Genomic DNA, 41,969 nt, shown 5'->3' on the forward strand with positions numbered 1-41,969 from the left:
CCCGGTTCTCCGAGCGCCTGCACGCCGCCCGCCCCGATGCGGATCCCGGTCAGCTGGCGCTGCTGGTCACCGCGGTCTTCGCGGTACTGACGAGCCCGTCCATCAGCAGGGTGCGCATGCCGGAGGCGGCGTACCGGCGGCTCCTCACCGCCGCTGCCGCCGCGACGGCCCGGGCCGAGCTGCCGGCACCGGCACCGGCACCGGACAGCCAGGTACCAACCCGGGTGGATCGGCGGAGCGTGCCGGTGTCTCGCAGCGAGGAGTTGCTGGAGACGGCGGTCGAACTGTTCCACGATCGGGGGTACGCGGCCGTGAGCCTGGACGACATCGGCGCGGCAGTCGGAATGGCCGGGCCCAGTATCTACCACCACTTCGAGACGAAGTCCGAGCTGCTCGTCACCGCGGTCACACGGGTGGCGCGCCGGCTCACCGCCGCCCGTCCGTACGACGATGGGGCCGGCGCCCCTGACATTCTCCAAGAACTGGTGCGCAGCTACATCCGCGTCGGCGTGGAGCAGCGGCATCTCTTCGGGGTCTATGTGACCGAGGCGATCAGTCTGCCGCCCGATGCACGCCGCCGCATCGACACGGAGCTGGCCGCGAGCGTCCGGGAGTGGTCCGCGGCGCTGCGCTCGCGCCGGCCGGAGCTCAGCGCGGCTCAGAGCCAGGCACTCGTCTACGCGGCCCGCGCAATCGTCAACGACGTCGTCCGCGTCGGCCAGCTGCACACCCGACCGCGGACGGAGCCCGAACTCCAAGTCCTTCTCGGCACGGTGCTGGACACGGAACTCCCGTGACGAGCCGACCGGTGCGAGGTTCGGTGTCGCCGGTATCGCCGCATGCACCTACGGCGCGGACGGCAGACTGATCAGCCGTCATGACTTCTGGGATCCGGCGACCGTACTCGATCAGGTGGCCGCGGCCGGCTGAGGAACGGTTCCCCACGCATCTCCGGCCGGCACGCATCGGCGTACGCCCGTGTGCGACGCACGTTTGTGGGTCTCTCACGCCTGCACGGCGGCCCCCGACCCCAGCAGGTCTTCGGCGCCCTGGACTTCCCATGCCTTCAGGACTTCGGCGGTGTGCCGGCCCGGCACGGGCGGGGGCGATCCGAGGGCGGTGGGTGTGGCCGAGAAGCGCGGCGCGGGCGCCGGCTGGAGGACGCCGTCCTGTTCCACCAGCGTGCCGCGGGCCTTGAGGTGTGGGTGGTCCGCGGCCTCGCGCAGGCTCATCACCGGTGCCACGCACGCGTCCGACGCCGAGAACGCCTGGGCCCACTCGCTGCGGGTGCGGCCGGCGAACGCCTCGGCGATGCGCTCGCGCAGCCGCGGCCACCGGGTGCGGTCGTGCTGGGCGGCCGGGTCCTCGTCGAGGCCGAGGACGGCGAGCAGTTCGGCGTAGAACTTCGGCTCCATCGCGCCGACGGCCATGTGGCGGCCGTCGGAGGTCTCGTAGACCGCGTAGAACGGCGCCCCGCCGTCGAGGAGGTTGACGCCCCGTTCGTCCTGCCACATCCCCGTCGCCAGCAACATGTGCGTTCCGGCCAGCAGGTGGGCCGTGCCGTCCACGATGGCGGCGTCGACGACCTGCCCCCTGCCGGTGCGGTCGGCCTCGCGCAACGCCGCCAGGACACCGATGACCAGATACGTTGCTCCGCCGCCGAAGTCGCCGACGAGATTGAGCGGGATCTGCGGCGGTCCGCCGGCGCTGCCGATGGCGTGCAGGGCGCCCGTCAGCGCGACGTATCCGATGTCGTGCCCGGCCAGTTGGGCCATCGGCCCGTCCTGGCCCCAGCCGGTCATCCGGCCGTAGACCAGGCGGGGGTTACGGGCGAGGCAGTCCTCGGGGCCCAGGCCGAGCCGTTCGGCGACGCCCGGGCGGTAGCCCTCGATCAGTACGTCGGCCCGGGCCGCCATGTCCAGCACGGCCCGTACGGCGTCGGGCTGCTTCAGGTCGAGCAGGACGGACTTCTTCCCGCGGTTCAGGATGTCGAGGTGTTCGAAGCCGGGGAACAGCCCGCTGCCGCCCGGGCGGTCGATGCGGACCACCTCGGCACCCAGGTCCGCGAGTGTCATCGCGGCGAACGGGCCGGGGCCGAGCCCGGCGAGTTCCAGTACCCTGCATCCGGACAGCGGGCCGCCTGCCATTGTTCTCTCCCTCATGCGTGAGCGGTTTCACGGGCCTTGCGCCGCGTCTGCGCGAACGTGAGGGCGTCCGCCCACGAGGCGCCCCGGGTGATCAGTCCCCGGTACTTCATGATCTCGGTGGGCCTGTTGACGGCCAGGGCACCCACCAGCCGGTCACCGGCGCGGTAGAGCGCGACCCCGCGGTGATCCCGCTCGATGTCGCCGTCGACCACCGAGATCTCGTCCGCCTCGGGAATGCCGACGAACTGGATACGGGTGTCGTACTGGTCCGACCAGAAGTACGGCACCGTCGAGTACCCTCTGGCCGCCGCCGGGTTCAGCGCGTTGCGGGCGGCCAGGGCGCCCTGTTCGGCCGCGCTGGTCCAGTGCTCCAGGCGCATGGGCCGGTCGAAGAGCGGGTTGTGCCACCGGGCGACGTCGCCGGCCGCGTACACGCCTTCGGCTCCGGTGAAGAGCGTCTCGTCGCAGACCACGCCGTTGTCCAGGGTCAGGCCGGAACCCTCCAGCCAGTCGGTGGCGGGCACGGCTCCGGCACCGACCACCACCAGGTCGGCGTCGAGTGCGGTGCCGTCGGAGAGCCGGACCCGTTCGATGCGTCCTTCACCCTCCAGCGCGGTGACGCTCACCCCGCACCGCAGATCGGTGCCGTGGCGCAGGTGCAGTGAGGCGAGGGCACCGCCCATGGTCTCGCCGACGGCGCGCACGAGCGGGGTCGGCTGTGCCTCGACCACGACGACGTCAAGACCGCGCTTCCTGGCGGCGGCCGCGGTCTCGGCTCCGATGAAGCCGGCGCCGATCACCACCGTCCGGGCTCCCGTGTCGAGTGCCCGCCGGACGGCCACCGCGTCGTCCACGGTACGCAGCGTGTGGACACCGTCCAGGCCGCGCATGCCGGGCAGTTGACGGGCGGTCGAGCCGGTGGCGATGACCAGGGCGTCGTATCCGATGGACTGTCCGCCGACGCCGACCGCCCGGTTGCGGGTGTCGAGGAAGGTGGCGGGGGTGCCGAGCAGGAGTTCCACCCCGAGATCGGCGCGCAGCACCTCCTCGGTGCGGAAGGCCGGCATGGTCCCCTGCTCGCCGGTCGCGTCGAGGAACTCCTTGGACAGCGGCGGCCGGTCGTACGGGAGATGCCGCTCGGCGCCGACGAGGGTGATCCGCCCGTCGAAGCCGTCCTTGCGGGCGGCCTCGACGGCGCGCAGCCCGGCCAGGGAGGCGCCGACGACGACGAGGTGACCGGGGCCCATCAGGACTCCAGCCGAAGCGCCTCGGTCGGGCAGCCGGCGATGGCTTCCTCGACATCGGCGAGAGTTCCGGCCGGCACGGTCTCGGTCTTCAGCACGAGGTCTCCGGCGTCGTCCACTTCGAACACCTCGGGTGCCAGGGACTCGCAGATCCCCAGGCCCGTGCACTTGGTGCGGTCAACAATGATCTTCATCGGTGCTCCTTCACGCTCCGGTCGGCTCGCCGCCGACGCCGACCGGGTAGTGCCGCTGGATCTGCTCGACGACGAGCTTGGCGGTCTCGGCGCAGGCCGTGGTGCCGCCGTTGGCGTACTCCTTCACGGCGTCGCCGACGTTCCAGAGGTTGGGAATGGGGGTGGTGTGGGGCAGGTCGAAGCCCGCCACCGCGCGTTGCGGGGGCCAGCCGTCGCGGGTGACGACGGTGGACAGGACGCGGGCCCGGTCGAAGCCCGGGATCTGGTCGCGGAGGTCGGCCATGAGCAGTTCGGTCTCGGCCGCCTCGTCGAAGTCGCCGACGGCGGGCTGGGGTACGGCTGTTCCCACGTAGAGGTGCCAGCCTTCCGGTGCCATCTCCGGGCAGGTCGCGGTGAAGTTGGCGACGTAGCACATGCGGCGGGTTTTGGCGAAGCTGAGCAGGCCCGGTGCCGTGATCAACGGTTCCCGGCTGGCGAAGTTGACCGAGATCATCGCGCTGGGACGGTCGCCGCTGCGTACCGATGTCAGGTACCCCGCGGGGAAGTGCTGCTCACCGACCAGGCCCACGGTGGCGGCCGGGCCGGTGTCGCTCACCGCGAACCGGCAGGCGACGTGGGTGTCCTGGCCGTCGCGGGCGATGAGCGCACCGGTGACCCGGCCCGCGTCCACCGTCAGTTTCCGCACCTCGCTGTCCAGCCACACCTCGCCGCCGCCCGCGGTGATCACATCGGCGAGTGCGTTCCAGATCCCGATGGTGCCGTCGGGGCAGAAGCCGAACTTCTTGAAGGCGCTCCTGCGGGTGAAGTAGGTGAGGAAGACCCGGGCGGGCAGTTCCTCCGAGCCGACCGCGAAGACCGATCCGCACATGTTGCGGAAGACTCCGTGCACCGACTCGTTCTTGGTGTAGCGGCGGATCCAGTCGGCGGTGGACAGTGCGGTGTCCGGCAGACCGCTGTCCTCACGGGCGGCGCCGATACCGCTGAGCAGCTTGGCGCCGTGGCGGGTCAGCCTGGACAGCAGCATGCCCCAGCCGCCGCCGGTGATGTCGGCGTCCTTGCCGCCGATGCGGTAGAGGATCGGCGGATCGGCCCGGCGGACGTCGAACTCGGCGCCGACCTCCTCGAAGGTCTCCTGCGTGATGCCGCCGACCTCGATGACGATGGCGCCGTTGTTGACCTTGAAACCGTCGATCTCGTGCGTCGAGGCCCGGCCGCCCACGCGGTCGAGGCGTTCCACCACGAGGGCGCGGTAGCCGAGACGGGTCAGGCGGGCCGCGGCGAACAGGCCGCCCGCACCGGCGCCGACGACGAGGGCGTCGAAGGATTTCACGATGGTGTCTCCTGTCCGGGCCCTCAGCCCAGCGGGTTGGTGCCGAGCTCGGAGGCGTCCATGTCCGTGATGTCGGGCCAGCGGTCGGCGACGTCCTGGAGGGTCGGGGTGCCGGCGAAGGTCACGCCCTTGGAGGCGAACTGCGCCACCCGCTGGACCCGGCCGCCGCCGGCGACCAGCACCGTCCCGGTGTCGGTGCATTCGTCGGTCAGCAGATGGGCGACGACCGGCGCCACGAACTCGGCCGGAAGCCTCTCCAGCAGCTCGGCCGGGGCGACGTCCTCACTCATGCGGGTCCTGGCCAGCGGTGCGACGGCGTTGGCCAGGATGTTGTACTTGCGTCCCTCGACGGCGAGCGTGTTGACCAGGCCGACCAGACCGAGCTTGGCGGCGCCGTAGTTGGCCTGCCCGAAGTTGCCGTACAACCCGGAGGTGGAGGTCGCCATGACGACCCTGCCGTGTCCCTGCTCCCGGAAGTGCGGCCAGGCGGCCCTGGTGACGTGGAAGCCTCCGAAGAGGTGTACCTGAACTACGGCTTCCCACTGGTCGGCCGTCATCTTCACGAAGGAACTGTCGCGCAGGATGCCGGCGTTGTTCACCACGCCGTGCACGGCTCCGTACTCCTTCAGCGCGGTGCCGATCACACCCGCGGCGCCCTCCTCGGTGGCCACGCTGTCGTGGTTGGCGACCGCCTGTCCGCCCGCGGCGCGGATCTCCTCGACCACCGCGTCGGCCATCGCGCTGCCGGATCCGGTGCCGTCCCGCGCGCCGCCGAGGTCGTTGACGACGACCCGGGCGCCGTGCCGGGCCAGCAGCAGCGCGTACTCGCGCCCGAGTCCGCCGCCCGCGCCGGTCACCACGACGACCCGGTCCTGTACTCCTGACATGTGCGCGCTCCTCGTTGTTGTCATGGGTGGGGGGTGGGTTTCAGTACGAATTCGGCAGGTTCAGGCTGTGCTGGGCCACGAAGTTGAGGACCATCTCCCGGCTGACCGGCGCCGTGCGCAGCATGCGGGCGACGAACCACAGATCGGCCAGTCCGTACTCGCGCGACAGGCCGTTGCCGCCGTGGGTCTGGATCGCCTGGTCGAGCGCCTTGAGCGACGCGTCGGCCGCGGTGAACTTCGCGATGTTGGCCGCTGTCGCGGCGTTCTCGCCGGCGTCGAACATCTCCGCGCTCCGGGCCGTGGCGAGCCGGGCGAGTTCCACCCCGATATGTGCTTCGGCGAGGGGGTGGGCGATGCCCTGGTGGGCGCCGATGGGAGTCGACCAGACCTTGCGCTCGGCGGCGTAGTCGCGGGCCTTGGCCACCGCGTAGCGGCCGATGCCGTTGCTGAGCGCGGAGGCGGTGACGCGCTCCGGGTTGAGGCCGGCGAAGACCTGCCGCAGCCCCTTGCCACGCTCCCCGATGAGGGCATCGTGCTCCACCCGTACGTCGTCGAGGAAGAGGGTGAACTGCTTGTCGGGGCAGACCAGTTCGGTCTCGATCGGCTGGAAGTGCAGGCCGGGTGCGTCGACGGGGACGACGAACAGCGACAGCGGGGATGATCCGGAGGAGGACGGTGCCAGGTCACCGTCCCTGGTGACCACCAGCACCGCGTCCGCCTCGTCCAGAGCGGAGATGTAGTACTTGGCGCCCGAGACGATCCACCCTCCCCTGTCGTCTGAGCGGGCTGTAGTGGTGATCGCGTGGCTGTTGGATCCGGCGTCCGGCTCGGTGAGGGCGAACGCCATCTTCCGGCGGCCGGAGGCGAGGTCCGGCAGCCAGGCGCTCTTCATCTGCGGGGAGGCGTGGGCGGCGAGGATCGAAGCGCAGATGGCCGGCGAGATGACGGCGCTGAGCAGCGGCAGCCCGTGGGCCGACAGTTCCTCCAGCACCACGACGAGTTCCGCGAGGCCCGCTCCCCCGCCGCCGTACTCCTCGGGGAGGTGGACGCCGAGCAGCCCGGCTTCGCCGAGTTCGGCCCACAACTCCCGCACGCCGCCGTTGTTCCGGGCGCGTTCGGCGTAGTACGCGTGCCCGTAGCGGGCGGCGATCTTGGCGGTGCTCTCCCGGATCAGCCGGTGGTCGTCGCTGTCCGTGACGAATGCGGTCATCCCCACGCCCTTACCGTCCCTCGAATGTCGGCTTGCGCTTTGCGATGAAGGCGGCGACGGCCGCCGATGCGTCCGACGTCGCGGCGGTGCGCGCGATCCCGTCCGACTCGGCGGTCAGCTGCTCGGACAACGTGGCGGACCACGAGTCGCGCAGCAGCCGGCGGATCTCGCCGTAGGCCCGGGTGGGGCCGTCGGCCAGCCTCCGGGCGACGGCGAGGGCCTCGGCGGCCAGTGCGTCGGCCGGCAGCACGCGGGTCACCAGGCCCCATTCGGCGGCCTCCTGGGCGTCCAGCACCCGCTGCTCGAGGTAGAACTCAGCGGCGCGGCGCGGCCCGACGAGCCGGGGCAGGAACCAGGAGTTGCCGCCGTCACCGGACAGGCCCAGGGCCGTGAACCCGGAGGCGAACTTGGTGCCCTCGGCGGCCAGCACGATGTCCGCGCAGTACAGCAGGCCGAGCCCGCCGCCGGCGGCGGCACCGTGCACGGCGCAGACGACCGGCGCGTCGAGCCGGCTGAGGATGCGCATCGCCTCGTGGTACGGCGAGGTCATCCGGCGCAGCTTGGTGGGCAGCCCGGCGGCGGTGCTCTGGGCGAAGACGGAGATGTCGCCGCCCACGGTGAAGGCGGGGCCGTTGCCCGTGATCAGTACCGCCCGCACGCCCGGGTCGGTGGCGAGACGCTGGGCCACCTCGTACAGGTCGGCGGCCATGACCTCGTCGAGGGCGTTGCGGGTGTGCGGGCGGTCGAGCCGGATCTCGGCCAGCCCGTCGGTTACGCGGAGGTCGATGGTCGACAGACCCTGTGCGGACCCCAGGGCCGTGGTCCAGCGTGCGCTGTCCGTCAGCTGAACGAGTCCGGTGATCTGCTCCTCGTCGAAGCGCAGGAGGTGGAAGAACTCCGCGTCGAGCTTGCCTCCGCCCTCCCTGGCCGCGCCGACGTACCGGCCCAGGACCAGTACTTGTCCGTCGTCCAGGTGGCGGTACTCGGCAGGTTCCGCCCGGGCGTCGTAGCTCCTGGCGATCTGGCCCCAGAAATTCCGGCGCATGGCGTCCGGCCCGGTGTACGTCCCGCCCAGGCCCATGGGGAGCCCTTCGGTGGTGCGGCCCTCGAATTCGGGGTGCAGGATCTCGTCGAGTCGCTTCCGGTCACCACAGGCCAGCGCCTGGTAGAGCCCGGCCGCTATCGCTTCCTTCTCGTCACATTGCACGCTGACAGCCTCCACGTTTCATTAATCTAATATAGATAAAATTCTGAGGGCGGGTCAACGCCCCCGGCGGACGAATCGCTCACCCGAGGGTCGGGCCTCACCCGAGGTCGGGCCCCACCACCGAAACGAACGAGACACACCCGCCCGGCCGCCCGCCCAGGTTGTGGGTGAGGCCGAGAGTTGGATCGGCGAGCTGGCGCTCGCCCGCTTCGGCCCGGAACTGCAGCCAGCACTCGTAGAGCATCCGCAGCCCGCTCGCGCCGACCGGATGGCCGAAGGACTTCAGCCCGCCGTCCGGGTTCACCGGCAGCCGGCCGTCGAGCTGGAAGGCGCCGTCCAGGACGTCCTTCCACGCCTGGCCGCGCTCGGCGAACCCGAGGTCCTCCATCAGCACCACCTCGGTCGGTGTGAAGCAGTCGTGCACCTCGGCGAGCGAGATCTGGCTGCGCGGGTCGCTGATCCCCGCCTGCCGGTAGGCGTCGGCGGCGGAGCGGACCACCTCCGGGAAGGTGGTGTAGTCGTAGCCGGGGTCCATGGCGCCCCGGGCCGGTCCCGCGACCAGGGACAGGCCCTTCACGTACATGGGCCGGTCGGTGTACCGCAGGGCGTCCTCGGCCCGGACGATCAGCGCGCAGGCCGCGCCGTCGGAGACCCCCGAGCAGTCGAAGACCCCGAGCCGGCCCGCGACCAGGGGCGCCCGCTCGATCTTCTCCTTCGAGACCGCCGAACGGAACTGCGCCTTGGGGTTGAGGGCCCCGTTGGCGTGGTTCTTCCACGCGACGTGCGTCATCGCCTCCCGCATCGCGGCCGGTTCCACCCCGTACCGGTCGCAGTACGCCGGATCGAGCAGGGAGAAGGCGGCCGGCGCGGTCAGCGACAGTTCGGGGGCGGTGCCGTCGCCCGGCGGGTCGGAGCGCAGCAGCCCGGAGAAGCCGGAGTCCTTGAGTTTTTCCACGCCGACCGCCATCACCCGGTCGTACGCTCCCGAGGCGACCGCGTAGCAGGCGTTGCGGAAGGCCTCGGAGCCGGTGGCGCAGTAGTTCTCCACCCGGGTGACGGGTTTGTAGTCCAGGGACAGCGGACGGCTCAGCGTCATCCCGGACTGCCCGGAGCCGAGGGTGCCCAGCCAGTACGCGTCCACGTCCTCGGCGGCCAGCGCCGGGGTCGCCGCGAGACACTCCCGGGTGGCGTCGAGCAGGAGGTCGTCGGCCGAACGGTCCCAGTGCTCGCCGAATCGGGTGCATCCCATGCCGACGACCGCCACCCGGTCGCGGATGCCGTTGCTGCTCATGCCGTGCTCCCGTCCACGCTTGCCTCTTTGGTCGTACGGACCTTCCAGAAGTAGTTGTGCACTCCCTGGGCGGTGTGCAGCCGCCGGAAGACCGGTTCGACCCGGGTGCCGACGGCCAGTTGGTCCGCCGCTCCGTCAGCGATCTCCAGCGTGCAGCGACCGCCTCCGTCGAAGTCGACGACCGCGTCGATCAGCGGCGGCGAGGGCGAGTACGCGAGCCGGTCGACGGTGTACGTCGCCACTGTGCCGCGTGCTCCGGCCAGCGCCACGGGCGTCATCGCGTCCACCGCCGCGCACTCCTTGCACACCCGGGCGGGCGGCAGGTGGACGAAGGCGCACCGCTGGCACCTGCTGCCGGTGAAGGCGAACTTCCACCCTCTCCCCCGCGCCGACGGCGGACCCGCCGGACGTTCGGGCTCAGGGCGGCGCGGGGGCTCGCGGTCCAGCCACCCGCGCCAGGTCAGGTACGTTGCGTACGGGACGTCCCGGCCGCCGGCGAGCTGCTGGGCGACGGGCTCGGGCTGCCGGGCCGCGGGGAGCCGGTCGGTCGTCCGCAGCAGTACGGCGTCGCAGCCGTCCGCCGCCGAGAGCAGCAGGATCGTCTCGTCGGCGCCGGCGCGGTCGAGCGCGTCGGCCAGGGCGAGGCCCGCGTCGGCGGTGCCGGCGTGGCCGATGGGTGAGCCGCCCGCGGAAAGACGCGCGGAGAACACCTTCGTGGCACGTTTGCGGACCGCCGAGTTGGGTGAGACCAGCACGACGTGGTCGGCCTGCCCGGCGCCGGCGGCCTTCAGGGCACGCTGCCCCACGTCCTCGATCAGCGGCAGATAGCGCTCCAGGCCGAACCGTTCCTCCCACTGCTCGCCGGCCCGGTTCTCCGGGACCCGCCAGCGGTCCAGGAACTCGGCGGTCGCCGAGGTGTGAGCGAGGATCTCGGCCACCGCCGATCCCGCGTCGCCGAAGAGGAAGGCCGCCGCCCCGTCTCCCCCGTCCCGCTCGTCCGCCGAGCCGGGCCGGCCGGTGCGTACGTCGGACAGCACGGCGAGCCCGCCACCGCGCCAGGCGGCCCGCAGCGCGGCGATGCCGGAGCGTGCCGAGCCGGCCAGGTCCGCCGCGAAGGCGTCGTGCGGCAGGCCGAGCGCGGCGTGCAGGGCGGCGGCGTTGGTCTTGTCGAGGTAGGCGGGTGAGGTGGTGGCGAAGTACAGCGCGTCGGGCGCGCCGTGCCCGGGCAGGGCGCGGTGGGCCGCTTCGACGCCCATGGTGGTGCTGTCCTCGTCGAAGGAGGCGGCGATCCTCGCCCCGCGCCCCGCCTTGATGCCGAGCGCGGTGCCCAACTCCTCGGGCTGAAGGCGGTGTCGGGGGAGGTAGGCGGCGTAGGAGACGATGCCGTAGGGGCTCGGGTTCATGATGGTCACGCCGCCTCGAAGATCGCGGCCATGCCCTGGCCGCCGCCGATGCACATGGACTCCAGGGCGTACCGGCCGCCCCGGCGCCGCAGTTCGTGCAGCATCGTGGCGAGGATGCGGACCCCGGTGGCGGCGATGGGGTGGCCGAGCGAGATGCCGGAGCCGTTGACGTTGAGCCGGTCGTCGTCCTCGTCGTACGTGAGCCCCCAGCCCTTCAGGACGGCCAGGACCTGGCAGGCGAACGCCTCGTTCAGCTCGACCAGGTCCAGGTCGTCGAAGCCGAGCCCGGTTCTGGCGAACAGCTTCGCAACCGCCGGGACCGGCCCGATGCCCATCATCGAGGGCTCGCAGCCGGCCGCCGCCCAGCCGCGCAGGAACCCGATCGGCTCCAGGCCGAGTGCGTCGAGCTTGTCCTCGGCGACCACCAGGCAGGCCGCCGCGGCGTCGTTCTGCTGACTGGAGTTGCCCGCGGTGACGGTGCCGCCCGGCATCACCGTGCGCAGTTGGGCGAGGGTGTGCGGGGTGGAGTCGGGGCGGATGCCCTCGTCCCGTACGAAGGGGACGGCCTCGCCGCGTCGCTGGGGGACCTCGACCGGCACGACCTCGTCGGCGAAGCGTCCGGCTTCCCGGGCCGCGGCGGCGCGCCGGTGGCTGCGGGCCGCGTACGCGTCGGCTTCCTCCCTGGTGATCGCGTACCGCCCGGCGAGATTCTCGGCGGTCTCGACCATGCCGCTGATCGGGCCGAACCGCTCCTGCGGCTGCGAGCGTTCACGGCCGCGGTCGAGCCGGTCGTGGAGCTGTACGGAGCCGGAGCGGGTGCCCCAGCGGACGTTCGTGGAGTAGTGCTCGATGTTGCTCATGCTCTCCACGCCGCCCGCCAGCACCACATCGGCGGCGCCGGTCTGCACCATCATCGCCGCGGTGACCACGGCCTGCAGTCCGCCGCCGCAGCGCCGGTCGAGCTGGAAGCCGGGCAACGCGACCGGCAGTCCGGCGTTCAAAGCGGCCCAGCGCCCGATGCACGGGGCCTCGGAGTTGGCGTACGACTGCGCGAAGGAGACGTCCTCGATACGTTCCGGGTCGATGCCGGAGCGCTCCACCACCGCCCTGATGACGACGGCCGCCAGGTCGTGCGCGGGGAGCGGGCGCAGCGTCCCGCCGAAGGCACCGACCGGGGTGCGCAGCGGCGCGACGATCGCGGCTCGGGGCATAGCGGTCATGCCGGGGCTCCTTGCTCTTCGAGCGCGGCTTCCAGCGCCGCACGGTGGTCTGGGTGAGCGATGGCGAGCATCCGTTCACGGCGTACGCGCAGGGGTTGTCCCCGCAGGTCGGCGACCCCGTACTCGGTGACGAAGAGCCCCGCGTCGCTGCGTGAGGTGCTCACCGGGCCGGACAGCCGGGCCACCACACGACTCGCGGGGCCGGCGGTGGAGGGCAGGGCGACGACGGGCAGGCCGCCCGGTGACCTGGCGGCCCCACGCAGGAAGTCCCCTGCCCCGCCGACCGCTCCGACGTAACGCCCCCCGGCCAGTTCGGAGTTGACCTGTCCACAGAGGTCGACCTCGATGGCCGAGTTGATGGCGACCAGCCGGTGCTGCGCCGCCAGCGTCTGCGGGTCGTGGGTGTAGCCGGTGTCGCGCAGCTGGATCGCCGGGTTGCGGTGGGCGAACCGGAACAGCCGCCGGGTGCCCATCAGCAGTCCGGCGACCGCTTCGCCCCGGTCGAGCGTCTTGCGGGCGCCCGTGACGACGCCGGCCTCGATCAGGTCCATCGCCGCGTCGTTGATCAGACCTGAGTGGATGCCCAGGTCACGGCGGTCGGTCAGCAGGCCGAGCACGACCTCGGGGAGCGCGCCGACGCCGAACTGGAGCGTGGCGCCGTCGTCCACCAGGCCCGCCACCCGGGCCGCGACGCGTGCGGTGACGCTGTCCGGTGTGCCGGGCCGCAGTTCGGCGGGCGGGCGTGAGGTGCGGACCACCACGTCGAGATCGGACGCACCGAGCGTACGAGGGCCGTACGTGTACGGGACCTGGTCGTTCACCTCGGCGATCACCACCCGGGCGGTGCGCAGGGCCGGCCCCAGGTAGTCGTCGGCCAGGCCCGGGCTGTAACGGCCGTCGCCGTCGGGCGGCGGGAGCTGGATCAGCACCACGTCCGCGCGCAGAGGGCCCGCGCCGAGCAGGTTGGGGAGGCTGGAGTAGGGCGCGGGCAGCACATCCAGCCGCCCTGCCCGGTGCAGGGCCCGGTTGCCTCCGCTGCCGATGTAGGAGACGAAGGACACCAGGTCGCCGTGGTCCGGGCGGACGGTGTCGGTCGCCGGGATACCGAGGAAGCACCTGAAGTGCCCGATGTCGGCGCGCTGTTGCATCAGCCGCTCGGTCAGGGTCTGTGGCTCGGCGCATGCCTGGCCCCAGACGACGGTGTCGCCCTCCCGTATGTAGCGGGAGAGGTCGAGCGCGCCGGGTGTGACGTCGTCCATGTCCCGGCCCGTCAACTGCCCGCGTCGTCGCGCCAGCGGTGCGCCGACGGATCCAGCAGCCGGCGCAGGTCTCCGTCGGGGAGCCACACCAGGGTCTCGAGTTCGAGCGCGTCCAGATACCGGACCCGTCCGGTGCGCCGGTCCTCCAGCCGCAGCCGGGGGCCGTTGGCCGCAGTGTCGACGCTCACCGCGACCTCGGCGAATTCGCTGCCCACGGTCCCGGCCAGGGCCTGAGTCCCGGTTCCGGTTCCGGTTCCGGTTCCGGTTCCGGTTCCGGTTCCGGTTCCGGTCAGGGTCCCGCTCTCGGTCTCGGTTCCGGTCTCTGTTCCGGTTCCGGTATCAGTCTCGGTCATCGGTACGTTCCTCAGATCAGGAAGGCCAGGGTGGGCAGCGCCCGGTCGTGGTTGACCAGGACGACCTTCTTGTACGCCAGCCGAATCTGCTCGTCGACGACACGCAGCCGGTATGTGGTGCGGCCCGCCCAGGTCTCGTTGCCGCGCTCGCGGGACTCGACCACGACGAAGTTGGCGGCGACCGTGATGTCGCCCGGCTCGCCGGCCCCGTCGGCGTCGTCCAGGATCTCCACGTTGGAGACGATCCGGCGGAGGTTCGACGGCGGTGACTGCGCATAGCGCTTCCCGGTCCTGAGCTGCTTCAGGCGGGTGGAGATGCGGCTGCGGTTGTCGCTGATCACCGACATCCGCTGTCCGGGGTCGGCGTCCGGGTCGCTCGCGGGCACCCAGTAGAGGGCGTCATCGGTCCACAGCGCTTCCCAGGCGTCGTAGTCGTGCTCGTCCGCGTAGCGCGCCTCGCGGTAGAGGAACTGCTCGACCTGGCGCAGGTCCAGTTCTGTCGTAGTGGCTGATGCGGTCACTTCTCCGCCTCCATCAGGTTCCGGTAGTGCGACCAGAAGCCGCGCATGCCCGTCTCGTCGGTCGCGGTTCCGATGCGGAAGCCGTTCTCGTCGGTCCGCTCCCGCTCCACGCCCCGGCGGATGTCGACCCATTCCGGGTCGCGCAGGGCGACGCCGCGCTGGTTGCGTTCGTACATCTCGGTGTCGTCGGCGAGCAGCATTCCGGCCGGGCCCACGGAGCCGACGCACTGCGACACCATCCGCCGGTTCAGTTCGGGTGCGCCCTTGAACTGGACGGCGGTGGAGTGCTGGACACACTCCCCGGCCGAGAGCGGCTGGATGACGAAGAGCTGGATCTCGGCGATGAACAGGTTGGGGAAGATCATCACGTGCGGGGATCCCTCGATGAGGATCTCCTCGGCGGCGGGTCCGTGCAGCTCCCGCATGCGTGCCACGTAGTCGGGCACCTTGGCCTCGGTGGTGCCGAACCAGCGCATCGGCTCGGCGAAACGGCGGAACTCCGGGCGCAGGTCGTTCTCGCTGTGGCCGCCGCCCAGATCGCGGGTCACGGCGGTGGAGTTGTCGCTGTACAGGGCGCCGATCGGGCTGCCGGTGACGCTGAAGATCGAGCCGTGCACGAACTGCGGGTGGTAGCCGTCCGTCTCGTTCTCCGCCAGCAGCTTCCAGTTGGCGCGGGTGCGGTGCTTGAGAAAGCCGGCCGTCAGTTCGACCTCGCCCTCGGGCGAGAGCCGTGCGAGCCGGTCCAGCTCCCCGGCGGCGGCGCCCAGGTGTTCGGCGAGCGTCGGCCCGTCGGGGGCGAAGCTGCCGAAGACGAAGCCCTGGTGGGAGTCGACCCTGGGCACCCGCCCGAGCCCGAGCTCGACCTTTCCCTTGCCGCCGTATCCCTTGTTGTACGGGTAGCCGAGCAGCTCACCGTTGTTGCGGTAGGTCCAGCCGTGGTAGGGGCAACGGAAGGAGTTGGAGTTGCCGCTCGGCGCGTCGCACACCAGGTTGGCCCGGTGGGCGCAGCGGTTGAGCAGCAGGTGCACCTCACCGTCGCGGTCGCGGGTCATGATGACGTCCTGCGGACCGATGTTCTTGCGCACGTAGTCACCCGGTTCGGGCACCTCGCTGACGTGCCCGACGTACACCCAGGTGCGGTACCAGATGCGTTCCAGTTCCTCGGCGAAGATCTCCGGGTCGGTGTACATCGAACCGTGCACCCTTGTCGGCTGGATCAGCCGCTCGTACTTGCCTGCTGGCTCGTGTGCCGTCTCCGGCAGCGTGGCAGTCATCTCCGCCGTCCTCCAAGCGCTTCTGGGCGTACCGCGCCGGCCGGAGCCCTGCACCGTGCCGGCGGGTGCGGTGGGCAGCTCGACCGTCCGCGAACCGGACGGGCCGGTCGGACGTGTCGCTGTGGCCGATGGCCGTCCGTCGGTGATCACCAAGGGACGGCCGCCGTACCGCGCGGCGCAGGTGGCCGAGCAACCCTTTTTAATTGACTTTAGATTAAACGATCCGGGGTCGGATCGGCAACCAGGACGAGCGGGTGAGTTGTGCGACTCGTGGGCGGGCTCAGTCGAGATCGCGCAGTGTCCCGGCGGTGACGGCGTCGCGGAGCTTGAACTTCCGTACCTTGCCGGCCGGGGTGACGGGCATCTCGTCGGCGACGTACCAGTGCTGCGGGACCTTGTACTTGGCGAGGCGGGCGCGGCAGTGCTCCACCAGGGCGTCGCGCAGTCCGGCGGGCTGCTCCCCCGCCAGCCGGACGACAGCGGCGACCGCCTCGCCCATCCTCTCGTCCGGCACCGCGACGACGGCCGCTTCCAGCACGGCCTCGTGCCCCAGCAGACAGGTCTCGATCTCCACCGGCGCGATGTTCTCGCCGCCGCGGATGATCAGCTCCTTGAGCCGCCCGGTGACGGTGATCACGCCGCGCGCGTCCATGGCTCCGAGGTCACCGGTGTGCACCCAGCCTCCGGCGTCGACCGTGCGCGCGGTCGACTCCGGGTCGTGCAGGTACTCGATCATCTGCTGGTAGCCCCGTGCGCAGATCTCCCCCGGTGTGCCCAGCGGCTGCACCGCGCCGGTGACCGGATCGACGATCTTGCATTCCACCTGCGGCAGCGGCCGGCCCACCGTGTGCGTGAGGTCCTCAGGGGTGTCCGAACGCCCGGTGGCCGACAGCGTCGGCGCCAGCTCCGTCTGGCCGTACATGATGTGCACCCGGGCTCCGAACAGCTGCCGGGTCGCCTCGACCAACGCGGCGGGCACGTTCGCCCCGCCCACCGCGACCGTGCGCAGCGCGGGCGCCGTACCACCGGCGTCGCGGGCGGCCTCGACCAGCGCGCCCAGCATCGCGGGAACGCAGAACAGGACGGTGGCCTGTTCCTTCTCCATCAGTTCCAGTACGAGGGCGGGCCGGAACTGTTCGACGAGCACCATGCAGCCGCCCAGCCACAACGATCCGAGGGTGGCCACCACGCACCCGGCCGTGTGGAACATGGGCAGCGGGTTGACCTGCATCGCGCCCGGCTCGACCTCCGCCCTCTGCGCGGACAGCTTCGCGACGTTGACGAGGGAGCGGTGGCGCAGCAGCACGCCTTTGGGCAGGCCGGTGGTACCGGAGGTGTACTGCAGCATCACCGGTGCGCCGGCGTCCTGGACGTCGGCCGTGGCGGGCAGATCCCCCGACTCGGCCAGCCAGCGCTCCCGTGCGGAGAGGGAGACGACCTCGCGCAGCGCGGGGCACCGGGACCGGACAGAGGCCGCGACGGCCGCGAGGTCGTAATCGCGGCTGACGTCGGCGTGCAGGAGCACCGCGGCCCGCGAGTGGTTGACGGCGTAGACCAGTTCGTCGGCGCGCAGCACCGGGTTGAGCGCGACGAGGGTCATCCCGGCCAGCGCGGCGCCGTACTGGATGACCGGCCACTCGATGACGTTCGGCGCCCACAGGGCGACGAACTCCCCGGGCTCGGCCAGCCGCAACAAGGCGGTGGCCACCCGCCGGGCCTCGGTGTACAGGTCCCGGTAGGTCAGCCGGCGCTGCTCACCGGTGCCGTGCGCGGTGCCGACCAGGGCGAGGGCGTCGCCGTGGGTCCTGGCACGTTCGGCGAGCAGCGAGCCGACGGTGTACTCCACCAGGGGCACGCTGTCGTCTCTTGACCACTGTGATGTGGTGAGCGGCTCTCTCATTCTCAGCATCCCTTGAATACGGGCCGGCGTCGCTCGTGGAAGGCGGCAACACCTTCTGCGAAGTCCGCCGAGTCGAACAGACGGGTCTGGTGCTCGACCTCGCGGTCGAGCGCCGCGCGCGGATCGCCTGCCTGGCAGGCGCCGAGCATCATCTTGATCGCGGACAGGGCGAGGGGCGGGCCCTCGGCGATCCGTTCGGCATCGGCCAGTGCCCGGTCCAGGGCGCTCCCCGGCTCGACCAGTTCGTCGGCGAGCCCGAGAGCGAGGGCTTGCGGGCCCTGGATCCGGCGGGGCAGCAACAGCATCTGACGGGCCGCCGCGAGTCCGGTTCTGGCCGGCAGCGATACCGATATCCCCATGTCACCGGCGAGTCCGACGCCGGTGAACGCCGTGTTGAAGGACGCGTCGGACGCGGCGACGACCCGGTCGCAGGCCAGCGCGAGCGCCGCCCCGGCGCCGTACGCGAAGCCCTCGACCGCCGCCACCACCGGTGTGGGGCCGTCCCAGACGGCCCGGATCACCCGCTGGGCGGCCTGCGCCCTGGGGCGGCTCTCCTCCGGGCCCTGCCGGCGCATGGTGGAGACGTCACCACCGGAGCAGAAGGTGCCGCCGGCGCCGGTCAGCACGATCGCACGTACGGAGGTGTCGGTCATCGCGGCCTCCAGCTTCTCCGCGAGCACCACCCGCAGGGGCAGATCGATGGCGTTGCGCTTGTCCGGCCGGTTCAGGGTCAGCACACGGACCGGGCCGTGGTCCTGGAGCAGCACGATGTCGTCATCGCTGCCCTGGCCGTCATAGCTGTCCTTGCTCATGGCGTCCCCGTCACTGTCCCGTGAAGACCGGTGGCCTGCGTTCGAGCACCGCCGCCAGCCCTTCCCTGGAATCGGCGGTGCCGGAGAGTTCCGCGACCGTACGGGCCTCCTCTGACAGTCGTTCCGCCACACCGGCGCCGACGCCGCTCCACAGCAGCCGCTTGGTCGCCGCCAGCGCGAGAGGGGCACCCGTGGCGAGGTCGCGGGCGAACGCGAGGGCGTCGTCGAGCAGCCGTTCGTCCGGTACGACCCTGGTGAGCAGCCCCGCGTCCAGCGCCTCGGCGGCGGTCAGGGTGGGGTTGGTCAGCAGGATCTCCATCGCCTTGCGCAGGCCCACGAGCTGGGTCAGCGTCACCGACACGCCGGCGTCGGGCGCCATGCCGACACGTACCGCGCCCGACATGAACTTCGCCGACTCGGCGGCGATGACGAAGTCGGCCGAGCAGACCAGCCCGAAGCCGCCCCCGCCGGCCGCGAAGCCGTGCACCGCCGCGATGACCGGGGCCCGCAGGTGCAGGAGCGCGGAGGCGGCGATCTGGAGCCAGGAGGTCGCCTCCCGAAGATAGTCCGGAAGGTCTTCGCCCTTGGCGGCGAAGGTGTGGACGTCGCCGCCCGCGCAGAAGTGCCGGCCCTCTCCGGTGATCAGCACCACGCGCACCCCGGGTTCGGCGTGGCAGCGCATGACGGCCGCGTGGAGCGCCTGGAGGAACGGCACGTCCAGGCCGTTGGACGCCTCGGGGCGGTTGAGCCGCAGCCGTGCGACGCCGTCGGCGTCCAGGTCCAGGAGCACCGGCCCGGAGTCGATCAGTTTGTCCGTCATATCAGTTGCCTTTCGTGGCTTTCGCGGTGAAGGTCGTGATCCCGGCGCCCGCCGCCGCCTCGCCGATGTGGTCCAGTACCGCGGCGCGCTCCAGGGCGAGACCGTCTTCCAGCGGCAGCCGCAGCCCCTCGTGCACGAGGCGTTTGGCGGTGGAGAGCGCCTGCGGGTCCTTGCCGCCGAGCCGCTCGGCGAACTGTGCGACCGCCTCCTCGAACCCCTCGTCCGGCAGGCACCGGTAGGCCAGCCCCCAGTCGACGGCCTCGGCGCCGGTCAGCCGGTCCCCGGTGAGGATGTGCGCCAGGGCCCGCTGGCGCCCCACGAGGCGTGGCAGCCGCTGGGTGCCGCCGCCACCGGGAATCTGGCCGAAGTTCGCGTGGGTGTCGGAGATCGTGGCCCGTTCGTGCACCAGCGCGATGTCGCAGGACTGCATCAGTTCGAATCCGCCGGCCATCGCGTAGCCCTCGACCACCGCCACCACGGGGACGGGCAGGGTCGCGATCATCGCGCAGGCCCGGCCGAAGTTGTCGAAGAGCGGCGCCATGGCCGCCGGCCCCCCGGCCCGCAGCCGCTCCAGTTCCCTGAAGTCGCCGCCGACCGAGAAGTTGCCGCCCGCGCCGCGGATCAGGATGACCCGCGCCGTGGCGGCGAGTTCCGTCAGCGCGTCCCGCAGTTGGCGGCCGAGCTCGACCGTGATCGCGTTCATCGCCTCGGGACGGTCGAGCAGGATGTGGCCCACCGCACCGTCCGTGCGGGTTCGTACGACGTGTGCGACCTGGGTACTCACATCAATCGCCCGCCGCCCACTTCCAGGACCGCGCCGGTCATGTAACTCGACAGATCGGATGCGAGGAACAGGACGGCCCCGGCGACCTCCCTGGGCTGCCCCGCCCGCTTCATGGGGATGTCGGCCTCGCGTGCCGCGAAAACCTCCGGCGGCATCGCCTCGGTCATGGCGGTACGGATCAGGCCCGGCTGCACCGCGTTGACCCGGACCCCGCGGTGGGCGAGCTCCTTGGCCGCCGCCTTCGTCAGACCCACGATGCCCGCCTTGGCGGCGCTGTAGTTGGTCTGTCCGGGGTTGCCGGACTTCCCGGACAGCGAGGAGATGTTCACGATCGATCCTCGTCCGGCCTCACGCATCACCGCCGACGCCGCCCGTACGCCGAGCCAGGTCCCCTTGAGGTGAACCCCGATCACGGCGTCGAAGTCCGCGGCGCTCATCCTGCGCAGCGAGGCGTCGCGGGTGATCCCGGCGTTGTTCACCAGGATGTCCAGGGCTCCGAAACGCTCGGCGGTGTGCCGCACCGCGTTCTCCACCGACGTCTCGTCGGTGACGTCGCAGCCCAGCCCCAGTACGGAGTCCGCGTCGCCGCCGGCGATCTGGGCCGCGGCCTTCGCCGCCCGCTCGGCGTCCACATCGGCCAGGGTCACGCGCGCGCCGTGCTCGTGCAGAAGCCGGGCGATCTCCAGTCCGATCCCCTGGCCGGCGCCGGTCACGATCGCGGACCGGCCCGCCACCAGCCCGCCGGCCGGCCCGCCCATCAGCCCGCCCATCAGCCGACGTACCGCACGACGGAGTCGACCACGCAGGCGGGCTTCGTGCCGCCCTCGATCTCGATGACGGTGGACAGCTTCAGCTGGACCGCGCCGTCGAGAGGCGTCACCTCGGCGATCCGGGAGGTGGCCCGCAGCTTGGAGCCGACCGGCACGGGCGCCGGGAAGCGCACCTTGTCCAGCCCGTAGTTGACCGCCATGCGGACGCCGTCGACACGGTAGATCTGCTGCAGGAACGCCGGCAGCAGGGACAGGGTGAGCAGACCGTGGGCGATGGTGGAGCCGAAGGGTCCCTGGGCGGCGCGCTCGGCGTCCACGTGGATCCACTGGTGGTCACCGGTGGCGTCGGCGAACCGGTCGATCCGCTCCTGGTCCACCGCAACCCAGTCGCTGCTGCCGAGGGTCTCCCCCGCCGCGGTGGCGAGTTCGGGCAGGCCGTCGAAGATCTTCATGTTTCGCTCCGGGGCTGGTCAGAATTTTGAATCTAATCTAGATTCATAAATGTCGGGGGTCAACGGTTGCGAAGCGGCCGGGGTGCGAGGGAGCGGAGAGAGCATGGATCTGGGACTCGGCGGCGCGCAGGTGCTGGTCACCGGCGGCGCCTCCAACATCGGCCGCGGAATCGTGCACGGCTTCGCCGCCGAAGGCGCGCGCGTGCTGATCTGCGACATCGACGGCGACCAGGCCGCAAAGGTGCGGGCCGAGGCGCTGGAGCGCGGGGCGGCCGAGGCGGAGGTCGCCGTGGCGGACCTGGCGGTCGAAGGATCGGGCAGGGCCATGGTCGACCGGGTCGCCGAGGCGTGGGGCGGGATCGACGTACTGGTGAACAACGCGGGCCTGAGCCTGCCGGGGTTCATCGCCGAGGACACCGACCGCGACGGCTGGCGGCGCATGGTCGACGTCAATCTGTTCGGCGCCGTCGAGTGCACCCAGGGCGCACTCAACGCGATGCAGGGGGTGGGAAGCGGTTCGATCGTGTTCATCTCCAGCGACGCGGCCTTCGGCGAGATACGGCAAGGGGTGTACGGGGCGACCAAGGCCGCGCTGATCGCGCTGGCCCGCACCGTCGCCCGGGAGCACGGCCGGCACGGCATCCGGTCGAACGTCGTCTGCCCCGGACTGGTACTCCCCGAGAGCCCCGACGCGATCGGCACCCGCAGCCTGTGGGCGGTCGGCGGCCAGGACGCCGTCTTCGACGACCGGCAGATCGAGGCGGTGCGCAGGCAGATCCCGCTACGCCGGCTCACCACGGCCCAGGACGTCGCCGACGCGGTGGTCTGGGTCTCCTCGGAGCGCGCGGCCCGGCAGGTGACCGGCCAGGTCCTCTCGGTCAGCGGCGGCTACTCGATGCCGTAGGAGGCACTCTCTGTGGACACCACCAGCAGGAACAACATGACGAAACCGGTACCGGAGGCGAAGTCGGCGGCCACCCGGGACCGGATCCTCGGCGCCGCGGCGCGGGTACTGAGCCTCAAGGGCTACGCGGCGACCCGGCTCTCGGACATCGCCGACCTCGCCGGAGTGCGTACGCCCGCCGTCTACTACTACTTCCCCTCCCGCGAAGTACTGATCACCGAGGTGATGGTGGTCGGCCAGCTGCGGCTGCGGGAGCACGTCGAGACCGAGCTGGCCGCACTGCCCGCCGGCACACCACCGATGGACCGGATCTGCGCCGCCGTAAAGGCACATCTCCAGGTGGAGCTGGATCTGTCGGACTTCGCCACCGCCGTCACCCGCAACAGCGGCCAGCTGCCCGAGGAGGTACGCGCCCGGCTGCGCGAGGAGAGCGGCGCCTACCTCGCGCTGTGGCGGGACCTGCTGGCGACCGCGAAGGCCGCGGGAGCCATCAGGGACGGCCTGGACCTGCGTGCGGCTCGCATGCTGGTCATGGGCGCCCTCAACTGGACACCAGAGTGGTGGAACCCCCGGCAGGGTTCGCTGACCGGCGTCATCCGCACCGCTCAGAGCCTGGTGCGACACGGACTCGGCACGCCCTGACCTCCGGGCCCGCCGTCACCCGCATCCCCTTCCCCACTCACCCCACATCCCCTTCCACTGGAGGACCTCATGCCCGAGGCGTACATCATCGACGCGCTGCGCACCCCTGTCGGCCGGCGCGGTGGCGGCTTCGCCCGGACCCACCCGGCCGATCTCGGCGCCCACGTCATCCGTTCCCTGGTCGGGCGCGGCGACTTCGACCCGGCCGCGATCGACGACGTCATCTTCGGCTGCCTGGACCAGATCGGCTCGCAGGCCGGCGACATCGCCCGTACCTGCGCGCTGGCCGCCGGACTGCCCGAGTCGGTGCCCGGTGTGACCATCGACCGGCAGTGCGGCTCGTCCCAGCAGGCCGTGCACTTCGCCGCGCAGGCTGTCATGTCCGGCACGGCCGATCTCATCGTGGCCGGCGGCGTGCAGAAGATGAGCCAGTTCCCGATCCTGTCCGCGTTCGGCGCAGGTGAGCCCTACGGCGCCACCGACCCGTGGACCGGTTCCCAGGGCTGGCGGGAGCGCTACGGCGACCAGGAGATCTCCCAGTTCCGCGGCGCCGAGATGATCGCGGAGAAGTGGGGCCTTGAGCGGTCGGTGATGGAGGAGTTCGCGCTGGAGAGCCACCGGCGTGCCCTGGCCGCCCAGAGGGAAGGCCGCTTCGACGCCGAGATCATCCCGTTCGACGGAGTCACGGCCGACGAGGGCCCGCGTGCCGACACCACCCTGGAGAAGATGGCGGGGCTCAGGACACTGACGCCCGGCGGGCGGCTGACCGCCGCGGTGTCCAGCCAGATCTCCGACGCGTCCTCCGCGATGCTCATCGCCTCCGAACAGGCCGTACGCACACACGGGTTCACACCCCGGGCGCGTATCCACCATCTGTCGGTACGCGGCGCCGACCCCGTGATGATGCTGGCCGCGCCCATCCCGGCCACCGAGCACGCCCTGAAGAAGGCCGGGCTCACGATCGACGACATCGATCTGGTCGAGATCAACGAGGCCTTCGCCTCGGTCGTCCTCGCCTGGCAGGCCGACATCGGCGCCGACCCGGCCCGGGTCAACGTCAACGGCGGCGCCATCGCGCTCGGCCACCCGCTCGGCGCCACCGGCACCCGGCTGATGACCTCCCTGCTCAACGAACTGGAACGCACCGGCGGCCGCTACGGCCTGCAGACCATGTGCGAAGGCGGCGGCCAGGCCAATGTCACCATCATCGAGAGGCTCGGCTGACCCATGCGACGGGATCTGTACACCGAAGACCACGAGCAGTACCGCGAGACCGTCCGCGAGTTCCTCGCCCGCGAGGTCGTCCCCCACCACGACCGGTGGGAGTCCGAACGGTGGATCGACCGCAAGGTCCTCGCCACGGCCGCGCAGCAGGGAATCTACGGGCTGCAGATCGGTGAGGAATACGGCGGCGCCGCCGAGAGCGACTACCGCTACCGCATGGTCGTCTGCGAGGAGGTCGCCCGCGTCCACGCGCTGTCCTTCGGTCTCACCGTCGCCCTGCAGGACGACCTGGTGCTGCACTACCTGCTGGATCTGACCGATGACGAGCAGAAGCGGCGCTGGCTGCCCGGCTTCGGCTCCGGTCACGTCATCGGCGCACTCGCGATGACCGAACCGGGAACCGGCAGCGACCTGCGCGGTATCCGTACCTCGGCCCGCAGGGACGGCGACGACTGGATCCTGAACGGCCAGAAGACCTTCATCTCCAGCGGAATGACGGCGGACCTGGTGATCGTCGCCGCACGCACGGACCCCGACGCCGGGTCGCGCGGTTTCAGCCTCCTGGTGGTCGAGCGGGACATGCCGGGCTTCACCCGTGGCCGCAAGTTGGACAAGATCGGACTCCCCGCTCAGGACACCGCCGAGCTCTACTTCGAGGACGTACGCGTGCCGGCCGCCAACGTGCTCGGCGCCCCGGGCACGGGCCTGCAGCAGCTCATGAGCCATCTGCCCAGGGAACGGCTCGGAGTGACCGCCATGGCGATCGCCACCAGCCGGGCGATCTTCGACCTCACCCGCGACTACTGCTTCGAGCGCCGGGCATTCGGCAAACCCATCGGCGACTTCCAGCACATCCGCTTCGAACTCGCCGAGATGGCCACCGAGATCGACGTGGCGGAGGCCTACGTCGACCGCTCGGTGCACGCCTACAACGCGGGCCAGCTGACCCCGGTGGACGCGGCCAAGGGCAAGTGGTTCGTGAGCGAGCTACAGAAGCGGGTCGTCGACCGATGTCTGCAACTGCACGGCGGCTACGGCTACATGACGGAGTACCCGGTCGGCCGGGCGTACGTCGACACAAGGATCCAGACGATCTACGGCGGCACCACCGAGATCATGAAGGATCTCATCGGACGTGACCTGGCATCGAAGGGCCGCGGCTGAGGTCTGCGCCCGGGCATGCGGCGAGATGTCCCGGGACGGAATCGAGGTCGCTGCGACCACAACCTCGAAGCAAGAGCACCAGGAGGCGGCGTCGCGGCGGTGGATCGTCAAGACCGGCGCGGGCGTTGAAGGGATCACCTCGTGCGATGTCGCGGTCCCTTCACCCGGGCCGGGCGAGGTACGGGTTCGGTTGCGGGCAGCGTCGATCAGCGCTCCTGACCACCGAGGCCCTGCCCTGGCGGGAGCGTCGCGTGGAGTTACTCATCGCAGGAGGAAGTGCGAGTGCTCGCGCAGCAGCTCGGTGAACTCGCCCCGCCCGGATGACCTGCGGCCAGTGGAGATCGACAAGCAGACACCGACGGGCGGGCAGTGGTGGACCTGGATGCCGCGGCGTCGGCTACCCCGACCTGCTCCGCACGCGGGGCCCGTATCAGACCAGGAATGACCTGCCCTACGCGCCGGCAGCGGAAGCCGCGGGCATCGTGCGCTGCGTGCCCGCGGACAGTGGACCGGCGCCGGGGCAGCCGGCCGCGGTGCTGGCTCCCGATGGGAACTGGCAGCAGGTCATCGCTGTGGAGCCCGGTCAGGTGTTCGCACGACCCGGCACCGTGCCGGCCATCTCTGCCGCCGGGATGACGGCCGACTCCCTCACCGGCCACCTAGCGCCTCACCCGGCGCGCCAGGGCCCAGGCCCAGGCCCACGAGACGGTGCTGATACATGGCTCCGCCTGCGGCAGCGATACCGCAGCGCTGCCTCTATGCCGCGCCTTGGGATTGCGCAGCATCGCGGTGGTCAGCGGATCTCGCAGCACCGAGGCCGCGCGGACCGCCGGGTGCCGACCTGGTGGTGCAGATTGACGGCTGGCTCGACCGGGTCTGCGGACACATCGGCGGCCGGGGCGTGGACATCGTGCTCGACGTGGTGGGCGGGACCGGTTCGCCGTCTCCCTGCGCGCCCTCGCCATGCGCGACGGACACCAGCTCGCCTACGGACATCAAGCAGCCCAAGGCGCTGGTCACAGTGGCGGAGGCGGGCGGCGTGCTGCCCGCCTCCGAGCTGCTGCACCTCGTCCAGTCCGCCGTCGCCAGGCAGATCCACACCCTGAAGAACGAGCTGGGCACCGCCCTCTTCGAGCGCGCCCGTTCGGGCGGGCGGCCCAAGTAGCCGAGAAGCTCCTCGCCGAACGCGTCCGCTGGGCCGGAGGGATCTGGAACGGGCTCGCGCGAGCCGGCCCGCACCCGGTGTCATCACCGTCGGTCTCCTGGAAAGCACCACCGACCTGTTCTCAGGCTCCGGAGATACGGTGCGCCGCACCCTTCCAGAACCGGTCGCGGACCTGACGGCGCAGGATCTTGCCCACTCCCGACTTGGGGAGCGAGTCGACGAACTCCACGCTGGTCACCTTCTTGGTGGGACCCACCATCCGCCTGGTCTCGGCGATGATCTCCTCCTCAGTCAGCGAGCGGTCCGGATCGAGCACCACGAATGCGCGGGGAGTTTCCCCCCACTTCTCATGCGGGACGCCGATCACGCATACCTCCCGGACTCCCGGGATGGACTCGATGGCGTTCTCGAGCTGGGCGGGCCAGATGTTGTAGCCCCCAGAGATGATCATGTCCTCCTTGCGGTCCGCGAGGAACAAGACGCCATGGTCGTCGAGGTAGCCCATGTCACGAGTGAGGATGCTGCCGTCGGGGAGTATCCGGGCGGCGGTGGCCTCGGGATCCTTCCAGATCTCCTTCATGCCACCTGGTGCCTTGGCCGCGATCTCACCGATCTCGTATGGCGGCAGTGGGTTTCCCTCGTCGTCCACAACGGTGACGGTCGTGTTCGGGGTCGGCCGCCCCACAGAGCGCATGAGGCGCCGCTCCTCCTCTGTCCCGTCCGGCTTGTGCTGGTGGGGCAGGAGCATGGTGATGGTGATTGACTCACTCTGCGCGTAGAGCTGGTAAAGGACCGGGCCGAACCTCTTCAGGGCCCGCGTCATGGTCGTCTCCGATATCGGGGAGGCCGCGTAGTTGAGGCAGCGCAGACTGCTCAGATCGCGACGTTCGATATCGGGGTGGGCCAGCATCGCCTGGATCATCGTCGGCACGACCAGGGTCACCGTGGGCTTCTGCTCCTCGATGAGCTCGAGGGCGCGGCCTGCCTCGAAGCCGGGCATCACGATGATGCGACCGCCGACCTGCAGCAGCGGCCACAGCCAGAGGACGGCGGCGTGGGTGAGCTGCCCCGCGGCCAGGTAGGCGTCCCGCTCGTCGAGCTGAGGAGTCACCCATCGGTACTCGGCATTGTTGTCCAGCCACTGCTGGACGGTGTGGACGATGCCCTTGGGGCGGCCCGTCGTTCCGGCGGAGAACCGGATCACGTGGATGTCGTCGGGACCCGACACCACAGAGGGGCGGCCACTCTCCGCAGCCGCGAGGACAGCTTCGTATTCAAGGGCTCCGTCCGTGGCCGGGCCGTCGAACACGATGACGTGCTTGAGCTCCGGCAGCGAGTCGAAGTGCGGGCGGATCTCGTCGATCAGCTTCGCGTTGACCAGCATCGCCTTGGCGTCGACCAGTCCGAGCAGATAGGCGTTGACCTCACCGGTCTCATGGGCGTAGAGCCCAGCCCGCACGAACCCGCCCATGGCGATCCCGGCGATCTGCTCCGGTATCTCGAAGGCGTTCGGGCTGAGCATGGCCACCCGATCGCCCTTGACGAGGCCGAGCCCGGTGAGCATGTTCGCCAGGCGGCAGGAGCGGTCGAACAGCTCTGCGTGGGTTTGCGTCCTGCCGTCGCACCACACGGAGACCCGGTCGCCGTGGCGGACGGCAGAGTTCTGGATGATCGTTCCAAAGTCCATGGGGCGACTCCCTGATGCCGAGCCGACGCTGCACGTGAGGCTGCGGGCGCGAGAAGGAATTTTAATTTAGCTTATATTCAATTCTGAAGGCGAGGTCAACCATCTCGACAAACACGTGATGATCCGGGCCGCCTGTTATGTCGACACGAAGCGGGGTGCGACATGTCGCTGCGGCCGGAAAGCCATCAGAGGATCCCGGTCAGGACGGTGCGCACGGGACGGGCAGCGTGTCCGACGGGCACTCCGACGATGCTGATCAGGGACCGGTTGGACGTGTTACTCGAGGACGAGGAGTTCACCGGGCTCTATCCCGCAGACGGCAGGCCGGGGCTGTCGCGGGACAGCTGGCACTGGTGTCGGTGCTGCAGTTCGCGGAGAACCTCTCCGAACGGTCAGCGGACGCGGTGAGGACAAGGATCGACTGGAAGTACGCGCTCGGCCTGGAGCTGGACGATCCCGGGTTCGACCACTCGGTGCTGTGCGAGTTTCGGGCCCGGCCGGCCGAGAACGACGCTGTGGACCGGCTGCTTGAGGCGATACTGGAGCGCTTGGTCAAGGCCGACCTGCTGGCCGGGGCCGACAGCGTACCGACGCCACCCATGTGCTGGCCGCGGTGCGCATCCTCAGCCGCCTGGAGCTGGTCGGGGAGACGCTGCGGGCCGCTCTGGAGGAGCTGACCGAGGCCGCCCCCGCCTGGCTGACTCCGCTGATCGCGCCGGAGTGGGGCAGGTGCTACGGACGGAAGGTGGAGATCCGCAAGCTGCCGGGCGGGAAGGCCGCGGTGACCGAGGGGCCGAGCAGACCGGCCGGGACGGGCAGAAGATTCTCGCTGCCGCCTGGGCCGCTTCCGCCCCGCCTCGTCTGCGGTCGCTGCCGCAGGGCACGCGGACTGCTGCGCCGGCGGGACGGCCACACCCTGCCGCCAGCCCACCTGCGCTTTGACTCGCCCTACGACACCGAGGCGCACTACTGGGTCAAACGGGACACCGCCTGGAGCGGCTGCCGCGTCCATCTGACCGAAGCCTGCGACGAAGAATTCCCCGAGCTGGTGGTCCACGTGGCCACGACACACTCGACCGTCACCAACAGAGTCCTAACGTTGCACCACAAGGGACATGACCCTGGTCCCTGTCATGCACGCACGTCCAAGACGTGGTCGCCCTGAAATGCCGACGCGCTGACGTCCGGTGGGCACTCGTGCGCGACAACCGAGTCTTCACCCCCGCCCCTCCAGTCACGCAAGCGGCTTGATTCAGTCATTGACTTCGCTCTGAGCCTCTTCGCCCAGGCAGGTGACGCCCCACGACCTGCCTCGCTCCGGCGCCCCACAGCGGCGAAGCGCTCCAGAAAGGGTATGGCTGCATATTGCATCCTCTTCTTACTAACTTGTAAGTTAGATACATGACTACGCTCATGGCCGATGTGGCCGCCACAGACACCGCTGCCATCGAGGACTTCTGCGCCCGGTGGGAGAAGGCATGGAACGATCACGACGGTGACGCGGTCGCCGCGCTGTGTGCCAACGACCTCGTCTACGACGAACCCGCCCTGGGCCAGACCGCGTACGGACCGGACTCCATCCGCCGGTTCGTGAACCACATGGCGGGCATGTTCCCGGACTACTCCTTCACCCGGATGGGGCTGTACGGCGAGGTGACCCGCCGCGCCGTGCTCGTGGCCTGGCGCTTCAGCGGCACCCTCGCGGGCACCGGTCGCCGTGTCGAGTTCCACGGCGACGACCGCCTGGAGCTCGGCGAGGACGGCCTCATCCACGCCTACCGGTGCCTGTACGACTACAAGGGCGTGCTGGACCAGATCCAGGCCGCGTCGGCCCCGGTGTGAGCAAGCCCGCTCCCGTGCGCAAGCCGGCGACCGAACGGCGTGCGGAGATCATGAAGGCCGCTGACGCCGAGTTCGCCGCGAACGGTCTGGCGGGGACGCGCCTGGAAGCCATCGCTGCGAGAGTCGGTGTCTCCCACCCACGCATCGTGCAAATGTTCGGCTCGAAGCGCAGCCTGTTCCTCGATGTCGTGCACGCCGCCTTCGACCGGATCGAGGCCGCCTTCACCGATGCCGAGCCCACACTGACCGGGCTCGGCGACGCCTACGGGCGCCTGCTGCACAACGAGCACACCATCGGCCTCGTGATGCTGCAGGGCTACGCCGCGGCGGCCGACGAGACGGTGCGGGAGGCAGTCAAGCAGCGACAGCTCCAACTCCAGGAAGTCATCACCCGCTTGACGGGCGCGGACGCGATGCAGGTGCGCACCTTCTTCGCCACAGGATTAGTGCTCACCGTGTCCACGCTGCTCGAACTGCCCGAATCACGTGCCGACGCGGTGTGGGGCGCATGGATCCTCGAGCTCGCCGCCGCACCCGACGGCAGCGCGTGAACGCGGTGGCCTCATCCGGCTCGGATGAGGCCACGCGCTACCTGGTTTCGGGACTGGATATAGGTTCTTTTGCCGTCGTCTGAATGGTGGCAGTGAGGTGTCCCGGCCAGTCGGCGGTCATGGGCATGTTGGGCTGGTCGTTGTAAGGGCCTGAGTTGCCGCCCCCCGAGTGTGTGGCACCCGGGAGGCGGCCGGGGCAGACCACGGGAGTGCGGCGGAGCGGTCCGTCGCGGTCTGTCCACTTGTCACGCGACGGGTGCGGACGTATGTGTAGGGCTCCCGGCCAACTGGCTAATGGCACGCTGCGCGAGCGTCTGCTCGTGAAGGCGGCGAGCGGACTCAAGCAGGCGGATGCTGTCCGGCCCCCACATGCGGCGCAGGATGTAGCGCTCGTAGGGGCCCTGCTGCATCAGCCAGGCGATCGGCAGGAAGAGCTTTGCCGCGCGGGCGGCACGCTTGCTCTTGCGCGGGCTGAGACCCATCGAGTGGCGCATCTTGGCCGGCAGCGCGCCCATGACGGGGAGTTCGACCACTGTGGTCTGCAGCATGTACGGGATGACGGCTCGCAGGTGTGAGATGTGGAAGTTCTGCTTCACCGTGTGCATCACCAGCTTGAACCAGTCATCGCCCGTTCCGGGGGCGAGGTTGACCGTCTGACTGGGTTCGAAGAGATCCGCGTACTTCTCGTAGAGGGCCCCCAGTTCGTCCATCGAGGCGGGTATGTCCTCCTCGGGGGCGCCGACGAGTCTCATGTAGGCCGCCGACTCGGCGATGAACTGGTCGCGCTGCTCCGGAGAAAGGCGATGGGGCTTCTTGCCGTCGCGGAAGGCGAACGCCTCATACACGCGCAGCATGGGATGCATCTCCGTCAGCGCGGCCCACATGGCGTCGCGCGGCTCGCTCGCCGCGTAGCCGCCGAGCTCGGGCCGTGCGATGTCGATGACGTCGCCGACCACCTTCTTGTGGATGGCGTGGAGGTGCTTGGCCATCAGCTGGGCGGTCTTCGTGTCACCGAGCCACATGGGAGCGTGCATGCCCGAGTTGCGTGACAGCCGGTCGAACACGTCCAGCATGTTGAGCGTGCCTTCCCGCGCTTTGCGAGCCATCGGGTCGCGGTCGCGCAGGCCGGCGTTGATCGGGTTGTACCCCTTCGTCTGCACCGCACTCTGGGCGGCATTGAGGAAGACGACGGTGGCCGGGTGGAGGAGGACCTCCCAGGCGACGCTTCCGGGCCCGAAAAGGCCGTAGTCGGGGGTGCCGTCCTCGTTCAGCGATCCGCCGGCCGGCGTCGGCTCACCGAAGCGTCGCCAGCGCCGCTCCGTGCCGAGCAGGTCTTCTCTGGTGATCTTGATCTTGGCTGCCTTAGTGCCGTGGCCTGTGGCGACAGTGCTCATGACGAGTCCCTTCGTTCAACTCCCGCTTCAATTCCCGCCCGGGAATTGAAGCTGCCAGCAAGCTATGCTCGGGTGTGCGCCGCGTCAACCCCCACGAATCACGAGAGGCAGAAGCGATGAACGCCACAGAGCGGACACCGGCGACCGATGGCCGGAGGGGACGCGGGCGACGGGCGGGAATCGACCTGGAGCGCATCATCGAGGCGGCCCGCTCCCTGAACACAGGCACACTGACCATGCAGGCCGTGGCCGACAAGCTCGGAGTCGACCGCAAGGCGGTGAACCATCACGTCAGTGACAGGGAATCCCTGCTGAAGCTTCTGGCGCTCGACGCCTTCTCGAAGGGCTCACCGGGCGTTGAGATCCCAGCGGACGCCTCGTGGCAGGAGGCATGCCGCATCTACGCAACCGCCTTCACCGACCGCCTGATCGCCGCCGACGCCCTCGCCGAGCACCTCATGCCGGACGACTCGCTCTACACGCAGTTCATCGAGCCGGCTGAAGCCATCGCAAAACGGATGACAGAAGCGGGCTTCGACGACGAGGGCACGGTGCGCTGCCTCGCCCTGCTGACCAACCTCTGCTGGGCCTACGCCCACGACGCCCTCTACGTGTCACACAGCGGCGAACGCCTCCGGCCACGGCTGACACGCGAATCCGTCGAAGGACGCGACCGCCAGGCATTCGAGAACCTCGCCCGGATCGTCGAACGTGGCATCGACACCTACGACAGAAGCCAACTCGACCTGAGCATCGAGATCTTCCTTCGCGGCGCCGAGACCGTCCTCCTGCGCCGCCCCTCCGACGCACGATGACGCACGAGCAACGGACCGAGAGCTCGTCGCCGCATCGGCGGGCCCTGGGCGATGCACCGCGACGACCACCCACATACTCGCCCTGCCGTCCGCCCCGGCACGCGGCTCGGTGCCCGAATAGCTCGTTGAACTGTGCATGACGGAGGTCGGGGTGCGTGAGTTGATCGTGGCGGAGTACCGGGTCACCGTACTGTCGCCGAATGCGATCGGTGAACTCGTCGCCTGCGTAGAGCCGTTGCGGCAAGAGCAGCATCATGATCGGCGACGGCTCCGCCCCGACGGCGGGAGCCACGGGGAACACAAAAAGTCCGGGCGGGAAGTATCCACCCAGAGCCCTACTGGTATCCGATACGGGGGGTGTTATGAGAATTTATGCCCGATTCTTCCTTGGTCCGGGATGGTCGGCAGGTCGCGGCGGCGCCGGACGGCCACGGCCGGGGCTGGGTGAACAAGCCCCGCTCGGTCTCGACCAGGATCCCGCGGTCGGTCAGCCGCTTGAGCTTCAGGCGGATGCTGTTGATGTTGTTGGGTGCGACCATCAGGTCCATCGCCTCGCAGACCCGCCGCGCCCGCAGTGGATGGTCGGCCGCCATGATCTGCTGGTAGGCCGGATGGTCCGGCAGATTCGGCGGCGCGTACGGTTGCGGGTCGGGCAGCTCCAGCAGTGTCTTTCGGGTGATCCGGACTTCCTCGACGGTCCGGTCGAGTTCGTTGAGGTGTGCGGTCAGCTGCGCGATCTGCTTCTTCGTCGCCCCGGCCTGCGAGGCGACCTCTCCTTCCCGCTCCTCCAGCCGCGCCAGCACCGCTCCGAGCGTCAGCTCCCCGCCGGTCATGCGGTATGCCGCCGGCGTGATCACCCGGACAGCCGACGTAGTATCACCGCGGTCACCGCCCAGTACACCCGCCACTCCGAACTGCGAGGCAGCAGCTCGTAGCCGCGCACCAGCCTGCGGTACAACACCAAGATCCCAAGACTCGATCGACCTCGCCCTCGAAGCCCCGAATGGTGCTCTACGCGGACGATGACCACTGCGCCATGGGCCACGCCCAGCAATGGTCGGCACTGTCGACGAGATTCCGCACGACCACCTGATGCCCCACCGACGTTGAGGCCACGCAAAGAACGACTCGACGCGCTCGCTGCCGCAGATGCGGCGCATCCTCAACCGCATCGACACCCAGATCGACACCGGCCACGGGTGGCACACACCCGACGAATCCGACCGCACCGGAGGCGCTTTCACGATTCCGTCCGCGTTCTCCGCCGAGTTCGAGATCTCCCGCTACGACACCCTGGGGCTGGCCGACGGGGCCACGGTCGCCGGTGTGCCCGGCGTCGTTCCGTGACTTCATGATCTTTGAGAAACACGCCGCCGACGCCACCCGCGGCCGCAACTGTTCCCCGTGGGTGCGCGCGGCGGCGATCAATTCGCCGAGCGTGTCCGCGTGTGGCCGAGGCCGCCTACGTGCCCCGGTGAGCCGGGCCGCGTTCCTGGGTCTCCCTGTCCGGCGAGGTACCGGAGTCGCCGGCGTCGGGGTCATCCCCGTCCCAAAGGGGCTCTTCGTGTTTGGGCGGCCCCGGGGTGTGCGGTGTGTGACGGCATGGCAAACGACCTGCCAACCTTCGGCGCGGGATTTTTCACCCCGATGAATCCCGGTGCTGAACAATGTCCCGCTGCCCAGTCTCGGTCTCGCCCCGCCGGATTTCCCGGCACGGACCACGCCGGATTCCCGGCGGACCGAGCAACTGGAGACGCAGCACATGTCCCACGCAGTCAAGCGCAGCGGTAAGCCCCGCGGCCGCCACGGCAAGACCTTGCTCGTCGCGCTCAGCGCCACCGCGCTGACCGCCGGCCTGCAGGGCAGCGCCTCGGCCGCCGTGCTGACCCCGCTGACGCCGAACGCCACCGCCTTCCAGAAGAAGTACATGCCGGACTTCGACTACGACTCGGACGGCTGCTTCCCCGCGGCGGCCATCGACGCGAACGGAACCCTCAACGGCGGCCTCAAGAACAGCGGGTCGATCACCGGTGGTTGCCGGACCGGCCACCTCGGCAAGGCCAACACGTACTCGCAGTCGCTGTGCAGGAACGGCTGGTGCGCGTACGTCTACGGGCTCTACTTCGAGAAGGACCAGACGCTCAACGGCGCTGACGCCTTCGGACACCGCCACGACTGGGAGTCCGTCGTGGTCTTCCAGAAGCAAGGCTCGGAGAAGCCCAGCTACCTGGCCGCCTCCCGGCACGGTGGCTACAGCACCCACCCGATCAACGAGGTGCCCATGGACGGCAACCACGTCGAGATCGTCTACCACAAGGACGGCGCGAGCACCCACGCCTTCCGCTTCGCCAAGTGGGGAGAGGTGCCCGAGGCCTGGGGCAACGGCGGCTGGGACAAGCCGGGCCTGCTCACCCTGGACCTGATGAAGAGCGACCTGAAGACCAAGCTGTCCAACGCCACGTGGGGCAAGGCCAACTTCCCGCTGGCCGGCAACCTCGTCAGCAACATCAACAAGGCCCGGCCCTCGGCGGTCCCCGCGTTCTGACGCACGGGTCCGCACCGAGCAGCCCCCGGCGGGAACTCTCCCTGTCCGCCGGGGGCATCGCTGTGTCGGCGCTCCGGACGAACTCAGCGCAGGGTGAAGAAGATCATCGGGTTGTCCCTGCTGTCGCGGAGGGGATGGCCCAGAGCGAGGCTTCGTTTGACGTCGTTCAGACGGTGGTGCATCTCGGGGGCGTGCGCCTGGGAGGCGCTGAAGTAGGTGTTCTCCTGTTCGGCGAGCCAGCGCAGGACGACCGCGCCCTCGGTGAACGGCAGCGGCCGCCGGCCGTGGAAGACGTCGTGGACGCACACCGGTATACCCGGCCGCATGCGCGGCAGCAGGTGCTGGATGTACCAGCGGGCGAAACTCGCCGAGTGCGCCGCGTCGATGAACAGGAAGTCCGCGGTGTCCGGGATCTTCTCCAGGTTCTCCCGCGCGTCCCCCTGCGTGAACGTCCAGCGGCCGGTGGACAGCCGCTCCGGGACGTTCCGCCCGACATGGTCCACGATGTCGTACGAGTACAGGTGGCCGGTGCCGTTGTCCTTCAGGGCCTGGAGGATCCAGGTGGTGGACCAGCCGTGGAAGGTACCGATCTCAACCACCGTCTCGGGGCGGGCCTCGCGCAGCAGGAGGTAGGTGATCTCCGCCTCGATGTCGTCGAGTTGGGCCTTCAGCGAGGTCGGCGGCGCGAGCAGTACCCGCTGCTGCTCGCGGACCCGGTCGAGATCGTGGGGGTAGGTGCGGTAGAGCCGAACGATGTGGTCGATGTCGAGGTGGTGGTGCATGCGCGCTCCGTGCGAAACCGGTCTGGTTGGTCAGGGCGCGGTGACGCTAAAGCGCGAGAAGGGAAGGGCACGTCACACCCGAGTGCCAACTCCGGTGTCACACCCGGGTACTACATGCCCTGGTACTACGTGCCCGGTGCCGTCTGGGGCCTGCCGGGGGCGACCAGCCCCGACTCGTAGGCCATGACGACGAGTTGCGCCCGGTCGCGGGCAGCGAGCTTGGTGAGAAGCCGGGTCATGTGGGTCTTGACGGTCTGCTCGGCCACCACCAGCGTCTTGGCGATCTCCGCGTTGGACAGGCCCTGCGCGACCAGCAGCAGAACCTCCGTCTCGCGGGGCGTGAGGCCGTTTAGCCGCACAGACGTGTCCCGGCGCGGGACGGGGCGGCGTCGGGTCACGTCCTCGATGAGGCGGCGGGTGACGGACGGGGCGAGCAGTGCCTCACCGGCGGCGATCACCCGCACGGCCTGCACGAGTTCGGCGACCGGGGCGTTCTTGAGGAGGAGGTCGCTGGCTCCGGCGTGCAGGGCCTCGTAGACGTAGTCGTCGATGTCGAAAGTGGTCAGCATGAGCACCTTGGGACGGTGGATCACGCCGGGCGGCGGATCCAGCAGCCGCCGTGCCGCTTCGAGCCCGTCCATCTCCGGCATCCGTACGTCCATCAGCACCACGTCGGCGTGTGTGCTGCGGCTGACCTCGATGCCGAGCCGGCCGTTGGGCGCCTCACCCACGACGTCGATGTCGCCCTGCGCCGACAGCAGCGCCGCGAACCCCGAACGCACCATGTCCTGGTCGTCCACGACGACCACCCGGATCACCATGTTCATCTCTCCTGTCCCGGTCACCTGAGGAGCCCACGCGACCGGACCGCATGACGGTGCGGGCATGCGTGCGGTGGGCGTGGAGCGGGCTCCACTCTTCCCTCGCGGCAGGAGAGCCGCCTCGGCCGAACGGCCACAAGCGACCGACCGGGAGGGGCGGGACCTCGGCCGAACGGCGGATGACGGAGCGTCATGGGCCCCGGCACGGCTGCCGACCCGGTCCTCAGGGAAGGTGCGCCCCCTCCGTGGACTGCCCGTACGAACTCGCCGTCTGGATCAGCCGGCTAGGTCATCGACCGCGGAGCAGCGCGTTCGACACTCCGTGGTGCCCCTGCTCACCGGCACGGCGATGACAGCCGCGCTCCCTCTCACCGCGGCGTCCGGCCGGGCGTGCCGAGGCGGTCACGACGGCGTCTTCTCCGCCGGCAGGATCGCTACGACTTCCCAGCCCCGGCGGTCGGATCGGGGGCCCGTAGACAGCTTGCCGCCGAGCGCGGTGACCCGTTCGGTCAACCCGACCAAGCCGAAGCCGCCGCCCCGCGCGGCGGCCGGCAGCCGGGTGCCGCCACGGCCGTCGTCGCGCACCGTCACCTCCAGCGCACGGCCGTCGTGGGAAAGACCGACCGTCACCTCGGTGGCATCGGCGGCGTGCCGCCGTACGTTGGTGAGGGCCTCCTGGACGACCCGGTAGGCGGCGGCCTGCACCTCATGGGGCAGGTCGTCGGGCACCGAGGGGTCGCGGCGCAGGGCGGCTTTCGGGCCGACGGGCCCGACGAAGCCTTCCACCAGTTCGGGGAGTGCGGCCAGATCGCCCGTCGGGTGGCGGTCGGTGTCCCCAGCCGCCGGGACGTCGCGCATCAGGCCGACGGTACGGCGCATGGAGGCCAGGGCCTCGGTGGCGGCGCGTTCGACGTCCTTCAGGATCCCGGTCAGACGCTCGGGGTCCGACATGGCCAGGTGCTGGGCCACCTGCGACTGCACGAGGATCCCGGTGACATGGTGGGCCACGAAGTCGTGGAGGTCGGCCGCCATCGCGAGGCGTTCGGCCCGTTGGGTCTCGGTGACCGCCACGCGGCGGCGGTGCTCCAGCGCGCGCAGGTATCCGGCGAGTCCGGCCACCGCGCAGACCGGCAACAGCATGGTGAACGGGTTGACCGATGACTCGCCGAGGGCCTGCCGGTAGGGCAGCGCCAGAACCGCCACCGCGCCCAGAACGCCGCACACCGCCGCCCACCGCACGGGGCAGTCACGCACCGCGATCAGGAGCAGGCACAGCAGGATCGCGATCTCACCGGGGCCGGACATCGCCTCCCGGCCGGACAGGAACACGGCAGCCGTCACGGCGCCGGAGAGCACCGCGGGCACGGTGGTGCGCACCGCCACGGTGAGCCATGCAGGGCGCCGGGCGACGGGCCAAAGGAGCGCCGCCAGACCGACGGGCAGCACCACCAGCTGAGGCCACAGCGCACCCTCGTTGAGGCCCGCGAACAGCAGGTCCACGCCTGCCGCCAGCAACAGAAGGACGATGCCGAACGCCTTCAGAAAGTCCCACCGACGGCCGTCCGGTCCGGGAGGCGTACCGAGGGCACGCACGCTGCTCAGGAGATCCACGGCGTGACCCTAACCTCCCACCGGCACGGCGGGATCAGCCGAAAGGCCACTTGCCACGACGCCGCGGGCCGCGCACACCGGCCGAACGGCCGAGGCCCGGCAGGAGCACGGGTCCGGCCCGATTTTTCAGTGCCCGTGAGGACCTACTGACCAATCCCCCGCAGGCCAAGACTCGATCACGGCCGACGGCACTCCCCCGCCGACGGCTCGGGCGGCCCGTACCCACGCGCCCCCTGCGTGGGTACGGGGCCGCCCCTGCGCCCTTCATCCGGAACCATCCACCGACCTATGGGGAAGCGAGAGAGCACATTGCGGAACAGGCACAGCCGCATCGCACGAAGACTGACGGCGCGGAGTGCCGCATACGGGATACCGGCCCTGGCGGCGGTCGCCGGGCTCACCGCCACCGTCGTCACCCCAGCGGCAGCGGGCCCGTCGGCGGACCTGACGGCCACAGCGACGAGCGGATCGGCCCGGGCCGGTGCCCGGGTGACGCTGGTGACCGGTGACACCGTGAGCGTGGACGGCACGGGCAAGGTGACCGGTGTGCGGCGCGGCGAGGGCCGCGGCCACATCGGCTTCTCGATACGCCGGTTCGCCGGCCACACCTACGTCGTCCCGCAGGACGCGACGCGGCTGCTGGGCAGCGGGCGGCTGGACCGCCGCCTGTTCGACATCACGCAACTCGTCAAGGACGGCTACGACGACGCCCACCGCAAGCAGGTGCCGCTGATCGTCTCCTACCGGGGCGGCAGCGGCACCCAGGCCGTCGCCAGACGTGCCCTGGCCGCCGCCGACGCAGAGGTCGAGCGAGTGCTGCCCGCCGTCCGCGGCGAGGCACTGACCGCCGACAAGCCGGACGCCGGCGACGTGTGGCGGGCGCTGACGGACACGGTCACCGGCGACAGCGCCGTGGCCGCCGCGCCCGGTATCGACCGGGTGTGGCTCGACGGGCGGGTCGAGGCGGCCGTACAGGACAGCGGAGCCCTCGATCCCGAGGGCGGTGTCGCACAGATCGGCGCCCCCGCGGCCTGGAAACAGGGCTACGACGGCAAGGGCGTGAAGGTCGCCGTCCTGGACACCGGCGTCGACGCCACCCACCCGGACCTCAAGGGCAGCATCCTCAAGACCAAGAACTTCGCCGACTCCGACTCCGGCAGCGTCTCGACCGACGACAAGCAGGGACACGGCACCCACGTCGCCTCCACCATCGTCGGCTCCGGTGCGGAAAGCCACGGCAAGTACAAGGGTGTGGCGCCCGGTGCGAAGCTGCTGGTCGGCAAGGTCATGGACGACACCGGCGCCGGATCGGACTCGTCGATCATCGCCGGTATGCAGTGGGCCGTGGCGCAGGGCGCCAGGGTCGTCAGCATGAGCCTGGGCGACACGGACGCCCCGGGGGTGGACCCCCTGGAGAAGGCCGTGAACGACCTGTCGGCCTCCTCCCACGCCCTGTTCGTGATCGCCGCGGGCAACGACGGCCCCTCCGACACCACCGTCGGCACGCCTGGCTCGGCCGCGGCCGCGCTGACCGTCGTGGCGGTGGACCGGCACGACAAGGTCGCCGACTTCTCCAGCCGCGGCCCGACCGCGGACGGCGCGCTGAAGCCGGACATCACCGCGCCCGGCGTCGACATCGTCGCCGCGCGGGCCACCCACGGCAGCGAGGGCGAGGAGGTGGCGCCCGGGTACGTGTCGATGTCGGGCACCTCCATGGCCACCCCGCACGTCGCGGGCGCCGCCGCGATCCTCGCCCAGGAGCACCCCGACTGGACCGGCGAGCGGATCAAGGCCGCGCTGACCGCCTCGGCGAAGCCGCTGACCGGCACCACCGCGTACGAGGTCGGGGCGGGCCGGGTGGACCTGACCCGGGCGACCGGCGCCGACGTCACCACCGAGCCGGCCTCCCTCGGCTTCGGCACCGCCTCCTGGCCGCACGACGACGACCAGTCGACGTCCCGGACGCTGACGTACCGCAACTCGGGCACGAAGCCCGTCACCCTGGATCTGACCTCCGACGTCACCGGCCCCGGCGGCGGCAGCGCACCGACCGGCATGTTCACGGTCTCCCCGGCCCGGCTGACCGTCCCGGCCGGGGGCACCGCGCAGGCCACGGTGACCGCCGACACCCGGCTCGGCGGCGCCGACGGCGCCTACTCCGGCGCGGTGACCGCGAGCGGCGACGGACAGAGCGTGCGCACCGCCCTGGGCGTCATCCGTGAGGTGGAGTCGTACAAGCTGAAGCTGACCGTCACCCGCCGCGACGGCAAGCGCGACGACGCACCCGGCGTCACCGTGGCGAACCTGGACACCGGCAAGCAGTACACGCCGTTCGACGACGACAAGAACCACCCCGACGACACGGTCACCCTGCGGCTGCCCAAGGGCCACTATGTGATCGACGCCCAGACGACCGATCCCCGGGGGAAGACCGCCCTGTTGGTGGCACCCCGTCTGATGCTCGGCCACGACACCGATCTCGCCCTCGACGGGCGCAGGGCCAAGCCGGTGAAGGTCACCGCCCCGGACCGCCGGGCCACCGCGCGCGACGCGCAGGTCCTTTTCGCGGCCCGCGGCGCCGAGCCGGCCTACGACTACGTCGGCGGGAACTCCGTCGACGTCGGTGACACCGCCCTCGGCCAGATCGGTTCCGGGACCACGGCCGGTTCCTTCGTCGCCCAGTTCGGCGGGATCTGGCAGCGCACTGCCACCTCACCGACGTACAACCTCGTGACCACTCGTACCGGCTCCTTCTTCACCGGCCTGAACCGCGCCTTCTCCACCACCCGGGACATGGCCCGGGTGAACACCTCGGTCGCGACCGCCCTGACCCGGGCCACCACCGCCCCCCAGGTGAGCTGGTCCACCCCCGACTGGCCGGAGCTCGACCGGGCGTCCATCTTCTCGGAAGGCCTCCAGCGCCCGGCGCCGACCGGCGCTCTCGTGCAGTACCTGAGCACCGACCGCGGCCTGCGCTGGAACCTGGGCGCCCGGATCGCCAACGGCTCGCACAACGAGGACACGGCCTCCTTCCTCACCGCCCGCCGCTTCGAGCCGGGCCGCACGTACCGGGTCGCCTTCAACGGCGGCGTCCACGGCCCGGCCGTCGCACCGGCGTCCGGAACCGGCGCCACACGGTACGGCGGATACTCCTACATATGCGTGCCGATGTTCTCCGACGGCCCGGGCAACTTCGCCTACCTCCCGCGGACCACCGTCACCACCCGGCTCAGCTCCGGCTCCCGGGTCTTCACTTCCACCACCGACGACACCTGCCTGAGCGTCTACGGCGGCCTGCCCGCCGCGCCGACGCGCTACCGGCTGTCCATCAGCACCGACCGCACCAAGGACTACGGGACCAGCGACCACGTGGACGCGGTGTGGACCTTCACCTCCCGCGACAACGGTGAGACGAAGGGGGTCCCCTTCCCGCTCTCCGTCGTCCGCTTCCACCCGAAGCTGAGCCTGACCGACACCGCCAAGGCGGGCGCCCGCCTCAGGGTGCCACTGTCGCTGCATGGCCCGGCCGCGGCCAAGGGCCACCTGAAGTCGCTGACCGTGCGCGTGTCGTACGACGGCGGCCACACCTGGAAGACGGCCACCGTCTACACGGACCACACCGGCAAGCGGTACCTCACCCTCACCCATGCGAAGAAGCCCAGCACCGTCGCCTTCCGGGCGTCCCTGACCGACACCGACGGCAACACCGCCACGCAGACCATCCACACGGCGTACCGCACGGTG

At 70.4% G+C, this 41,969-nt stretch carries 40 protein-coding genes (1 of these 40 only partly in view); 14 read left to right on the top strand and 26 right to left on the bottom strand.

All coding sequences use genetic code 11. The features are described 5' to 3' along the window. On the top strand, window positions 1-797 hold the 3' portion of the coding sequence (locus AQJ46_RS47685) for a TetR/AcrR family transcriptional regulator (RefSeq protein ID WP_059211609.1). It extends 406 nt beyond the left edge of the window; only the last 797 of its 1,203 coding nucleotides appear in the window; the start codon falls outside the window, past its left edge; its stop codon occupies window positions 795-797. Window positions 798-1,004: 207 nt separating this feature from the next. Here AQJ46_RS47685 and AQJ46_RS47690 read toward each other — a convergent pair whose 3' ends face one another. The 20 genes from AQJ46_RS47690 to AQJ46_RS47785 all read right to left on the bottom strand — a co-directional run bounded on the left by AQJ46_RS47690 (window position 1,005) and on the right by AQJ46_RS47785 (window position 21,078). Continuing rightward, window positions 1,005-2,147 carry a CaiB/BaiF CoA transferase family protein gene (locus tag AQJ46_RS47690; RefSeq protein ID WP_059211610.1) on the bottom strand — a complete coding sequence of 381 codons (1,143 nt, stop codon included), beginning with the start codon at window positions 2,145-2,147 and terminating at the stop codon, window positions 1,005-1,007. Window positions 2,148-2,158: 11 nt separating this feature from the next. Then, a complete protein-coding gene (locus tag AQJ46_RS47695) occupies window positions 2,159-3,394 on the bottom strand; it encodes an NAD(P)/FAD-dependent oxidoreductase (protein WP_059211611.1) in 1,236 nt (411 codons plus the stop codon). After that, the gene (locus AQJ46_RS47700) at window positions 3,394-3,585 is read right to left on the bottom strand and encodes a ferredoxin (RefSeq protein WP_059211612.1); all 192 of its coding nucleotides are present in this window, start codon (window positions 3,583-3,585) and stop codon (window positions 3,394-3,396) included. Before AQJ46_RS47700 ends, AQJ46_RS47695 begins: the two co-directional genes overlap by 1 nt. A gap of 10 nt (window positions 3,586-3,595) precedes the next feature. Then, window positions 3,596-4,915: a phytoene desaturase family protein gene (locus AQJ46_RS47705; protein ID WP_107117484.1), complete on the bottom strand. Its 1,320-nt coding sequence runs from the start codon at window positions 4,913-4,915 to the stop codon at window positions 3,596-3,598. Window positions 4,916-4,938: 23 nt separating this feature from the next. After that, window positions 4,939-5,802, bottom strand: coding sequence for an SDR family NAD(P)-dependent oxidoreductase (locus tag AQJ46_RS47710; RefSeq protein ID WP_059211613.1), 864 nt, complete (start codon window positions 5,800-5,802; stop codon window positions 4,939-4,941). A gap of 40 nt (window positions 5,803-5,842) precedes the next feature. Next, the gene (locus AQJ46_RS47715; RefSeq protein WP_059211614.1) at window positions 5,843-7,012 is read right to left on the bottom strand and encodes an acyl-CoA dehydrogenase family protein; all 1,170 of its coding nucleotides are present in this window, start codon (window positions 7,010-7,012) and stop codon (window positions 5,843-5,845) included. A gap of 10 nt (window positions 7,013-7,022) precedes the next feature. Beyond that, window positions 7,023-8,219: an enoyl-CoA hydratase-related protein gene (locus AQJ46_RS47720; RefSeq protein ID WP_059211640.1), complete on the bottom strand. Its 1,197-nt coding sequence runs from the start codon at window positions 8,217-8,219 to the stop codon at window positions 7,023-7,025. A 97-nt stretch (window positions 8,220-8,316) separates the two neighbouring features. After that, the gene (locus tag AQJ46_RS47725) at window positions 8,317-9,510 is read right to left on the bottom strand and encodes an acetyl-CoA acetyltransferase (protein WP_059211615.1); all 1,194 of its coding nucleotides are present in this window, start codon (window positions 9,508-9,510) and stop codon (window positions 8,317-8,319) included. After that, window positions 9,507-10,913: an OB-fold domain-containing protein gene (locus tag AQJ46_RS47730; protein WP_059211641.1), complete on the bottom strand. Its 1,407-nt coding sequence runs from the start codon at window positions 10,911-10,913 to the stop codon at window positions 9,507-9,509. The genes AQJ46_RS47725 and AQJ46_RS47730 overlap by 4 nt, the downstream gene beginning before the upstream one ends. 5 nt (window positions 10,914-10,918) lie before the next feature. Beyond that, window positions 10,919-12,124, bottom strand: coding sequence for an acetyl-CoA C-acetyltransferase (locus AQJ46_RS47735; RefSeq protein ID WP_059211616.1), 1,206 nt, complete (start codon window positions 12,122-12,124; stop codon window positions 10,919-10,921). 5 nt (window positions 12,125-12,129) lie between these two features. Continuing rightward, window positions 12,130-13,392, bottom strand: coding sequence for an acetyl-CoA hydrolase/transferase family protein (locus tag AQJ46_RS47740; RefSeq protein WP_059211617.1), 1,263 nt, complete (start codon window positions 13,390-13,392; stop codon window positions 12,130-12,132). Between the two features lie 11 nt (window positions 13,393-13,403). After that, window positions 13,404-13,745 carry a hypothetical protein gene (locus AQJ46_RS58020; RefSeq protein ID WP_225887620.1) on the bottom strand — a complete coding sequence of 114 codons (342 nt, stop codon included), beginning with the start codon at window positions 13,743-13,745 and terminating at the stop codon, window positions 13,404-13,406. A gap of 11 nt (window positions 13,746-13,756) precedes the next feature. Beyond that, the gene (locus AQJ46_RS47750) at window positions 13,757-14,266 is read right to left on the bottom strand and encodes an aromatic-ring-hydroxylating dioxygenase subunit beta (protein WP_059211618.1); all 510 of its coding nucleotides are present in this window, start codon (window positions 14,264-14,266) and stop codon (window positions 13,757-13,759) included. Continuing rightward, entirely contained in the window at window positions 14,263-15,540 is a 1,278-nt protein-coding gene (locus AQJ46_RS47755; protein ID WP_059211619.1) for an aromatic ring-hydroxylating oxygenase subunit alpha, read from the bottom strand. The genes AQJ46_RS47750 and AQJ46_RS47755 overlap by 4 nt, the downstream gene beginning before the upstream one ends. 280 nt (window positions 15,541-15,820) lie before the next feature. Further along, a complete protein-coding gene (locus tag AQJ46_RS47760; protein ID WP_208617109.1) occupies window positions 15,821-17,386 on the bottom strand; it encodes a class I adenylate-forming enzyme family protein in 1,566 nt (521 codons plus the stop codon). Between the two features lie 56 nt (window positions 17,387-17,442). Further along, window positions 17,443-18,252 carry an enoyl-CoA hydratase/isomerase family protein gene (locus tag AQJ46_RS47765; protein WP_059211621.1) on the bottom strand — a complete coding sequence of 270 codons (810 nt, stop codon included), beginning with the start codon at window positions 18,250-18,252 and terminating at the stop codon, window positions 17,443-17,445. 10 nt (window positions 18,253-18,262) lie between these two features. Next, complete coding sequence (locus tag AQJ46_RS47770) at window positions 18,263-19,072, bottom strand: enoyl-CoA hydratase/isomerase family protein (protein WP_059211622.1); 810 nt, start codon at window positions 19,070-19,072, stop codon at window positions 18,263-18,265. Between the two features lies 1 nt (window position 19,073). Beyond that, the gene (locus AQJ46_RS47775; RefSeq protein ID WP_059211623.1) at window positions 19,074-19,856 is read right to left on the bottom strand and encodes an enoyl-CoA hydratase/isomerase family protein; all 783 of its coding nucleotides are present in this window, start codon (window positions 19,854-19,856) and stop codon (window positions 19,074-19,076) included. Further along, a complete protein-coding gene (gene fabG, locus AQJ46_RS47780) occupies window positions 19,853-20,626 on the bottom strand; it encodes a 3-oxoacyl-ACP reductase FabG (RefSeq protein ID WP_225887621.1) in 774 nt (257 codons plus the stop codon). The genes AQJ46_RS47775 and fabG overlap by 4 nt, the downstream gene beginning before the upstream one ends. Beyond that, window positions 20,626-21,078 carry a MaoC family dehydratase gene (locus AQJ46_RS47785; protein WP_059211624.1) on the bottom strand — a complete coding sequence of 151 codons (453 nt, stop codon included), beginning with the start codon at window positions 21,076-21,078 and terminating at the stop codon, window positions 20,626-20,628. Before AQJ46_RS47785 ends, fabG begins: the two co-directional genes overlap by 1 nt. Window positions 21,079-21,181: 103 nt before the next feature. Here AQJ46_RS47785 and AQJ46_RS47790 point away from each other — a divergent pair, with 103 nt between their 5' ends. The 5 genes from AQJ46_RS47790 to AQJ46_RS58025 all read left to right on the top strand — a co-directional run bounded on the left by AQJ46_RS47790 (window position 21,182) and on the right by AQJ46_RS58025 (window position 26,177). Beyond that, entirely contained in the window at window positions 21,182-21,982 is an 801-nt protein-coding gene (locus AQJ46_RS47790; protein ID WP_059211625.1) for an SDR family NAD(P)-dependent oxidoreductase, read from the top strand. A 12-nt stretch (window positions 21,983-21,994) separates the two neighbouring features. Continuing rightward, window positions 21,995-22,624, top strand: coding sequence for a TetR/AcrR family transcriptional regulator (locus tag AQJ46_RS47795; RefSeq protein WP_213084260.1), 630 nt, complete (start codon window positions 21,995-21,997; stop codon window positions 22,622-22,624). A gap of 69 nt (window positions 22,625-22,693) precedes the next feature. Next, entirely contained in the window at window positions 22,694-23,848 is a 1,155-nt protein-coding gene (locus AQJ46_RS47800) for an acetyl-CoA C-acetyltransferase (RefSeq protein ID WP_059211626.1), read from the top strand. A gap of 3 nt (window positions 23,849-23,851) precedes the next feature. After that, window positions 23,852-25,012: an acyl-CoA dehydrogenase family protein gene (locus AQJ46_RS47805; RefSeq protein WP_059211627.1), complete on the top strand. Its 1,161-nt coding sequence runs from the start codon at window positions 23,852-23,854 to the stop codon at window positions 25,010-25,012. Window positions 25,013-25,856: 844 nt separating this feature from the next. Next, window positions 25,857-26,177, top strand: a complete 321-nt coding sequence (locus tag AQJ46_RS58025) for a helix-turn-helix domain-containing protein (RefSeq protein ID WP_059211628.1) — start codon at window positions 25,857-25,859, stop codon at window positions 26,175-26,177. Between the two features lie 121 nt (window positions 26,178-26,298). Here AQJ46_RS58025 and AQJ46_RS47815 read toward each other — a convergent pair whose 3' ends face one another. Continuing rightward, window positions 26,299-27,864: a class I adenylate-forming enzyme family protein gene (locus AQJ46_RS47815; protein ID WP_059211629.1), complete on the bottom strand. Its 1,566-nt coding sequence runs from the start codon at window positions 27,862-27,864 to the stop codon at window positions 26,299-26,301. 137 nt (window positions 27,865-28,001) lie between these two features. Between AQJ46_RS47815 and AQJ46_RS59265 the strand changes: the two genes are divergently transcribed. From AQJ46_RS59265 to AQJ46_RS47830, 4 genes are all read left to right on the top strand, one after another. Then, window positions 28,002-28,541, top strand: a complete 540-nt coding sequence (locus tag AQJ46_RS59265) for a transposase (protein WP_107117486.1) — start codon at window positions 28,002-28,004, stop codon at window positions 28,539-28,541. Beyond that, window positions 28,478-29,029, top strand: a complete 552-nt coding sequence (locus tag AQJ46_RS54960; protein WP_159064210.1) for a hypothetical protein — start codon at window positions 28,478-28,480, stop codon at window positions 29,027-29,029. The genes AQJ46_RS59265 and AQJ46_RS54960 overlap by 64 nt, the downstream gene beginning before the upstream one ends. A gap of 236 nt (window positions 29,030-29,265) precedes the next feature. Then, the gene (locus tag AQJ46_RS47825; protein ID WP_225887622.1) at window positions 29,266-29,706 is read left to right on the top strand and encodes a nuclear transport factor 2 family protein; all 441 of its coding nucleotides are present in this window, start codon (window positions 29,266-29,268) and stop codon (window positions 29,704-29,706) included. Window positions 29,707-29,720: 14 nt separating this feature from the next. Further along, window positions 29,721-30,257, top strand: a complete 537-nt coding sequence (locus tag AQJ46_RS47830; protein WP_225887623.1) for a TetR/AcrR family transcriptional regulator — start codon at window positions 29,721-29,723, stop codon at window positions 30,255-30,257. A gap of 245 nt (window positions 30,258-30,502) precedes the next feature. On the opposite strand, the gene AQJ46_RS47835 is transcribed toward AQJ46_RS47830, so the two are convergent. Then, window positions 30,503-31,651, bottom strand: coding sequence for an oxygenase MpaB family protein (locus tag AQJ46_RS47835; protein WP_059211631.1), 1,149 nt, complete (start codon window positions 31,649-31,651; stop codon window positions 30,503-30,505). A gap of 116 nt (window positions 31,652-31,767) precedes the next feature. Between AQJ46_RS47835 and AQJ46_RS47840 the strand changes: the two genes are divergently transcribed. Next, a complete protein-coding gene (locus AQJ46_RS47840; protein ID WP_059211632.1) occupies window positions 31,768-32,466 on the top strand; it encodes a TetR family transcriptional regulator in 699 nt (232 codons plus the stop codon). A gap of 335 nt (window positions 32,467-32,801) precedes the next feature. On the opposite strand, the gene AQJ46_RS47845 is transcribed toward AQJ46_RS47840, so the two are convergent. Further along, a complete protein-coding gene (locus AQJ46_RS47845; protein WP_225887624.1) occupies window positions 32,802-33,323 on the bottom strand; it encodes a hypothetical protein in 522 nt (173 codons plus the stop codon). A 292-nt stretch (window positions 33,324-33,615) separates the two neighbouring features. On the opposite strand from AQJ46_RS47845, the gene AQJ46_RS47850 reads away from it, so the two are divergent. After that, window positions 33,616-33,813, top strand: a complete 198-nt coding sequence (locus tag AQJ46_RS47850; protein ID WP_059211633.1) for a hypothetical protein — start codon at window positions 33,616-33,618, stop codon at window positions 33,811-33,813. 415 nt (window positions 33,814-34,228) lie between these two features. Continuing rightward, entirely contained in the window at window positions 34,229-35,011 is a 783-nt protein-coding gene (locus AQJ46_RS47855; protein ID WP_059211646.1) for an NPP1 family protein, read from the top strand. Between the two features lie 83 nt (window positions 35,012-35,094). Here AQJ46_RS47855 and AQJ46_RS47860 read toward each other — a convergent pair whose 3' ends face one another. The 3 genes from AQJ46_RS47860 to AQJ46_RS47870 all read right to left on the bottom strand — a co-directional run bounded on the left by AQJ46_RS47860 (window position 35,095) and on the right by AQJ46_RS47870 (window position 38,216). Next, window positions 35,095-35,793, bottom strand: coding sequence for a class I SAM-dependent methyltransferase (locus AQJ46_RS47860; protein WP_059211634.1), 699 nt, complete (start codon window positions 35,791-35,793; stop codon window positions 35,095-35,097). Between the two features lie 125 nt (window positions 35,794-35,918). Next, window positions 35,919-36,614: a response regulator gene (locus AQJ46_RS47865; protein ID WP_059211647.1), complete on the bottom strand. Its 696-nt coding sequence runs from the start codon at window positions 36,612-36,614 to the stop codon at window positions 35,919-35,921. A gap of 402 nt (window positions 36,615-37,016) precedes the next feature. Further along, the gene (locus tag AQJ46_RS47870; RefSeq protein WP_225887625.1) at window positions 37,017-38,216 is read right to left on the bottom strand and encodes a sensor histidine kinase; all 1,200 of its coding nucleotides are present in this window, start codon (window positions 38,214-38,216) and stop codon (window positions 37,017-37,019) included. 297 nt (window positions 38,217-38,513) lie between these two features. Here AQJ46_RS47870 and AQJ46_RS47875 point away from each other — a divergent pair. Continuing rightward, window positions 38,514-41,969, top strand: a 3,456-nt coding sequence (locus AQJ46_RS47875) for a S8 family peptidase (RefSeq protein WP_079072796.1), incomplete at its 3' end; no start/stop codon positions are given.

Source organism: Streptomyces canus, from assembly GCF_001514145.1.
In the GTDB taxonomy this organism is placed as follows: domain Bacteria; phylum Actinomycetota; class Actinomycetes; order Streptomycetales; family Streptomycetaceae; genus Streptomyces; species Streptomyces canus.

Coding starts and splice junctions, on each gene's coding strand:
- AQJ46_RS47690 (WP_059211610.1), bottom strand. CDS start 2,147: ATGGCAGGCGGCCCGCTGTCCGGATGCAGGGTACTGGAACTCGCCGGG.
- AQJ46_RS47695 (WP_059211611.1), bottom strand. CDS start 3,394: ATGGGCCCCGGTCACCTCGTCGTCGTCGGCGCCTCCCTGGCCGGGCTG.
- AQJ46_RS47700 (WP_059211612.1), bottom strand. CDS start 3,585: ATGAAGATCATTGTTGACCGCACCAAGTGCACGGGCCTGGGGATCTGC.
- AQJ46_RS47710 (WP_059211613.1), bottom strand. CDS start 5,802: ATGTCAGGAGTACAGGACCGGGTCGTCGTGGTGACCGGCGCGGGCGGC.
- AQJ46_RS47715 (WP_059211614.1), bottom strand. CDS start 7,012: ATGACCGCATTCGTCACGGACAGCGACGACCACCGGCTGATCCGGGAG.
- AQJ46_RS47725 (WP_059211615.1), bottom strand. CDS start 9,510: ATGAGCAGCAACGGCATCCGCGACCGGGTGGCGGTCGTCGGCATGGGA.
- AQJ46_RS47730 (WP_059211641.1), bottom strand. CDS start 10,913: ATGAACCCGAGCCCCTACGGCATCGTCTCCTACGCCGCCTACCTCCCC.
- AQJ46_RS47735 (WP_059211616.1), bottom strand. CDS start 12,124: ATGCCCCGAGCCGCGATCGTCGCGCCGCTGCGCACCCCGGTCGGTGCC.
- AQJ46_RS47740 (WP_059211617.1), bottom strand. CDS start 13,392: ATGGACGACGTCACACCCGGCGCGCTCGACCTCTCCCGCTACATACGG.
- AQJ46_RS58020 (WP_225887620.1), bottom strand. CDS start 13,745: ATGACCGAGACTGATACCGGAACCGGAACAGAGACCGGAACCGAGACC.
- AQJ46_RS47755 (WP_059211619.1), bottom strand. CDS start 15,540: ATGACTGCCACGCTGCCGGAGACGGCACACGAGCCAGCAGGCAAGTAC.
- AQJ46_RS47765 (WP_059211621.1), bottom strand. CDS start 18,252: ATGAGCAAGGACAGCTATGACGGCCAGGGCAGCGATGACGACATCGTG.
- AQJ46_RS47770 (WP_059211622.1), bottom strand. CDS start 19,072: ATGACGGACAAACTGATCGACTCCGGGCCGGTGCTCCTGGACCTGGAC.
- fabG (WP_225887621.1), bottom strand. CDS start 20,626: ATGGGCGGGCTGATGGGCGGGCCGGCCGGCGGGCTGGTGGCGGGCCGG.
- AQJ46_RS47785 (WP_059211624.1), bottom strand. CDS start 21,078: ATGAAGATCTTCGACGGCCTGCCCGAACTCGCCACCGCGGCGGGGGAG.
- AQJ46_RS47790 (WP_059211625.1), top strand. CDS start 21,182: ATGGATCTGGGACTCGGCGGCGCGCAGGTGCTGGTCACCGGCGGCGCC.
- AQJ46_RS47800 (WP_059211626.1), top strand. CDS start 22,694: ATGCCCGAGGCGTACATCATCGACGCGCTGCGCACCCCTGTCGGCCGG.
- AQJ46_RS47805 (WP_059211627.1), top strand. CDS start 23,852: ATGCGACGGGATCTGTACACCGAAGACCACGAGCAGTACCGCGAGACC.
- AQJ46_RS47815 (WP_059211629.1), bottom strand. CDS start 27,864: ATGGACTTTGGAACGATCATCCAGAACTCTGCCGTCCGCCACGGCGAC.
- AQJ46_RS59265 (WP_107117486.1), top strand. CDS start 28,002: ATGTCGACACGAAGCGGGGTGCGACATGTCGCTGCGGCCGGAAAGCCA.
- AQJ46_RS47825 (WP_225887622.1), top strand. CDS start 29,266: ATGACTACGCTCATGGCCGATGTGGCCGCCACAGACACCGCTGCCATC.
- AQJ46_RS47835 (WP_059211631.1), bottom strand. CDS start 31,651: ATGAGCACTGTCGCCACAGGCCACGGCACTAAGGCAGCCAAGATCAAG.
- AQJ46_RS47840 (WP_059211632.1), top strand. CDS start 31,768: ATGAACGCCACAGAGCGGACACCGGCGACCGATGGCCGGAGGGGACGC.
- AQJ46_RS47850 (WP_059211633.1), top strand. CDS start 33,616: ATGCGGCGCATCCTCAACCGCATCGACACCCAGATCGACACCGGCCAC.
- AQJ46_RS47855 (WP_059211646.1), top strand. CDS start 34,229: ATGTCCCACGCAGTCAAGCGCAGCGGTAAGCCCCGCGGCCGCCACGGC.
- AQJ46_RS47860 (WP_059211634.1), bottom strand. CDS start 35,793: ATGCACCACCACCTCGACATCGACCACATCGTTCGGCTCTACCGCACC.
- AQJ46_RS47865 (WP_059211647.1), bottom strand. CDS start 36,614: ATGGTGATCCGGGTGGTCGTCGTGGACGACCAGGACATGGTGCGTTCG.